Annotated in this window: 56 protein-coding genes and 4 tRNA genes (1 of these 60 only partly in view); 31 read left to right on the forward strand and 29 right to left on the reverse strand. The window is 70.7% G+C overall.

Going from position 1 to position 55,809, the window contains the following annotated elements; genetic code table 11:
• Positions 1-120: 120 nt before the first annotated feature.
• On the reverse strand, positions 121-597 hold the full coding sequence (locus GVL05_RS08465) for a MarR family winged helix-turn-helix transcriptional regulator (RefSeq protein WP_111083786.1): 477 nt from the start codon (positions 595-597) through the stop codon (positions 121-123).
• A 153-nt stretch (positions 598-750) separates the two neighbouring features.
• On the opposite strand from GVL05_RS08465, the gene GVL05_RS08470 reads away from it, so the two are divergent.
• Positions 751-1,011: a DUF4190 domain-containing protein gene (locus GVL05_RS08470; protein WP_159572816.1), complete on the forward strand. Its 261-nt coding sequence runs from the start codon at positions 751-753 to the stop codon at positions 1,009-1,011.
• 79 nt (positions 1,012-1,090) lie between these two features.
• Entirely contained in the window at positions 1,091-4,663 is a 3,573-nt protein-coding gene (locus GVL05_RS08475) for a bifunctional proline dehydrogenase/L-glutamate gamma-semialdehyde dehydrogenase (protein ID WP_159572818.1), read from the forward strand.
• Positions 4,664-4,678: 15 nt separating this feature from the next.
• On the opposite strand, the gene GVL05_RS08480 is transcribed toward GVL05_RS08475, so the two are convergent.
• The 4 genes from GVL05_RS08480 to GVL05_RS08495 all read right to left on the reverse strand — a co-directional run bounded on the left by GVL05_RS08480 (position 4,679) and on the right by GVL05_RS08495 (position 6,819).
• The gene (locus tag GVL05_RS08480; RefSeq protein ID WP_123339214.1) at positions 4,679-4,876 is read right to left on the reverse strand and encodes a hypothetical protein; all 198 of its coding nucleotides are present in this window, start codon (positions 4,874-4,876) and stop codon (positions 4,679-4,681) included.
• A gap of 10 nt (positions 4,877-4,886) precedes the next feature.
• Positions 4,887-5,429 carry a dihydrofolate reductase family protein gene (locus GVL05_RS08485; RefSeq protein ID WP_123294528.1) on the reverse strand — a complete coding sequence of 181 codons (543 nt, stop codon included), beginning with the start codon at positions 5,427-5,429 and terminating at the stop codon, positions 4,887-4,889.
• Between the two features lie 65 nt (positions 5,430-5,494).
• A complete protein-coding gene (locus tag GVL05_RS08490; protein WP_159572820.1) occupies positions 5,495-5,827 on the reverse strand; it encodes a hypothetical protein in 333 nt (110 codons plus the stop codon).
• Positions 5,824-6,819, reverse strand: a complete 996-nt coding sequence (locus GVL05_RS08495; protein WP_159572822.1) for an SDR family oxidoreductase — start codon at positions 6,817-6,819, stop codon at positions 5,824-5,826. Before GVL05_RS08495 ends, GVL05_RS08490 begins: the two co-directional genes overlap by 4 nt.
• Before the next feature lie 91 nt (positions 6,820-6,910).
• Between GVL05_RS08495 and GVL05_RS08500 the strand changes: the two genes are divergently transcribed.
• Positions 6,911-7,648 (forward strand): hypothetical protein, encoded by a 738-nt coding sequence (locus GVL05_RS08500; protein WP_131844958.1) that lies wholly within the window; start codon positions 6,911-6,913, stop codon positions 7,646-7,648.
• On the opposite strand, the gene GVL05_RS08505 is transcribed toward GVL05_RS08500, so the two are convergent.
• Genes GVL05_RS08505 through GVL05_RS08520 form a run of 4 tightly spaced genes read right to left on the reverse strand, consistent with a single transcriptional unit; the run spans position 7,620 to position 10,068 of the window.
• Positions 7,620-8,393: a YqjF family protein gene (locus tag GVL05_RS08505; protein WP_200849183.1), complete on the reverse strand. Its 774-nt coding sequence runs from the start codon at positions 8,391-8,393 to the stop codon at positions 7,620-7,622. The two genes, GVL05_RS08500 and GVL05_RS08505, sit on opposite strands and share 29 nt — an antisense overlap.
• Positions 8,390-9,223, reverse strand: a complete 834-nt coding sequence (locus GVL05_RS08510) for a nitroreductase family protein (RefSeq protein ID WP_159572824.1) — start codon at positions 9,221-9,223, stop codon at positions 8,390-8,392. The genes GVL05_RS08505 and GVL05_RS08510 overlap by 4 nt, the downstream gene beginning before the upstream one ends.
• A gap of 22 nt (positions 9,224-9,245) precedes the next feature.
• A complete protein-coding gene (locus GVL05_RS08515) occupies positions 9,246-9,620 on the reverse strand; it encodes a hypothetical protein (RefSeq protein ID WP_159572826.1) in 375 nt (124 codons plus the stop codon).
• 10 nt (positions 9,621-9,630) lie between these two features.
• Positions 9,631-10,068, reverse strand: coding sequence for an Lrp/AsnC family transcriptional regulator (locus tag GVL05_RS08520; protein ID WP_111083794.1), 438 nt, complete (start codon positions 10,066-10,068; stop codon positions 9,631-9,633).
• 246 nt (positions 10,069-10,314) lie between these two features.
• On the opposite strand from GVL05_RS08520, the gene ddaH reads away from it, so the two are divergent.
• Both ddaH and rocD read left to right on the forward strand, forming a co-directional pair.
• The gene (ddaH, locus tag GVL05_RS08525; protein ID WP_123294534.1) at positions 10,315-11,217 is read left to right on the forward strand and encodes a dimethylargininase; all 903 of its coding nucleotides are present in this window, start codon (positions 10,315-10,317) and stop codon (positions 11,215-11,217) included.
• Positions 11,217-12,446 (forward strand): ornithine--oxo-acid transaminase, encoded by a 1,230-nt coding sequence (gene rocD / locus GVL05_RS08530; RefSeq protein ID WP_159572828.1) that lies wholly within the window; start codon positions 11,217-11,219, stop codon positions 12,444-12,446. The genes ddaH and rocD overlap by 1 nt, the downstream gene beginning before the upstream one ends.
• A 119-nt stretch (positions 12,447-12,565) precedes the next feature.
• Here the strand turns inward: rocD and GVL05_RS08535 are convergent, their stop codons facing one another.
• A complete protein-coding gene (locus tag GVL05_RS08535; RefSeq protein WP_159572830.1) occupies positions 12,566-13,558 on the reverse strand; it encodes an SDR family oxidoreductase in 993 nt (330 codons plus the stop codon).
• A gap of 125 nt (positions 13,559-13,683) precedes the next feature.
• On the opposite strand from GVL05_RS08535, the gene GVL05_RS08540 reads away from it, so the two are divergent.
• On the forward strand, positions 13,684-14,694 hold the full coding sequence (locus tag GVL05_RS08540; RefSeq protein WP_159572832.1) for an aldo/keto reductase family protein: 1,011 nt from the start codon (positions 13,684-13,686) through the stop codon (positions 14,692-14,694).
• A 95-nt stretch (positions 14,695-14,789) separates the two neighbouring features.
• Complete coding sequence (locus tag GVL05_RS08545) at positions 14,790-15,788, forward strand: IS481 family transposase (protein WP_159572834.1); 999 nt, start codon at positions 14,790-14,792, stop codon at positions 15,786-15,788.
• Positions 15,789-15,856: 68 nt separating this feature from the next.
• Here the strand turns inward: GVL05_RS08545 and GVL05_RS08550 are convergent.
• The 3 genes from GVL05_RS08550 to GVL05_RS08560 form a co-directional block, all read right to left on the reverse strand.
• A tRNA-Phe gene (locus tag GVL05_RS08550) sits at positions 15,857-15,929 on the reverse strand.
• A 1-nt stretch (position 15,930) separates the two neighbouring features.
• Positions 15,931-16,007: transfer RNA gene (locus tag GVL05_RS08555), tRNA-Asp, on the reverse strand.
• A gap of 53 nt (positions 16,008-16,060) precedes the next feature.
• Positions 16,061-16,133: transfer RNA gene (locus tag GVL05_RS08560), tRNA-Glu, on the reverse strand.
• 258 nt (positions 16,134-16,391) lie between these two features.
• On the opposite strand from GVL05_RS08560, the gene GVL05_RS08565 reads away from it, so the two are divergent.
• The gene (locus tag GVL05_RS08565; RefSeq protein ID WP_159572836.1) at positions 16,392-17,669 is read left to right on the forward strand and encodes a M23 family metallopeptidase; all 1,278 of its coding nucleotides are present in this window, start codon (positions 16,392-16,394) and stop codon (positions 17,667-17,669) included.
• Between the two features lie 33 nt (positions 17,670-17,702).
• A complete protein-coding gene (locus tag GVL05_RS08570) occupies positions 17,703-19,163 on the forward strand; it encodes an NlpC/P60 family protein (RefSeq protein ID WP_159572838.1) in 1,461 nt (486 codons plus the stop codon).
• A 200-nt stretch (positions 19,164-19,363) separates the two neighbouring features.
• Here the strand turns inward: GVL05_RS08570 and GVL05_RS08575 are convergent, their stop codons facing one another.
• Entirely contained in the window at positions 19,364-19,855 is a 492-nt protein-coding gene (locus tag GVL05_RS08575; protein WP_123294540.1) for an inorganic diphosphatase, read from the reverse strand.
• A gap of 64 nt (positions 19,856-19,919) precedes the next feature.
• On the opposite strand from GVL05_RS08575, the gene tilS reads away from it, so the two are divergent.
• The 14 genes from tilS to GVL05_RS08640 all read left to right on the forward strand — a co-directional run bounded on the left by tilS (position 19,920) and on the right by GVL05_RS08640 (position 32,652).
• On the forward strand, positions 19,920-20,939 hold the full coding sequence (gene tilS / locus GVL05_RS08580; protein ID WP_159572840.1) for a tRNA lysidine(34) synthetase TilS: 1,020 nt from the start codon (positions 19,920-19,922) through the stop codon (positions 20,937-20,939).
• A gap of 9 nt (positions 20,940-20,948) precedes the next feature.
• Positions 20,949-21,500 carry a hypoxanthine phosphoribosyltransferase gene (gene hpt / locus GVL05_RS08585; protein WP_111086933.1) on the forward strand — a complete coding sequence of 184 codons (552 nt, stop codon included), beginning with the start codon at positions 20,949-20,951 and terminating at the stop codon, positions 21,498-21,500.
• A 135-nt stretch (positions 21,501-21,635) separates the two neighbouring features.
• Entirely contained in the window at positions 21,636-23,624 is a 1,989-nt protein-coding gene (gene ftsH / locus GVL05_RS08590; RefSeq protein ID WP_123294542.1) for an ATP-dependent zinc metalloprotease FtsH, read from the forward strand.
• Positions 23,625-23,633: 9 nt separating this feature from the next.
• Positions 23,634-24,500, forward strand: a complete 867-nt coding sequence (gene folP, locus GVL05_RS08595; RefSeq protein ID WP_200849184.1) for a dihydropteroate synthase — start codon at positions 23,634-23,636, stop codon at positions 24,498-24,500.
• Positions 24,497-24,886, forward strand: a complete 390-nt coding sequence (folB, locus tag GVL05_RS08600) for a dihydroneopterin aldolase (protein WP_131844947.1) — start codon at positions 24,497-24,499, stop codon at positions 24,884-24,886. The genes folP and folB overlap by 4 nt, the downstream gene beginning before the upstream one ends.
• Complete coding sequence (gene folK, locus GVL05_RS08605; protein WP_159572842.1) at positions 24,883-25,440, forward strand: 2-amino-4-hydroxy-6-hydroxymethyldihydropteridine diphosphokinase; 558 nt, start codon at positions 24,883-24,885, stop codon at positions 25,438-25,440. Before folB ends, folK begins: the two co-directional genes overlap by 4 nt.
• Entirely contained in the window at positions 25,437-25,925 is a 489-nt protein-coding gene (locus GVL05_RS08610; RefSeq protein ID WP_159572844.1) for a DUF3180 domain-containing protein, read from the forward strand. The genes folK and GVL05_RS08610 overlap by 4 nt, the downstream gene beginning before the upstream one ends.
• Before the next feature lie 58 nt (positions 25,926-25,983).
• Entirely contained in the window at positions 25,984-26,505 is a 522-nt protein-coding gene (locus GVL05_RS08615; RefSeq protein ID WP_159572848.1) for a PH domain-containing protein, read from the forward strand.
• Between the two features lie 9 nt (positions 26,506-26,514).
• Positions 26,515-28,272, forward strand: coding sequence for a PH domain-containing protein (locus GVL05_RS08620; RefSeq protein WP_159572850.1), 1,758 nt, complete (start codon positions 26,515-26,517; stop codon positions 28,270-28,272).
• Entirely contained in the window at positions 28,269-28,961 is a 693-nt protein-coding gene (locus GVL05_RS08625) for a Rossmann-like and DUF2520 domain-containing protein (protein WP_165901135.1), read from the forward strand. The genes GVL05_RS08620 and GVL05_RS08625 overlap by 4 nt, the downstream gene beginning before the upstream one ends.
• Positions 28,962-29,178: 217 nt before the next feature.
• The gene (lysS, locus tag GVL05_RS08630) at positions 29,179-30,705 is read left to right on the forward strand and encodes a lysine--tRNA ligase (RefSeq protein ID WP_131922009.1); all 1,527 of its coding nucleotides are present in this window, start codon (positions 29,179-29,181) and stop codon (positions 30,703-30,705) included.
• Between the two features lie 29 nt (positions 30,706-30,734).
• On the forward strand, positions 30,735-30,938 hold the full coding sequence (locus GVL05_RS08635; RefSeq protein ID WP_131880928.1) for a hypothetical protein: 204 nt from the start codon (positions 30,735-30,737) through the stop codon (positions 30,936-30,938).
• Between the two features lie 145 nt (positions 30,939-31,083).
• Positions 31,084-31,215 (forward strand): hypothetical protein, encoded by a 132-nt coding sequence (locus tag GVL05_RS20265; protein ID WP_258373406.1) that lies wholly within the window; start codon positions 31,084-31,086, stop codon positions 31,213-31,215.
• A 378-nt stretch (positions 31,216-31,593) separates the two neighbouring features.
• The gene (locus GVL05_RS08640) at positions 31,594-32,652 is read left to right on the forward strand and encodes a sigma-70 family RNA polymerase sigma factor (RefSeq protein ID WP_123671230.1); all 1,059 of its coding nucleotides are present in this window, start codon (positions 31,594-31,596) and stop codon (positions 32,650-32,652) included.
• Between the two features lie 149 nt (positions 32,653-32,801).
• Here GVL05_RS08640 and GVL05_RS08645 read toward each other — a convergent pair whose 3' ends face one another.
• Positions 32,802-33,734, reverse strand: a complete 933-nt coding sequence (locus GVL05_RS08645) for an NAD(+)/NADH kinase (RefSeq protein ID WP_111086944.1) — start codon at positions 33,732-33,734, stop codon at positions 32,802-32,804.
• 70 nt (positions 33,735-33,804) lie between these two features.
• On the opposite strand from GVL05_RS08645, the gene GVL05_RS08650 reads away from it, so the two are divergent.
• Both GVL05_RS08650 and GVL05_RS08655 read left to right on the forward strand, forming a co-directional pair.
• Positions 33,805-34,281, forward strand: a complete 477-nt coding sequence (locus tag GVL05_RS08650) for a Clp protease N-terminal domain-containing protein (RefSeq protein ID WP_159572852.1) — start codon at positions 33,805-33,807, stop codon at positions 34,279-34,281.
• A 222-nt stretch (positions 34,282-34,503) separates the two neighbouring features.
• Complete coding sequence (locus GVL05_RS08655; protein WP_123294552.1) at positions 34,504-37,023, forward strand: ATP-dependent Clp protease ATP-binding subunit; 2,520 nt, start codon at positions 34,504-34,506, stop codon at positions 37,021-37,023.
• 84 nt (positions 37,024-37,107) lie between these two features.
• Here the strand turns inward: GVL05_RS08655 and GVL05_RS08660 are convergent, their stop codons facing one another.
• Entirely contained in the window at positions 37,108-37,560 is a 453-nt protein-coding gene (locus GVL05_RS08660; protein WP_159572854.1) for an SRPBCC family protein, read from the reverse strand.
• Between the two features lie 98 nt (positions 37,561-37,658).
• On the opposite strand from GVL05_RS08660, the gene GVL05_RS08665 reads away from it, so the two are divergent.
• Together GVL05_RS08665 and GVL05_RS08670 are read left to right on the forward strand one after the other, a co-directional pair.
• Complete coding sequence (locus GVL05_RS08665; RefSeq protein ID WP_173170102.1) at positions 37,659-38,201, forward strand: amino-acid N-acetyltransferase; 543 nt, start codon at positions 37,659-37,661, stop codon at positions 38,199-38,201.
• Positions 38,202-38,265: 64 nt separating this feature from the next.
• Positions 38,266-38,934 carry a hypothetical protein gene (locus tag GVL05_RS08670; protein ID WP_123937228.1) on the forward strand — a complete coding sequence of 223 codons (669 nt, stop codon included), beginning with the start codon at positions 38,266-38,268 and terminating at the stop codon, positions 38,932-38,934.
• A gap of 93 nt (positions 38,935-39,027) precedes the next feature.
• On the opposite strand, the gene GVL05_RS08675 is transcribed toward GVL05_RS08670, so the two are convergent.
• Together GVL05_RS08675 and GVL05_RS08680 are read right to left on the reverse strand one after the other, a co-directional pair.
• The gene (locus tag GVL05_RS08675) at positions 39,028-39,759 is read right to left on the reverse strand and encodes a DUF3800 domain-containing protein (RefSeq protein WP_123339190.1); all 732 of its coding nucleotides are present in this window, start codon (positions 39,757-39,759) and stop codon (positions 39,028-39,030) included.
• A gap of 74 nt (positions 39,760-39,833) precedes the next feature.
• Positions 39,834-40,043 carry a cold-shock protein gene (locus GVL05_RS08680; protein WP_017887662.1) on the reverse strand — a complete coding sequence of 70 codons (210 nt, stop codon included), beginning with the start codon at positions 40,041-40,043 and terminating at the stop codon, positions 39,834-39,836.
• Between the two features lie 281 nt (positions 40,044-40,324).
• Here GVL05_RS08680 and GVL05_RS08685 point away from each other — a divergent pair, with 281 nt between their 5' ends.
• Positions 40,325-40,708, forward strand: coding sequence for an SseB family protein (locus tag GVL05_RS08685; RefSeq protein ID WP_131844936.1), 384 nt, complete (start codon positions 40,325-40,327; stop codon positions 40,706-40,708).
• Between the two features lie 58 nt (positions 40,709-40,766).
• On the opposite strand, the gene radA is transcribed toward GVL05_RS08685, so the two are convergent.
• Entirely contained in the window at positions 40,767-42,128 is a 1,362-nt protein-coding gene (radA, locus tag GVL05_RS08690; RefSeq protein ID WP_185021261.1) for a DNA repair protein RadA, read from the reverse strand.
• Between the two features lie 10 nt (positions 42,129-42,138).
• Complete coding sequence (locus tag GVL05_RS08695) at positions 42,139-43,104, reverse strand: SGNH/GDSL hydrolase family protein (protein WP_133938706.1); 966 nt, start codon at positions 43,102-43,104, stop codon at positions 42,139-42,141.
• A 143-nt stretch (positions 43,105-43,247) separates the two neighbouring features.
• Here GVL05_RS08695 and GVL05_RS08700 point away from each other — a divergent pair.
• A tRNA-Ser gene (locus GVL05_RS08700) sits at positions 43,248-43,337 on the forward strand.
• Positions 43,338-43,439: 102 nt separating this feature from the next.
• Here the strand turns inward: GVL05_RS08700 and GVL05_RS08705 are convergent.
• From GVL05_RS08705 to GVL05_RS08745, 9 genes are read right to left on the reverse strand one after another with little or no spacing between them, the layout of a single operon-like run.
• The gene (locus GVL05_RS08705; protein WP_131844908.1) at positions 43,440-43,859 is read right to left on the reverse strand and encodes a hypothetical protein; all 420 of its coding nucleotides are present in this window, start codon (positions 43,857-43,859) and stop codon (positions 43,440-43,442) included.
• A gap of 41 nt (positions 43,860-43,900) precedes the next feature.
• Positions 43,901-44,308: a hypothetical protein gene (locus tag GVL05_RS08710; protein ID WP_159572856.1), complete on the reverse strand. Its 408-nt coding sequence runs from the start codon at positions 44,306-44,308 to the stop codon at positions 43,901-43,903.
• Between the two features lie 56 nt (positions 44,309-44,364).
• Positions 44,365-44,973, reverse strand: coding sequence for a biotin transporter BioY (locus GVL05_RS08715; protein ID WP_159572858.1), 609 nt, complete (start codon positions 44,971-44,973; stop codon positions 44,365-44,367).
• 45 nt (positions 44,974-45,018) lie between these two features.
• Positions 45,019-45,711: a TetR/AcrR family transcriptional regulator gene (locus GVL05_RS08720; protein ID WP_131844905.1), complete on the reverse strand. Its 693-nt coding sequence runs from the start codon at positions 45,709-45,711 to the stop codon at positions 45,019-45,021.
• A gap of 23 nt (positions 45,712-45,734) precedes the next feature.
• Positions 45,735-47,501: an allophanate hydrolase gene (gene atzF / locus GVL05_RS08725; protein ID WP_159572860.1), complete on the reverse strand. Its 1,767-nt coding sequence runs from the start codon at positions 47,499-47,501 to the stop codon at positions 45,735-45,737.
• A complete protein-coding gene (uca, locus tag GVL05_RS08730) occupies positions 47,498-51,187 on the reverse strand; it encodes an urea carboxylase (protein ID WP_200849185.1) in 3,690 nt (1,229 codons plus the stop codon). The genes atzF and uca overlap by 4 nt, the downstream gene beginning before the upstream one ends.
• Positions 51,184-51,888, reverse strand: coding sequence for an urea amidolyase associated protein UAAP2 (locus tag GVL05_RS08735; RefSeq protein WP_134195549.1), 705 nt, complete (start codon positions 51,886-51,888; stop codon positions 51,184-51,186). The genes uca and GVL05_RS08735 overlap by 4 nt, the downstream gene beginning before the upstream one ends.
• Positions 51,888-52,727 (reverse strand): urea amidolyase associated protein UAAP1, encoded by an 840-nt coding sequence (locus GVL05_RS08740; protein ID WP_134195551.1) that lies wholly within the window; start codon positions 52,725-52,727, stop codon positions 51,888-51,890. The genes GVL05_RS08735 and GVL05_RS08740 overlap by 1 nt, the downstream gene beginning before the upstream one ends.
• Before the next feature lie 13 nt (positions 52,728-52,740).
• A complete protein-coding gene (locus tag GVL05_RS08745; RefSeq protein ID WP_131844901.1) occupies positions 52,741-54,369 on the reverse strand; it encodes an APC family permease in 1,629 nt (542 codons plus the stop codon).
• Positions 54,370-54,593: 224 nt separating this feature from the next.
• On the opposite strand from GVL05_RS08745, the gene GVL05_RS08750 reads away from it, so the two are divergent.
• Both GVL05_RS08750 and GVL05_RS08755 read left to right on the forward strand, forming a co-directional pair.
• Complete coding sequence (locus tag GVL05_RS08750) at positions 54,594-55,613, forward strand: phosphotriesterase (protein WP_132099326.1); 1,020 nt, start codon at positions 54,594-54,596, stop codon at positions 55,611-55,613.
• Between the two features lie 46 nt (positions 55,614-55,659).
• Positions 55,660-55,809, forward strand: partial view of an aldehyde dehydrogenase gene (locus GVL05_RS08755; protein WP_159572862.1) — the 5' end (the start) only. Its footprint extends 1,305 nt past the window's final position; only the first 150 of its 1,455 coding nucleotides appear in the window; its start codon is at positions 55,660-55,662; the stop codon falls past the right edge of the window.

The following is a 55,809-nucleotide window of genomic DNA, read 5'->3' on the forward strand; positions in this document are numbered from 1 at the left end:
GCCCTGAGCTGCGCCGAGGTTCCGAGATTTCGGAACCTCGGCGCAGCTCAGGGCCGTTCATGGAACCTCGGCGCTCCCCGTGCGGCGAGTCGTGGAACCTCGGCGGACGTGCGGGGGCAGCTAGCCCGAGACGGCCTCGTCCGACACGTCGGGGCCGATCGCGTCCTGGACGCGCGCGCTGACGGACCGGAGGGTGTCCGCGTCGGTCCCCACGGGCCTCCAGAACAGGTCTTCCAGCGCACCGGTGTGCGCGCGGATGCCGGCGAGCACCGCGCGGCGGCCGTCGGGGGTCATCTCCACCCAGCTGCCGCGGCCGTCGGTCGGGCAGTCGGCGCGTCCGACCAAGCCGCGGGAGACCATCCGTGTGACCTGGTGGCTGACGCGCGACTTCTCCCAACCGATGCCGGCGGCGATGTCGCGGACGCGCAGCCGGTGGTCCGGCTCGCGCTGCAGCCCGATCAGGATCTCGAACTCGGGGATGGAGATGCCGGCGCCAGCCTGGACGGCCTGGTCGAGCGCTCGGTCGAGGCGTCGCCAGACGTCGTGGTAGGCGTCCCACGTCGCCCAGTCGTGGCCATCGTTGCCCTGCGTCGACATGCCGACCAGCGTATCCACCGTGGGGACCGACCGACCCCGCCGCCGCGTCTTTCATCCGTCCGGATGACCCGAACGGGGCGCTGCGGAGCGATCCGCACGGCCCGTACGATGACCGGGCCGTGCAGCGCTCGGCGCGACGAGACAGGAACCCGCATGACGAACCCGTACGCACAGCCGCCGATCACACCGGTCCGCCCGACGAACACCCTGGCGATCATCGCGCTCGTGCTGGGGTTCGTGGTGCCCATCGGCGGGGTCGTCGTGGGGCTCATCGCGCTGCCGCAGCTGCGGCGGACGGGCGAGGCCGGACGCGGTCTCGCGATCACGGGCATCGTCGTCGGCGCGGTCATCTCCGTCGTCACGGTGCTGCCGCTGCTGCTCATGCTGCCGGAACTGATCCGGGTCTTCGGCTGACGTCATCCCCCAGGACGGTTCCGAGCCGACGTGCGGCGCGCTCCAAGGTGAGGTCGGAGGTGCGGCATACGATCGGAGCATGCCGAGCGCCCGCCTCCAGGACTGCACCGACGACGCCGTTGCGCTGGTCCGCAAGTGGCTGGCGGCGTCCGCCGGGGCGAAGCCGGACGCCGGTGCCGCCCGTCTCGCCGAGGCCCTGCGCGACGAGCGTGGCCTCGACTTCACGCGCAGCTTCGTCGACAAGGTCATCCGCCCCGAAGACCCCCGGGTCGCGGCCCGCAACCTCGAGCAGGTCAGCCGCGACGTCCCCGACTTCCTCGCCTGGTACCTGCGCGGTGCGGTGACCCTCGGCGGCGGGTTCGCGACGATGGCGCCGTGGGCGGTCATCCCCACCGCACGGCGGATCCTGCGCCGGATGACCGGCCACCTGGTGATCGACGCGAGCACGGCGAAGCTCGGTCCGGCGCTCGCCAAGGTCGGTGGGCCGGGCACCCGGCTCAACGTGAACCTGCTCGGCGAAGCCGTGCTCGGCAGCGCTGAGAGCGACCGTCGGCTGCAGGGGACGATGGACCTGCTCGCCCGCGACGACGTCGACTACGTGTCGATCAAGGTCAGTTCGGTCGTGCCGCAGATGTCGATGTGGGCGTTCGACCAGACGGTCGAGCGGGTCGTCGACCGGCTCGTGCCGTTGTACCGGCTGGCGGCGGCTCCGCTGGCCTCCGGCGGTCAGGCGAAGTTCATCAACCTGGACATGGAGGAGTACCGCGACCTCGACGTCACCCTCGCGGTGTTCCGGACCCTGCTCGACCGTGACGAGTTCGCGGGGCTGCAGGCCGGCATCGTGCTGCAGGCCTACCTGCCCGATGCCGCCGGGGCGCTCGAGTCCCTGACGACCTGGGCGCAGGAACGCCGGGCCCGGGGTGGCGCTCCGATCAAGGTGCGGCTCGTCAAGGGCGCGAACCTGGCGATGGAGCACGTCGACGCGATCGTGCACGACTGGCCGCTCGCGACCTGGGGCAGCAAGCGCGAGACCGACTCCGCCTACCTGCGGCTGCTCGACGCCGCGCTGACCCCGGAGCGCACCGACGCCGTGCGCATCGGGGTCGCCGGCCACAACCTGTTCGACCTGGCGACCGCGTGGGTGCTCGCCCAGCGCCGCGGGGTGACCGACGCGGTCGACGTCGAGATGCTGCTCGGCATGGCGTCCACGCACGCCGACGCCGTCCGCGCCGACGTCGGCCAGATCCTGCTCTACACGCCCGTCGTCCAGCCGGACGAGTTCGACTCCGCGATCGCGTACCTCGCCCGCCGCCTGCAGGAGAGCTCGAGCCCCGAGAACTTCATCGCCGCGGCGTCCGACATCGACCACGACGCCAGTGTGTTCGACCGCGAACACGGCCGGTACCTGGCGTCGGTCGCGGCCCTCGACGAGCCGGTGCACGCGACACACCGCACCCAGGACCGCCACCGGGCGCTCGGCGAGCCGGTCCTGCGCGACGCCTTCCGGAACGCCCCGGACACCGACCCCGCCGTCCCCGCCAACCGTTCGTGGGCGCTCGACGTCCTGCGCCGGGTACCGCGCTCGCAGCTCGGCGCGCAGACGATCCGCGGGGCCAAGGTGGCCGACCGCTCCAAGCTCGAACGGATCATGGCGCGCACCGCGCAGGCCGGCGTCAACTGGGGGCGGCAGGACCCCTCCGACCGTGCTGAGCTCCTCGACCTGATCGGGCACGAGCTCGAGACCCGCCGCGCCGACCTGATCGAGGTGATGGCGGCGGAGACCGGGAAGACGTTCTCCGAGGCCGACACCGAGGTCACCGAAGCCGTCGACGCCGCCCACTACTACGCCGAGCGCGCCCGCCGCCTCGGCGACGTCGAGGGTGCCCGCTACGTCCCGCCACGCCTGACCGTCGTCGTGCCGCCGTGGAACTTCCCCGTCGCGATCCCCGCCGGCGGTGTCCTGGCGGCGCTCGCCGCGGGCAGCGGAGTCGTGCTCAAGCCCGCGCCCGAGGCGAAGCGCAGTGGTGCGCTGCTGGCCGACGTGCTCTGGGACGCCGGTGTGCCGCACTCGTTGCTGCAGCTCGTCGACCTGGCCGAGGACGAACTCGGCCGCGACCTGGTCGGGCACCCCGCCGTCGACCGCATCATCCTGACCGGCTCGGCCGACACCGCGCGATCCTTCCGCTGGTGGCGCGCGGGTCTGCCACTGAGCGCCGAGACGAGCGGCAAGAACGCGATCGTCGTCACGCCGAGTGCCGACATCGACCTCGCGGTGCAGGACATCGTGCAGTCCGCCTTCGGCCACGCCGGCCAGAAGTGCTCGGCGGCGTCCCTGGTCGTCCTGGTCGGCACGGTCGGCGAGAGCGAACGCTTCCGTCGGCAGCTCGTCGACGCCACGCGCACGCTCCGGGTCGCCTGGCCCGACGACCCCACCGCCCAGGTCGGCCCGGTCATCACCGAGCCCGAGGGCAAGCTGCGGCAAGGGCTCACCGAGCTCGGGCCGGGGGAGTCCTGGCTCGTGCAGCCGACGGCCCTCGACGACTCCGGGCGGCTCTGGTCACCCGGCATCCGTGACGGCGTCCGCCCGGGCAGCGACTTCCACCAGACCGAGTACTTCGGCCCGGTGCTCGGGATCATGCGCGCCGAGACGCTCGAGCAGGCGATCGCGATCCAGAACGGCACGGACTACGGCCTGACGGCGGGGATCCACTCGCTCGACGCCGACGAGGTGGCGGACTGGCTGGCGAGCGTGCGCGCCGGCAACCTGTACGTGAACCGCGGCATCACCGGTGCGGTCGTCGGTCGGCAGCCGTTCGGCGGCTGGAAGCGGTCGTCCGTGGGCACCGGCACGAAGGCGGGCGGACCGATGTACGTCGCGACGCTCGGCCGGTGGGAGCCGGTCCCGCGCACGGTGCACAAGAGCATCCAGCTGCACGGTCTCCCGCCGCGCGTGACCTCGGTGATCGAGGCCGCACGCAGCGGCCTGTCGTTCGAGGAGTTCGACCAGGTGCGGGCCGGTGCGCTCAGCGACGTCCGTGCGCGTGAGGAGCTGTACGGCGGGTCGCACGACCTGTCGGGGCTCGTGGTGCAGCGGAACGTGCTGCGCCACCGACCGCAGTCCGTCATCGTGCGGCAGGCCGAGGACGCCTCTGCGGGTGACCTGGTCCGGGCGCTCGTCGCCGCCACGGCTGCCCGCGCCCACGTCCTGCTCAGCACCGCCCGCCCGCTGCCCGGTCCGCTCAGTCAGCTGCTGGCCTCGAGTCGGTCGCCGCTGGACGTCGTCGACCACCTGGTCGAGTCCGACCAGGACTTCCACGCCCGTGCGTCGTCCGGCGCCGTGTTCCAGGCGAACTGGACGAGCGATGAGGACGCCGAGCCCGCCGACGCCCTCGGGGACATGCTCGCGCAGGGACAGGACCGACCCGTGCACACGGCGTTCGGCGGCCCCGGCGCACGGATCCGGCTCATCGGTGGCGACGCCCTGGCGCTCGAGGAAGCCCTCGGAGCGAGCATCGACGTCGCGATCCACGACGCGCCGGTGGTCGAGGCCGGGTTGATCGAGATGCTCCCGTTCATCCGTGAACAGTCGGTCTCGATCACCGCGCACCGGTTCGGGGACGTCGACGCGGACTTCGCTGACCTGCGCGTCTGACGTCCCCGGCTCGGGTCAGTCCTCGGTGTCGCCCGCTTCTTCGTCCTCGACGCCGGTCTCGTCCATCCGGTCACGCAGGTGGTCGGCCATCGCTCCGGCGCCCTCGCCGTGGTGGTCGTGGTCGACCTGTTCGATCAGGCCGTGCAGCTTCTCGTGGTTCGTGGCCTCGTTGGCGCCGTCCATGACGGGCTCGGTCTGCTCGTTGTCGCTCATGGCTCGGACGCTACGCCGGGGTGGCTGCGGACCGGTAGTGCAGCTCGACGGCACCGCCGGTGAACGGCGTCGTCCCGACCAGCTCGAACACCGGGGTCGGCGCCGCGACCGGCAGCAGCGGCGCACCGGCACCGAGCGCCACCGGCATCACGGTGACGCGGAGCTCGTCGAGCAGCCCTGCCTGCTGGTACTGCGCCGCGAGCAGTCCGCCGCCGACGACCCAGACGTCGCGCTCGCCGGCGGCCCGTTCGAGGTCGGCCTGGTGGTCCGCGACCTCGCCCGACACGAAGTGCACGTCGGCGCCGTCCGGCACCGGCAGGTCACGCGTGGTGAACACCCACGTCGCCAGGTCCGGGTACGCCCACGTGTCGTCGTGCTCGAGCAGCCACTCGTACGTGGTCGAGCCCATGACGATCGCGCCGATGCCCGCGAAGAACCGGTCGTGGTGCTCCTGGAACGGCTCGAAGCCGAACTGCAGCAGCCAGTCGAGGTCGTCGTCCGGTGCAGCGACGAAGCCGTCCAGCGAGGACGCGACGGAGTAGGTGGTACCCATGCCCCGGACGCTACCGAGCACCCCCGACAGGCGTCAGCGCCGACGGACGTCAGCGCCGCCAGCCGTCAGTGCCGGCCGACGACGGCGACCTCGGCGACGGTGAGCACCGTGGCGATCCACACCTGCTGCAGGGCGAACCGGCGGCGTCGTGGGTCGAGGGCGAGCGGCACCATCGTCACGCCGTGCACCGCGTCGACGGCGGCGCTCAGCGTGTGTGCGTTCCCGGTGCCCGTGCGTGCGACGAGGGCGGCCTGCACGAGCTGCCGGACGCCGAGCACGCCGTGCAGCACGGCCTGGTCGCGACCACGAGCCGCTCGGCCCAAGTGCCAGAGGCCGAGTCCGGCCCGGCACAGCTCGACGACGGCTGCACCCCGCACCGACGATCCGCGGCGGCTCATCGTCGTCGTCCGGCAACGAGTGCGACCGCCCCGGCCGCGCCGAGTGCCGCCCCGATGATGCCGTTGCCGATCCGTCGGTGTTCCACCCACCAGGTCTGCGGCGACCAGGCGTGCGCGGACTCGTCGAACACACCGTGCGCGCCGTGGTCGCCCGGCACCGGCTCGTACAGGTTGTCCTGCAGCTCCTGCCCGTCCTTGTCCGGCGCCTGCTGCCCGGAGACGAGCGTCTTGGCGGCGTACCAGTCGGCGAAACGCCCGCTGATCCGGTTGCCGAGGATCGTGTAGACGGTCGACTCGCCGACCCAGGTGCGACGGCGCGGCCGCTCGGCCACGGCAGCGATCGCGCGGGCACCGACCTCGGGCTGGAAGATCGGGGCGACCGGCTGCGGGTGGTGCGGCAGCTTCGACTTCACCCACCCGAACTGGATCGTGTTGAGGGCGGGCATGTCGACCCGCGACACCTTCACCTTGCTGCCCTGTTCGAGCAGCTCGGAGACGACGGACTCGGTGAACCCGACGATCGCGTGCTTCGCGCCGCAGTACGCGGCCTGCAGCGGGATGCCCCGGAAGCCGAGTGCTGAGCCGACCTGGACGACGTGTCCCTGGCCGCGGGGCACCATCCGGGAGAGCGCTGCTCGGGTCCCGTTGACGAAGCCGAGGTAGGTCACGCGCAGCGCCCGCTCGAAGTCCTCGGGCGCGGTGTCCAGGAACTTGCCGAACACCCCGACCATCACGCCGTTCACCCACAGGTCGATCGGCCCGAGTTCCTGCTCGACGCGGTCGGCCGCGGCCTCGACGGCCTCGCGGTCGGACACGTCGGCGACCAGGGCCAGCCCGCGACGCCCCGCGGCCTCGACCTCGGCGACCGCGGCGTCGACGCCGTCCCGTCCGCGGGCGAGGACGGCGACGTCCCACCCCCGCGCGGCGAGCTCCCGGACGGTCGCACGCCCCAGTCCTGCGGATCCACCGGTCACCACTGCCACTCGAGTCATGGCTCCCTTGTACCTGCGGCCGACCATGCACCACTCAGCCGGTGTCCCCCGACGGCCCGTGCCTGCGGACGGTGGCGAGCATGATGGTCGCGTGGACACGCGAGACGACCCGGTGGAACCCGAGCCGGACGCGGAGCCGCAGCCGCGCTGGATCCGCCGGGCGCCGATCCTCCCCGAGCAGTGGTGGGGTCCTCCGATGGCCCAGGCAGTCGGGGCGCTGGCGGTCGTGGCGATCGGCATCTGGCTGCAGCGTCCCGCCCTGCCCGTCGCGGTCCTCGTCGGTGTCGTCGGGCTGGTCGGCGCGGTCGTGCTCGCGTTCGCCGGACGACGGGCGTACTGGTACCCGAGTTGCACGACGGCTTGGCGCTTGCACCGCACGCGTGTCGTCGTCTGGAGCGCCGCCGGAGTCGCGTTGGCGGTGTTCGCCCTCGCGGTGGGCGCGCAGACGCTCCTGATCGGCTACCTGGCTGCCGCGACGGGCCTGTACACGGTGCGGCGGGACGAGCCGACGCGGTTCGAGCTGTGGGGGCGTTCGGCGGCGTCGGCTGCCGTCGCGGTCGTGTCGGCTGTGTACGCGGTCGTGGCGTTGACGGTCCCGAGCGTCGACGAAGCACACTCATCGCGGTGGATCGGGTGGAGCATCGTCATCGTCCCGGTCGCTGTCGTCACTGCGGTCCTGCAGTGGCGAGCCGCCTCGGGGACGGCCGACCCCGACCAGAACGGAGCGGCGGCGGACGCCGGCGAACCGGAACCGGGACCAGAACAGCGACCGGGACCGGAGCCGCCGGCCGACGACCCGCTCAGCGCCCCCGACCGAACCGCGTCGTGACCCCCGCCGAGTAGAGCACCGCGTCCGGCTCGAGCTCCGTCAACCCGAACGGCAGCCCCGCAGCGCCGACCAGGTCGTCCCGCAACGACACCACCGAGGCCCGGTGCAACGGCCACGCGTCGTGCTCGTTCGGCCAGAACCGGGTCCGCCCGGCCCGGTGCACGTGCATGCCCCACCGCGCGGTCAGGAACGTCTCGAGCGGCCCTGGCTCGTCCAGTACCTCGCCCACGCGGACGTCGAGCCTCGACCGCAGGTGCGTCCCGTGCCGCCGCATCGCGTACCCGACGCGGCCGTCGCCGCTCCGCGACTCGGCGTCCGCCCACCAGTAGGGCAGCCCGGTGGCCACGCGTGCGCCGACGGTCGGCAGCAGCTTGCCGGCGTCGAGCGACAGGAACACGACACCGTGCTGGCCCTGCTCATCGACCGTGTAGACGCGGACGTTCACCTCGACGAAGTCGCCGATCGAGCCGGTCCGCCCCAGCGCCCCGAGGGGCGGGAACCGAGTGTCCTCGAACCGGAACCCGATGAGGCCCACCCACGTGGTCACCCCGTCGTCCGTCCCGTCGAGCGCCATCGTGTCGGGTCGCGTGCCGGCCGGCAGCAGCGGGGCCACCGCCGACACGTCGACGCGCCAGTGCACGAAGACGACGTCGAGCCAGTCCTGCGAGATCCAGGGACGGCCCGGCAGGCCGGGGGCGGCTGACTGGAGGCCCGGGGTGCCGTGGGTGGGTCGGGTGTCGGTCACGATGTGGTCGCCTCCGGTTCGATGTGGCCCGCGACGGGCGCGTCGTCCCACCCCTGCTGCGGGGTGTCGCAGGTGCCGCGGAACACGTACTGCGATGGCCGCTTCCGCTCGCTCGACGTCCAGTCGATCGCGGGGCGGCGTCGTTCGGGCGGCAGGTACCCGATCCGGTAGACGGCCATGAGCTCGAGCGACTCGGGCACCCGGAGCAACCCCTCGATCTCCGCCCAGGCACCCGGGGTCTCCATCGGGAAGGACACGAACTGGATCCCCAGCCCGAGCTCGGTCGTCGCGAGCCAGATGTTCTCCATCGCCGCGCCCATGCTGAACACCGAGTAGAAGCCGGACAGCTCCTGCTCCCGGTACTCGTGGCGGTCGAGCATCACGCCGAGCAGCAGCGGCGACCCGGCGACGAGCTTCCGGTTCTCCTCGCCCAGGCTCTGCGGCACACGGAGGGTGTTCATGAGCAGCTGCCCGCGCTTCGTGAACACCTGCTTCGTGAACGGCCGGAGCGGTCCGGGCAGCTTGTCGAACAGCATGCCGTCGCGCCGCTCGTCCATCTCGGCCTTCGAGAACCGGAAGTACGGCTTGTACCGCTCGAAGAACGTCCCCTCGGCCATGGTGCGGGTCATCGAGCTGCCGCTGATCGCGGCGACCCGGTCGATCGTGTCGCGCTCCTCGACCAGCACGAACCGCCACGGTTGGCTGTTCAGCTGGGACGGGGCCCGGCCGGCGAGTTCCATGAGCAGCCGTTGGTGCTCCTCGGACACCGGGTCGGGCAGGAACGCCCCGTTCGTGGTCCGTCGGCGTCGGATGGCCTCGAAGAGCTCCACTGCTTCCCCTCGTGTCTCGTCGTCACGGTCGACGCCGCACCAGCAGCGCCCCCAGGTAGGACGGCGCGGCGGCCACCGCGATCTTCCAGTGTGCTCCGGAGCGCGGGTTCGTGCGGGGCGTGAGCGCGAGCGGGACGACTGCGGGCAGCAGGAACAGCGCCGAACGGTCCCGGGTCCACAAGGGCGTCGTCGCGGCGGCCCCGGTGAGCGTCGCCGTCACGACGAACAGGCCGTGGTGCACGACGCGGAGCTTCTTCGTCCGGATCAACCGGACGGCGACGGCCGTGCCCCAGAGGCAGTTCGCAACGTAGGCGACGCTCGCAGCGGTGACCAGCTGCAGGGCCGGGCGCGATCCCGTGGGTGCCGAGCCGCGCCTCCAGACCGCCTTCCGTCCCATGCGTGGGACGTTACGCGGTGTCGCGACTGACCAGCTTGGAGAGCACGATCGCGGAGCGCGTGTGGTCCACCTGCGGTGCGAGGCGGACCTTGTCGAGCGCCTCCTCCAGCGCAGACAGGTCCTTCGAGCGCATGTGCACGACGGCGTCGGCGCTCCCCGTGACCGTGCCGGCGTCGATGACCTCGGGCACGGTGTCGAGCAGCGCACGGAGCTCGTCGGGGGAGACCGTGCCGCGGCAGTACAGCTCGACCCAGGCCTCGGTGCCGCGGTCCTCGACGGCGGGGTCGACCTTGATCGTGAAGCCCTGGATGACACCATCGCCGACGAGTCGGTCGACGCGGCGCTTGACGGCCGATGCCGAGAGTCCGACCACCGACCCGATGTCGCCGTAGCCGGCGCGGGCGTTGTCCCGGAGTTGATCCAGGATGCGGTGGTCGAGCGAATCCATTGCACCCATCGTACGCGGACTTCTTGCGAGGTCGGCGGGTCGGACGCACGAAACGTGCGTCACCCGAACGGGTGCCACGGCGCTTCGCTCCCGGTACTGCACTTGCCGGACGGTCTGTGTCAGGATCGACGTGGCGTCGACCTGGTCCGCTACGGCGAGTGAGCCTGCATCTCGCCGGAGCACCTCTCCTTCGTTCCGTTTCGGTTCCTGGCAGGCTCGGGCCCCGGTCCCTTCTCAGGAGGACTGATGTCGAACACCGCACCCTCGACCACCGATGCACCGGCCCGTACCGCCACCAAGCGGACGATCCTGATGTGCAAGCCGGACTTCTACACGGTGAGCTACCGGATCAACCCGTGGATGCACCCGGAGGAGCCGACCGACACGTCGAAGGCCGTCGCCCAGTGGCAGACGCTCGTCGACGTGTACGAGCAGCTCGGCTTCGACATCTCGTACATCGACCCCATCGACGGCCTGCCGGACATGGTCTACGCGGCCAACGGCGGGTTCGTGCTCGACGGCATCGCCTACGGCGCGAAGTTCCAGTACCCCGAGCGCCAGCCCGAGGGCCCCGCGTACATGGACTGGTTCCGTCAGGCCGGACTGACCGTCGCCGAGCCCGAGCAGACCAACGAGGGCGAGGGTGACTTCCTGCTCATCGGAAACACCATCTTCGCCGGCACCGGCTTCCGGTCGGACAGCACCTCCCACGACGAGCTCGCGACGATCTACGGCCGTGAGGTCGTCACCCTGAAGCTCATCAACCCGAGCTTCTACCACCTCGACACCGCCATCGCCGTGCTCGACCCGGAGCCCGACGCTTCCGGCCGGTCGAACATCGCGTACCTGGAGAGCGCCTTCGACGAGCCGTCGCTGGCGATCCTGCGCGAGCGCTTCCCCGACGCGATCATCGCGACGGAGGAGGACGCCGCGATCCTCGGCCTGAACTCCTACTCCGACGGGTACAACGTCGTGATCGCCGCGCGGGCTGTGCGGTTCGCCGAACAGCTCAGGGAGAAGGGGTACAACCCGATCGGCGTCGACCTGTCCGAGCTGTTGCTCGGCGGTGGCGGCGTGAAGTGCTGCACGCTCGACCTGCACCCGGTCGGCACCGGCAACTCGGTCGCCCGCTCGCTCGGGGTCAGCTGATGTCGGCGGCAGCGTCGCTCGGGGTCAACACCGCGGCGGCGCTCGCCGTCGAGGACCGCGCCCTCGCGCACAACTACAGCCCGCTGCCCGTCGTCATCGCGTCGGGGGCCGGAGCGACCGTCACGGACGTCGACGGCAAGCAGTACCTGGACGGCCTCGCCGCGTACTCCGCGGTGAACTTCGGCCACGGCAACCCGCGGCTGCTCGACGCCGCCCGGGCGCAGCTCGACCGGGTGACGCTGACCAGCCGTGCGTTCGTGAACGACCAGCTCGGGCCGTTCGCCACGGCACTGGCGGCGTTGACGGAGACCGAGATGGTCCTGCCGATGAACACCGGTGCCGAGGCCGTCGAGTCCGCGATCAAGGTGTCCCGCGCCTGGGGCTACCGCGTCAAGGGGGTCCCCGCGGACCGCGCGACGATCATCGTGGCGTCCGGGAACTTCCACGGCCGCACCACCACGATCATCTCGTTCTCGGACGACCCCTCGGCCCGCGATGACTTCGGTCCGTACACCCCGGGGTTCCGCACGGTGCCGTACGGCGACGCCGCTGCCCTGCGCGCAGCGATGGACGAGACCGTCGTCGCCGTGCTGCTCGAACCCATCCAAGGCGAGGGCGGCGTGGTCATCCCGCCCGCTTCGTACCTGCCTGCTGTCCGGGAGCTCTGCGACGAGTTCGGCGCGCTGTTCATCGCCGACGAGATCCAGTCCGGACTCGGACGCACGGGCCACACGCTCGCCGTGCAGCGCGTCGGGGTCCGCCCCGACCTCATCACGCTCGGCAAGGCACTCGGCGGCGGCATCGTGCCGGTGTCCGCGGTCGTCGGCTCGCGCGCTGTCCTGGGGGTGCTGCGTCCCGGTGAGCACGGTTCGACCTTCGGTGGCAACCCGCTCGCCGCTGCCGTCGGCGCCGAGGTCGTGGCGATGCTCGGTGAGGGCACGTTCCAGCAGCGCGCACTCGACGGCGAACCGTTGCTGCGCGGGCTGCTCGACGACCTGCTCGGCAAGGGGGTCGTGTCGCACCGCGTCGCCGGACTCTGGGCAGGGATCGACATCGACCCCGCGCTCGGCACCGGCAAGGAGATCTCGAAGGACCTCGCCGACCGCGGGCTGCTCGTGAAGGACACCCACGGTTCGACGATCCGCTTCGCCCCGCCGCTCGTGGTCACCGACGACGAGCTGCGCACGGCGATCGGCACGCTCGCGTCGGTCCTGTCCGCGCGCGCCTGAGCCGCGCGCTCGGCGCCGCGCGCTCGGCGCCGCGCGCTCGGCGCCACGCGCTCGCTTCGTGAGCAGAAATGGTCGGGTCGCCACACGGCACCCGACCATTTCTGCTCACCAAGCGCGGCTCACACCGCCCAGCGCGCCGCCAACTCGTCCATCAGCGCATCGAGGCGCTCGTCGACGACCTGCGCGTCGGGGTTGGCCTCGAACCAGGCGATGACCTCACGCACACCCTGCCGGTAGGGCGTCCGCGGCCGGTACCACGGCACGAGCGACCGGACCTTGCTGTTGTCGAACACTGAGCTGTTGGCCTTGTCGCCGAGCAGCGCCGCACCCCACTCCGGGTCCACGGCGTTGATGGCGTCCGCCGGCACGTGCACGATCTGCAGGTCGGACACCCCCGCCGCCGCCGCGATCTCGTGTGCGATGGCGTTCCACGTCGGCGCCTCGTCGCTCGTGATCGTGAAGGCCTCACCGATCGCCGACGCGTTGTCGAGCAGCCCGGTGAACCCGACCGCGAAGTCACGGCTGTGCGTCAGCGTCCACAGCGACGTGCCGTCACCGGTGATGATGATCGGCTTGCCGGCGCGCATCCGCGCCACCGCAGTCCAGCCACCGGTGAGCGGCAGCTTCGTCTCGTCGTAGGTGTGCGACGGCCGCACGATCGTCACCGGGAAGTCCTGCTCCCGGTACGCCTCCATCAGCAGTTCCTCGCACGCGATCTTGTCGCGCGAGTACTGCCAGTAGGGGTTCTTCAGCGGCGTCGACTCCGTGATCGGCAGGTGCGTCGCCGGCGTCTGGTACGCCGAGGCCGAGCTGATGAAGACGTACTGCCGCGTCCGTCCGGCGAAGAAGTCGATGTCGGCCTGCACCTGGTCCGGCGTGAAGGCCACCCAGTTCACCACCACGTCGAAGTGGCGGTCGCCGAGTGCGTCCGCCAGGGCGCTGCGGTCCGACACATCGGCCTGGAGGCGCGTCACACCCTCCGGGATCGGCCTGCCCCCGGTGGTGCCCCGGTTCAGGACCGTGACGTCGTGGCCCTGTTCGGTTGCCTCCCGCACACAGGAGGCGCTGATCACGCCGCTCCCGCCGATGAACAACACGCTCGCTCCGGTCATGGATGCTCCCTCGCTCTCGACGGCGCAGCCCTGCGCCGTCGTCCCATGTGATCCTGCACCCTCCCGGCCGACTACCGTCACGGGTCGAGCCGCACCGACGCGGCCACGACAGGAGTGACACGCACATGGAGTACCGCTACCTCGGCAACTCGGGCCTCAAGGTCTCCGAGATCACCTACGGCAACTGGCTCACCCACGCATCCCAGGTCGAGAACGATGCGGCCATCGCCTGCGTCAGGGCCGCCCTCGACGTGGGCATCTCGACGTTCGACACCGCCGACGTCTACGCCAACACCGGCGCGGAGACCGTCCTCGGCGAAGCCCTCAAGGGGGAGCGTCGCCAGTCGCTCGAGATCGCCACGAAGGTGTTCGGGCCGACCGGACCGAAGGGGCACAACGACACCGGGCTGTCCCGCAAGCACATCCTCGAGTCGATCGACGGTTCGCTCGGCCGCCTGCAGACCGACTACGTCGACCTGTACCAGGCGCACCGCTTCGACCACGAGACGCCGCTCGAGGAGACGATGCAGGCCTTCGCCGACATCGTGCGCCAGGGCAAGGTCCTGTACGTCGGCGTGAGCGAGTGGACCGCGGAGCAGCTCCGTGCCGGCGCCGCGCTGGCCAAGGACCTCGGGTTCCAGCTCATCTCGAACCAGCCGCAGTACTCGGCGCTGTGGCGGGTCATCGAAGAAGAGGTCGTGCCGACCTCGAAGGAGCTCGGGATCTCGCAGATCGTCTGGTCCCCGATCGCCCAGGGCGTCCTGACCGGCAAGTACAAGCCCGGTCAGCCACTGCCCGAGGGCTCACGCGCCACCGACGACAAGGGCGGCGCGGACATGATCAAGCGGTTCATGCGCGACGAGGTGCTGTCCTCGGTGCAGGAGCTCGAGCCGATCGCGCAGGAGCTCGACCTGTCGATGGCACAGCTCGCCGTCGCCTGGGTACTGCAGAACGAGAACGTCGCGAGCGCCATCATCGGGGCGTCGCGTCCGGAGCAGGTGCACGACAACGCCGGCGCTGCCGGTGTCACGATCCCGGCGGAGCTGCTCAGCCGGATCGACGACGCCCTCGGTGCCGTGGTCGAGCGTGACCCGGCGAAGACGAACGACAGCAGCCCGAAGACCCGCGAGGCCTAGCTGTAGTTCCCCGGGACGTTGTGAACGGGTGACGTAAGTGAAGACCTCCGGGACGATGTGAGTTACCACACACCACGTCGTCACCGGAGGTCTTCGTGACTCACGCTAATGCCCCGTTCACTCCAACGGGCAGAGAACGCCTTGCTCGGCTGATCGTCGTCGATGGTTGGCCGGTCCGTCGGGCCGCGGAACGGTTCCAGTGCTCGCCAGCGACGGCAGCGAAGTGGGCTGCACGATACCGAGCGGGCCTGTCGATGGTCGACCGGTCGTCGAGGCCGTTGTCGAGTCCGACCAGGGTCCCGTCCCGGCTGGAACGCCGCATCCTCGCGTTGCGGGTCACCCGGCGGTGGGGACCGCACCGGATTGCGTTCCACCTGGGCCTGGCCCGCTCGACAGTCGGACGTGTCCTGGCCCGGTTCCGGATGCCGCTGCTGCGCAACATTGACCAAGCAACCGGGCTCCCGGTTCGCCGGCCGACTCCGGTGCGATACGAGAAGTCCCGGCCGGGTGAGCTCGTCCACGTCGACATCAAGAAGCAAGGCCGCATCCCAGATGGTGGCGGCTGGCGCGCTCACGGACGCGGGTCAGCCCAGGACCGCGCCGCCGGCTCGAATCGTGATCGTGCTGCTCGTCGGGGCGGTCGCGCCTCTCGCGGATACCGGTTCCTGCACCACGCGGTCGATGATCACTCCCGGCTGGCGTATTCAGAGATCCACGACAACGAACTCGGCGCCACCGCTGCCGGGTTCTGGGCCCGCGCAAACACGTTCTTCGCCGCCGCGGGGATCCATGTCGAGGCCGTGATGACCGACAACGGTGCGTGTTACCGATCCCGCGACTTCGCGACCGCCCTCGGCGACGCGAAGCACCGCTTCACCAGGCCCTACCGGCCGCAGACCAACGGGAAGGTCGAGCGGTTCAATCGGACCCTCGCCGCGGAATGGGCCTACGCCCGTCACTACGACAGTGATGCAGCCAGAACCGCGACCTACGCGGACTGGCTGCATCACTACAATCACCACCGACCACACACCGGCCTCGGCGGCCAAACCCCATCAGATCGCGTTCACAACCTCACGGGGAACTACACCTAGCGCCGACCCGGGCCAGACGGCTCAGACAACGGAAAAGGCCCCCTGCCGAAGCAGGGGGCCTTCACCGGTGGCTGGACACGGCATCGATCCGTGGACCTTTCGATTTTCAGTCGAACGCTCTACCAACTGAGCTATCCAGCCGTGGCGACCCTGACGGGACTTGAACCCGCGACCTCCGCCGTGACAGGGCGGCACGCTAACCAGCTGCGCTACAGGGCCATGTTGAATTGCTGTGGTGTTGCTCAGTACTACTTGCTCGCTCACTCGGAGAGTGACCCCAACGGGATTCGAACCCGTGCTGCCGCCGTGAAAGGGCGGTGTCCTAGGCCACTAAACGATAGGGCCGCAAGTGGTGCTTCGCGCTACCGATGGACAAGCATACGGATGCCCCCGGGGGTTCGCAAATCGGGCCGCGTTCCCGCGGAATCCCCGGCGTGTCGCGCCCGCCCGGCACCGGGTGTCGAGGTTGCGGTGCGAGCATCGTCACCGGCTCCACGCCCCTCGTCCGAGGGGCTGTGGGGCTGCGACACCTGTTGTTACTGTTGCGTCTGTTAACAGTGTTACGTGCGTGAGCCTTGCCGCGCTGTTACGAAATCGAGATACATGTCGACCTCACCTTCGCTCTCCCTCCGCAACCGCAGCCGCCTCGTCGCCGCCGCGGTCGCCGTCGCGGTCGCCGGAAGCACCCTCGCGGTCCTCGCCCCGGCGACGTCGGCCAGTGCCGCGAGCTACCCGAGCTGGTCCGAGGTGCAGAAGGCCAAGTCCTCGACGAGTGCCCAGCAGGCGAAGGTCACCGAGATCAAGTCGCTCATCTCGACCCTGAAGTCCGAGGCCGCTGCGAAGCAGAAGGCCGCACAGGCCGCCGGCGAGGCTTACCAGGCTGCACAGAACAAGTACGACGAGGCGACCCTCGAGCAGAAGACGCTCCAGTCCCAGGCGGACGACGCCGAGCAGACCGCCGCACAGTCCGAGGAGCAGGCCGGTCAGCTCGCCGCGCAGCTCGGTCGGGCCAGCGCCAACGACGTGACGACCGACATCCTCACGCACCCCTCGGACTCCGGTGACCTGCTCTACGAGCTCGGCGCCATGTCGAAGCTCAGCGAGCAGGCCGACGGGATCTACTCGCAGGCCTCGCAGGACCGGGGCACCGCGCAGGCGCAGGCCGACAAGGCGGACAAGGCCAAGGCTGCGCTGGGTGACCTCGCCGACGCGGCTCAGTCCAAGATGCAGCAGGCGCAGGGTGCTGCCGACGCGGCGCAGACCGCCGTCGACGCCCAGAACGACAACGAGTCGCGGCTCGAGGCCCAGCTGACCGCTCTCACCACGAAGCAGCGCGGTGTCGAGGCCGACTACCGCAAGGGCGTCGCCGCCGAGAAGGCCCGACAGGCCCGCATCGCCGCTGCTGCCGCCAAGGCAGCCGCGAAGGCCGCGGCGACGAGCCAGGGCGGTACCGGCGGCGGGACGGCCAACTCTGCCGGGTGGGTCCGTCCGGCCGGCGGCTTCCAGACCAGCGGCTACGGCATCCGCGTCGACCCGTACACGCACTACACGGCACTGCACGCCGGGGTCGACCTCGCTCCCGCCTGCTACGCACCGATCTACGCGGCCCACGACGGCACCGTGACCTTCGCGGGCAACGGCGGCGGCTACGGCAACGAGGTCATCCTCGACAACGGCGGCGGCATCTCGACGGCCTACGGCCACATCGTCGACGGCGGGATCATGGTCGCCAGCGGCCAGCACGTCACCGCCGGGCAGCAGATCGCCAAGATCGGTTCGACCGGCTGGTCGACCGGGTGCCACCTCCACTTCGAGACCCGGATCAACGGTGCTGCCGTCGACCCGGTCCCCTTCATGGCAGCGCGGGGGATCTCGGTATGAGCATCAGCGCAGCCGGGATGCGTTGACCCCGCCATGACCCTGTCCGCTCGCTCGTTCTCCTGCGGGATCGCCACCGTCGCCGTGCTCGGCATCGGACTGTCGGTCGTCATCGCCGGACCCGCCCAGGCCGCGCCGTCGGCACCGTCCTGGGACGACGTCAAGGCCGCGAAGTCGGATGCCGCCGACGCGCAGCAGACGGTGGACGAGCTGAGCGACCGGCTGACCTCGCTGCAGGCCGCCGCGGACCGCGCCGGCATCGTCGAGCAGCAGGCCGGGCAGGCGTACGCCCTCGCCGCCTCGCAGCAGCAGGAGGCGAAGGACACCCTCGCCGACCTGTCCGCGCAGTCGAAGCGGGCCAAGGGCAAGGCGGACGACTCCGCGGGCCAGGTGGCCGCGCTCGTCGTCGAGCTGTCCCGCACGGGCGGCGGCGACCTGTCGACGACGATGCTCACGGACGCCTCCGACTCCGGCGACCTGCTCTACCGCGTCGGCACGATGTCGCACCTGTCCGAGCGGTCGGCGACGATCCTGGCCCAGGCCCGCTCCGACCAGAAGACCGTGGACTCGCTCGCCGACCAGCAGTCCGTGGCCACGACGGCACTGAGCAAGGCGACCGAGGCGACGAAGACCGCCTTCGCCACTGCCAACGACGTCTCCGCCGACGCCCAGGCCCGGGTGCAGAAGCAGCAGGACCAGCAGGACGAGGTCCTCCGTCAGCTCGCGTACCTCAAGGGCACGAGCGTCGCGACGGAGAGTGCGTACTGGAGTGCGCAGCAGGCCAAGGCGGCCGAGACCGCCCTGGCGGCCCAGACGAGCACCGGCACCGGCACGGCCAGCGGCAGCGGCAGCGGCACCAGCACCGACAACGGCACCAGCGGCGGCACCAGCAACGGCAACACCTCGACCACCAACCCGAGCACCGGCGGCGGTAGCGGCAGCGGCACGACCACCCCGTCGCGCCCGAGCACCCCGTCGAAGCCGAGCACGCCGGCGGCGCCCGCTCCCGCGCCCGCCCCGGCTCCCGCCAAGCCGAGCACGCCGACGCCGTCGAAGCCGAGCACCCCGGCGCCCAGCACTCCGGCACCCGCCCCGAGCAGCCCCTCGAAGGCCGCCGGTGCGATCTCGTACGCCCGCGGGCAGCTCGGCAAGCCCTACGTCCTCGGTGGTGCCGGCCCGAGCACCTGGGACTGCTCCGGCCTCGTGATGATGGCGTACAGCTCGCAGGGCATCGCGACCGGCGGACACAACGTCGTCTGGCAGTACAACTACTTCGGCTCGATCGGTCGCCTCGTGCCGCTCTCGCAGCGCCAGCCCGGCGACATCCTCTTCTACTCGTCGAACGGAACCGCTTCCGGCGGTTACCACGACTCGATCTACACCGGCAACGGGATGATGGTCGAAGCGGCTCGACCGGGCGTCGGCGTGGTCGAGCGGGCGGTCTGGACGCCGAGTCAGCTCCTGCCGTACGTCGCCCGCCCGAGCGGTTCCCTGTAGCCCGCAGCCCGGTCTTTCCCAGAACGGCTGCGGTAGCAAGCGGGATCGGGCGTACCTGCCCGGATCAGAGCATCAGGTACGCCCGTTCCCACCAGGTACGCCCCCGCACCGCCCGTCCCCCGCCCGGCAAAGCAACCCCGGACACAGAACGGCGCCCGCCCTCCGGATGGAGAGCGGGCGCCGTTCGGCGTCAAGAAGCGTCAGTGACCAGCGGGCACGTAGGCCTTCTGGCCGGCCTGCACGATCGCCTCGGCCTCGGCGGCGTCGCCCCAGCCCTCGGCCTTGACCCACTTGTTCGGCTCGAGGTCCTTGTAGCGCTCGAAGAAGTGCGCGATCTCGGCCTTCGTCTGTTCGTCGACGTCCGAGATGTCCTGGATGTGCGTCCAGCGCGGGTCCTTCGCGGGGACCACGAGGACCTTCTCGTCCTTGCCGGCCTCGTCGCTCATCTTGAAGACGCCGACCGGACGGACCTTGACGCCCACGCCGGGGAACGTCGGGAACTCGAGGAGCAGCAGCGCGTCCACGGGGTCGCCGTCGTCAGCCAGGGTCTTCTCGAAGAAGCCGTAGTCGGTCGGGTAGACGAACGACGTGAACAGCACGCGGTCGAGGTAGACACGACCGGTCTCGTGGTCCACCTCGTACTTGTTGCGGCTGCCCTTGGGGATCTCGACGACGACGTCGTACGCGGCCATGTCTGTACTCCTGGTGTGTCGGTGGGGCTGTCGGTGGTCCCGAGAGCGCGGCTAACGTTACCGGGTGAACTCTCCGCGTCCCCGGCTGGACCCTGCCGTCGCCGAGACCCGCCTGGCGGTCCGCGACCTGCTCGCCACCGCGCTCGACGACGGCGTCGTCACCGCGGGTGACCTCGTGCTGGTCGCGCTGAGCGGCGGACCGGACTCGCTCGCGCTCGCCGCGGCCACCGCGTTCGAGGCGGGCAAGCAGGGGCTCCGAGCCGGGGCAGTGGTCGTCGACCACGCGCTCCAGGCGGGCTCCGAGGCGGTCGCGAGCCGCGCCTCCCGGCAAGCATCCGAGCTGGGTCTGGACCCGGTCGAGGTCCGCAGGGTCGCGGTCGGCTCCGACGGCGGTCCGGAGGGCGCCGCCCGGGAGGCCCGCCACGCGTCGATCGCCGAGGTCGCGTCCGCCACCGGGTCGCCTCTCGTGCTGTTGGGACACACCCTGGACGACCAGGCCGAGACGGTGCTGCTGGGCCTGCTGCGCGGCAGCGGGCCGGACAGCCTGTCCGGCATGCTGCCGCTCGCACGGCGCGACCAGGGGCCGGCCTACGGCCGCCCGCTGCTCACCGTGCGGCGGCACGCGACGCGGCAGGCGTGCGCCGCCGCCGGGCTGGCGCCGTGGCACGACCCGCAGAACGAGGACGCGGCGTACGCCCGTGTCCGCGTGCGGAACACCCTCATGCCGGTGCTCGAGCGCGAGCTCGGTGAGGGGGTGCCCGAGGCGCTGGCGCGGACGGCCGACCAGCTGCGCGAGGACTCGGCGGCACTCGACCACTTCGCCGAGGAACTGGCGGAGGACATCGCCGAACACTCCGAGGCCGGCATCTCCCTGTCCGTCCGGGCGCTCGGGGCGAACCCGCCGGCGCTCCGGCAGCGACTCGTGCGCCTGGCGGTGGAGAGCGAGTTCGGCGTGACGCTGTCGCGCGTGCAGACGCTGGAGGTCTGCCGGCTCGTCACGGACTGGAGCGGACAGGGGCCGATCGACCTGCCGGGCGTCCGGGCGTCGCGATCCGGTGACCGCCTGTCGTTCAGCGCCGGTTAGGCTGGACCGGTGGAACTCTCCGACGTCCAGGCAGACCTGTCCGAAGTCCTCTTCACCCCCGAGCAGATCGACGACAAGCTCGCCGAACTCGCGGCGGTCGTCGACGCCGACTACGCGGGCCGCGACCCCTTGCTCGTCGGTGTCCTGAAGGGTGCCGTCATGGTGATGGCGGACTTCTCGCGACACCTCAAGATGCAGGCGCGGATGGACTGGATGGCGGTGTCGTCGTACGGCTCCGGCACGAAGTCGTCCGGTGTGGTGCGGATCCTCAAGGACCTCGACACCGACCTGCACGGACGCGACGTCCTCATCGTCGAGGACATCATCGACTCCGGTCTGACGCTGTCCTGGCTCAAGCAGAACCTGCAGTCCCGCGGTGCCGCGAGCGTCGAGATCGTCGCCCTGCTGCGCAAGCCCGAGGCCGCCAAGGTCGAGGTCGACGTCAAGTACGTGGGCTTCGACATCCCCGACGAGTTCGTGGTCGGCTACGGCCTCGACTACGACGAGCGCTACCGGAACCTGCGCGGTGTCGGCGTCCTGGCGCCGCACGTGTACTCGTAACCCGTCCAGGGGGTACTTGCCTCGGGTTGAGTTCGCCCGCAGAGGACACCCATTCTCGCCACAGAATCGCGGCCGTATGCTGACCTGCACGCAACTTCGGCAGAGAAAGGTGTCGGGCACTCGCGCCCGGATCACATGAACTTCAAGCGCATCTTCCGCGGCCCGTACCTCTACGTGCTGATCGCGCTGGCGGGCATCTTCATCGGCTGGAGCGTCATCAGCCAGGGCAGCACGACCGAGGTCAGCACCCAGAAGGGCCTCGAGCAGCTCGCCGACGGCAAGATCTCGTCCGTCATCGTCAACTCCACCGAGCAGCGGGTCGACATGATCACCCGCGACGGCGACAAGCAGGAGCAGTTCTACTACTCCACGCCCCGTGGCGAAGAGGTCATCCAGGCCGTCAACGACGCCAACCTGCCCAAGGGCTACGACGACCACGTGAACACGGGCAACTGGTTCCTGTCGCTCCTCGGCGTCCTGCTCCCCTTCCTGATCATCGGTGCCCTGTTCTGGTTCCTGCTCTCGAGCGCCCAGGGCGGCGGCTCGAAGGTCATGCAGTTCGGCAAGTCGAAGGCCAAGATCAACAACAAGGAGAACCCGCAGGTGTCGTTCGCCGACGTCGCGGGCTCCGACGAGGCGATCGAGGAACTCCACGAGATCAAGGAGTTCCTGAAGGAGCCGGCGAAGTTCCAGGCCGTCGGCGCCAAGATCCCGAAGGGCGTGCTGCTGTACGGCCCTCCCGGAACCGGCAAGACCCTGCTCGCCCGCGCCGTCGCCGGCGAAGCGGGTGTGCCCTTCTACTCGATCTCCGGTTCGGACTTCGTCGAGATGTTCGTCGGTGTCGGTGCGAGCCGTGTCCGTGACCTCTTCGAGCAGGCCAAGGCGAACTCGCCGGCCATCGTCTTCATCGACGAGATCGACGCCGTCGGTCGTCACCGCGGTGCCGGCATCGGCGGCGGCAACGACGAGCGCGAGCAGACGCTCAACCAGCTGCTCGTCGAGATGGACGGCTTCGACGGCAAGACGAACGTCATCCTCATCGCCGCGACGAACCGTCCCGACGTGCTCGACCCCGCGCTCCTGCGTCCGGGCCGCTTCGACCGTCAGATCGGTGTCGACGCCCCGGGCATGGCCGGCCGCAAGCAGATCCTCGAGGTGCACGCGAAGGGCAAGCCGCTCGCCGCGAGCGTCGACCTGGAGCTGCTCGCCCGCAAGACGCCGGGCTTCACCGGCGCCGACCTGGCGAACGTCCTGAACGAGGCCGCGCTGCTCACCGCCCGGTCGAACGCGCAGCTCATCGACAACCGTGCGCTGGACGAGGCCGTCGACCGCGTCATGGCGGGCCCGCAGCGTCGGACCCGGATCATGTCCGACCAGGAACGCCTGATCACCGCGTACCACGAGGGCGGCCACGCCCTGGCGGCAGCGGCGATGCGGCACACCGACCCGGTCACCAAGATCACGATCTTGCCGCGCGGCCGTGCCCTCGGGTACACGATGGTGCTCCCGCTCGAGGACAAGTACTCGGTCACCCGCAACGAGCTGCTCGACCAGCTCACCTACGCCATGGGTGGACGCGTCGCCGAGGAGATCGTGTTCCACGACCCCACCACCGGCGCCTCGAACGACATCGAGAAGGCCACCGGCACCGCCCGCAAGATGGTCACCGAGTACGGCATGAGCCAGGCCGTCGGGTCCGTCAAGCTCGGTTCCGGGTCCAGCGAGCCGTTCGTCGGCCGTGACATGAGCGGCGGGACCGGGCGCGACTACTCGGAGAACATCGCCCAGACCGTCGACGCCGAGACCCGTGCGCTGCTCGAGGCCGCGCACAACGAGGCCTACCAGGTGCTCAACGACAACCGCGACATCCTCGACCGCCTGGCCGGTGAGCTCCTCGAGAAGGAGACGCTCGACGCCCCGGAGCTCGTGGAGATCTTCAAGGACGTCCGCAAGCTGCCGGAGCGCCCGCAGTGGCTCTCCAGCGACAAGCGTCCGGTGAGCAACCTGCCCGCGATCGACGTGCCCGGGCAGGCCGCCGCCACCGCAGCGGACCAGTCGGACAGCGAGTCGACCTCGAAGCCCCGTCGTCGCCCCTTCGGCAACCCGGGTATCGCCCCGGCGTAGGGGGCCGGCATGACCGACCTGCCGACGAGACGTGCTCGTCGGCTCGACACCCGCGGCGGTCCGACACCGGACCGCACGCGGGTGTTGGGCATCCTCAACGTGACGCCCGACTCGTTCAGCGACGGCGGGCTGCACCAGGCCTACGACGCCGCCGTGCAGCACGCGCGTGACCTCGTCGCCGCGGGCGCCGACATCATCGACGTCGGTGGGGAGTCGACCCGCCCGGGCTCGGAGCGCGTGCCGATGCCGGTCGAGCAGGAGCGCGTCCTGCCGGTCGTCCGGCAGCTCGTCGCCGAGGGCATCCCGGTGAGCGTCGACACGATGAACGCCTCGACCGCCGAACGGGCCGTCGAGCTCGGCGCCGCGATCGTCAACGACGTGTCCGGCGGCCTGGCCGATCCGGACATGGCCCGCGTGGTCGCGTCGACCGGGGTCGGGTTCGTGGTCATGCACTGGCGTGGCCACAGCGACCGGATGTACCGCAACGCCGAGTACGTGCACGCCGTCGACGAGGTCCGTCGCGAGGTCGAGATGCGGGTCGCCGAGCTCATCGTCCTCGGGGTGCGACAGGAACAGGTCGTGATCGACCCGGGCCTCGGCTTCGCCAAGCAGGGCGTGCAGAACTGGGAGATCCTGGCCGGGTACGAGCGGTTCGCCTCGATCGGTCTGCCGGTGCTCGTCGCCGCATCACGCAAGCGGTTCCTGGACGGAGTGGGCAGCCCCGAGGGGGCCCCGCCGAAGGACCGCGACCTCGCCACCGCCGCCATCAGCCTGCTCGCCGCCGAACGCGGCGCGTGGGGGGTGCGCGTGCACGACCCGGCACCGACCCGTGCCGTGCTCGACGTCTGGGACGCCTGGAGGGCAGCTCGCTCGTGAACGACACCATCCGCCTCGTCGGGGTCCGCGCCCGCGGCCACCACGGGGTCTTCGACCACGAACGTGCTGACGGCCAGGACTTCGTCGTCGACGTCGTCGTGGAGCTCGACGCCCGTGCGGCCTCGGGCAGCGACGACCTCGACGCCACCGTGCACTACGGCGTGCTCGCCGAGCAGGTCGTCGCCGAGATCGAACGCGACCCGGTGGACCTGATCGAGACCCTCGCGGAGCGCATCGCGGCCGCGGTTCTCACCCACCGTGCGGCCCTGGCGACCGAGGTCACCGTGCACAAGCCGCAGGCACCCATCACCGTGCCGTTCACGGACGTCTCGATCACCATCCGCCGTGCCCGCGGGGCGACCGTGCCGGACGAGGAAGAAGAGTGAGCCGCGTCGTCGTCGCGCTCGGCGCCAACCTCGGCGACCGGGGGAGCACCCTCCGCGCCGCCGCCCGAGCGGTCGCCGCGCTGCCCGGGGTCCACCCGGTGGCGTCGAGCCACGAGGTCGAGTCGGTCGCCGTCACCCTGGACGGCCGCGACGACACCAAGCCGCGGTACCGCAACGCCGTCGTGGTCGTCGACACCGACCTCGAGCCGCAGGCGTTCCTCGACGCACTGCACGGCATCGAGGACGAGCACGGCCGCACCCGCGACGTCCGTTGGGGCGACCGGACCCTCGACCTCGACGTCATCGCCGTCGACGACCTGCACATCGACACCGCCACGCTCACCGTCCCGCACCCCCGTGCCGCCGAGCGCGCGTTCGTGCTCGCACCGTGGCTCGACGCCGACCCCGCGGCCGCCCTGCCCGGCGCCGGGCCGGTGGCCGACCTGCTCGCCGCCGTGGGGGACGACACCGAGCGCGTCGACGAGCCGCGCCTGTTCGCGGACGTGCCCCGCGCCTCCCGGGCCACCACCGAAGGGAACGTGACCCAGCCGTGAAGCCGACCCGTCCCTCCACCCTGTTCAGCATCGCCGTCGTGACCGCGGTGGCGGGCTTCGCGTTCGACGCGGTGCTCGCGTCGCGACAGTCGCCGACGCTGCTGCTCGCCGTGCCGCTCGGCATCACGCTCGCGTTCATCGGCGTCGCCGTCGTGCTCATGGCGCGTCCCGTCCGCCGGCACGCCCGCGAGGGCGCCGGCCGGCAGCGCCCGGTCGACCCGCTCTACGCCACGCGCGTGGTGGTGCTGGCGAAGGCCTCGAGCATCTGCGGCGTCCTGTTCGGCGGCTTCGCGATCGGCCTGGTCGTGTACCTCCTGACCCGCTCGGTGACGCCTTCGCTAGGCTCGACCCTGCCGAACGTGGTCGCCGTCGGGGGCGGGATCGTGCTGACGGTCTGCGCACTCGTGGCAGAGCGCATGTGCATCGCTCCTCCGGGTGACGACGACGAGCCGGGCGACCCCCGGAACGGCACGACGGCGAACTGACCCGAGCGCACCCCGCACGACGGCGAACTGACCCGAGCACACCCACTGGAGGCCCGCGATGGCGCGTGAACGACTCGACGAGCCGGGCCTCGGCCTGACCGGCATCGACTGGACCAGGGTGTCCGCGAAGCTCGTGTGGACCGAACTCATCACGACCCTGGTGATCGGCCTCGTGGTGACCGCCGGCCTGGTCCTGATCGGGATCGTCAACGACGGCTTCGGCTCGGGCGCCGGCACGGTCTGGCTGCTCATCGGCATCGTGGTGCTCGTCATCACGCTCGTCACCGCGGCGCTGACGCCCCGCCGGGTCCGTGCGATCGGCTACGCCCTGCGCGACGACGACCTGGTGGTCCGCCGCGGCCTGATGTGGCAGCGCTTCACGGCGGTGCCGTACGGGCGCATGCAGCTCGTCGACGTGGCGCGCGGTCCGCTCGACCGGGCGCTCGGCACGAGCGAGCTGAAGTTCGTGACCGCCGCGGCCGCCACGAACGTCCGCATCCCCGGCATCCCCGCGACCGACGCCGACGAACTGCGCGACCGGCTCGTCGAGCTCGCCGAGTCCCGCCGCGCCGGGCTGTAGGGGGTCGCGGTGACCTTCCGACCCGGCCCGCCGCCGCCCGCCCCGCCCACGCGCGGGAACGCCGCTGCCGCAGCGCCCCTGACCGACGGCGAGTGGCACCGTCTGCACCCGCTGACCCCGCTGCTCAAGGGCGGGATCTTCCTGATCGTCATCCTCGGCTACGTGCTGAACAGCCTGCGCGACCAGCTCGTCGAGTTCTTCATCCCCGGCGGCGAGCAGCAGGACGGCGACCCCGTCCGCTACGTCTACGAGCACGGCGTCGTCGGCTGGGTGCTGCTCGGCGTCGCGGTGTTCCTGCTCGTGCTGATCGGGCTCTTCTACCTGTCCTGGCGGATGCACGAGTTCCGGGTCACCGGCGAGATCGTCGAGGTCCGCTCGGGCGTGCTGTTCCGGAACCACCGCAAGGCCCGGCTCGACCGGATCCAGGGCATCAACATCTCGCGTCCGCTCATCCCGCGGGTGTTCGGCACGGCGAAGCTCGAGATCGCCCAGGCCGGCAACGACGCCAACGTGCAGCTCGCCTACCTCGGGGTGAAGGCCGCCGACGACCTGCGGCTGCGCATCCTCGTGCTCGCCTCTGGTGCGAAGGACGACGACCGTGGCAGTGGTCCGGCGCGTGCGTCGAACGGTGTGCTGCAGGACCGCGTCGACGAGATGTTCTCGCCCGAGCTCGACCCCGCCGCGGTGCAGGCCACCCGGATCGTCAAGGTGAAGCCCGGTCGGCTGCTCGCGTCGATGCTGCTCTCCGGCACCACCGTCTTCATCCTGCTGGCCGTGGCGGCGATGATCGTCAGCGTCGCGCTCACCGGCGAGTACGGGATCCTGTTCGGCCTGTTCCCCGCCGTGATCGGTGCGGGCAGCTACTACGTCCGCAAGTTCTCGCGGTCGCTGCAGTACACGATCGCCGAGACCCGCGACGGCATCCGGATCGGGTTCGGCCTCGTGTCGACCTCGAACGAGACGCTGCCCCCGGGCCGCATCCACGCCGTGAGCGTCGCGCAGCCGCTGCTCTGGCGCCCGTTCGGTTGGTGGGACGTCCGGATCAACCGGGCGACGAACGCGGGCAACGGGGCGTCGAGCAACCAGCAGGCCTCCGCCATCGTGCTGCCCGTCGGCACCGCGGCCGACGTCCGCGAGGTCCTCGACATCATCCTGCCCGGCCTGGTCGGCACTGCCGTCGCCGGCCCCGAGGCGTCGCAGGAGGCCCTGCGGGAAGGCTCCGCCGAGGCCGTCAGCGTCGTCGACGACAGCCTCACCACGAGCGGCGACGAAGGTGGTTTCGTGCACTCCCCGCGCCGCGGCGCCTGGCTCCGGCCGTTCGCGTTCCGACGCAACGGGTACCGGTTCGTGCAGGGCGCGGTGCTGCTCCGGCTCGGCGCCGTCTGGCGGTCGCTCGTCATCGTGCCGCTGCCCCGGGTGCAGAGCGTCAAGGTCGAACAGGGTCCGCTCGAGCGTGCCCTGCGGCTCGCCGCCGTCCACGTGCACACCGTCGCCGGGCCGGTCTCGGCCCGCGTCGGTGCGCTCGACGCGCGGGACGCGCAGCGTCTGTGGTCCGAGACCACCCAGCGCGCCGTCGAGGCCGCTGCGGTCGACACGTCCCACCGGTGGCGCGAACGGGAGGCCCGTCCAGCGTCCGCCAGGCACGCTGCGGACGTGCCGTGGCCCGGGACCGGAGCCCCTGCCGGACCCGACGGCGACCACCGGCCCGGCACCGTGCCTCCCGGCCCGGGGTGGAGCGACGTCCCGCCCACCGGGGCCGTCCGATGAGGGCCGGGCGCCTCGGCGTCGGCGTCGTTGGGGCCGGACGGGTCGGACCCGTGCTCGGCGCCGCACTCGCGAACGCGGAGCACGCGGTCGTCGGCGTGACCGCCGTGTCCGCCGAGAGCCGTGACCGCGCCGAGGCGATGCTGCCCGGCGCTCCCGTGCTCGCAACGCCGGACCTGGTGGAGCGGAGCGAACTCGTCCTGCTCGCGGTGCCGGACGACCAGCTGGCCTCACTCGTGCAGGGCCTGGCGGACGCCGGCATCTGGCAGCCCGGGCAGCTCGTCGTGCACACCAGCCCGGACCACGGCGTCGGCATCCTCGCCCCCGCGATGGCGGCCGGTGCGATCCCGCTCGCCATCCACCCCGCGATGGCGTTCACCGGCACCAGCGTCGACCTGTCGCGGCTCCGTGACGCCTACTGCGCGGTCACCGCCCCGTCACCCGTGCTGCCCATCGCGCAGGCCCTGGTGGTCGAGATGGGCGCCGAGCCGTTCGTCATCGCCGAGGGGGACCGGCCCGCCTACGCCGACGCCGTCCGCGCCGCCGTGAGCTTCTCGACGGCGATCGTGGACCAGTCGGCGGGCACGCTCTCCGGCATCGGCGTCGACCACCCCGGCCGGGTGCTCGGTGCGCTCGTCCGCTCCGCGGTCGACAACGCCCTGACGGCCGCCGACGGGCAGTCCACGCTGTAGGGGCATGGCGCTCGGTCACGACGCCCCGCTCAGTTCCGCCGAGCGGTCACGAACCGTCGGCCCGCGGCGCTCCGGCCGACGGAACGTGACCGGTCGGCGCCGCGCCGGCGGGGAGTCGCGACCAGTCGAGGGGACCCGTCCGGGCACGGTTCGGGGGCGGGCTCGCGGCGCGGGTAGCATTTCCCCCGACCCCCACGACCATCGGAGCCGCACCCGCATGACCGACGAGACCGCCACCACCGACACCGCGATCGCCGACGCCGCCGCACTGGCCGAGCAGGAGACCAGCGAGCAGCGACAGGTCCGGCTCGACAAGCGGGCGAAGCTCCTCGAATCGGGCATCGAGGCGTACCCCGCCGAGCTCCCGATCACGACGACGATCCCGGCGGTCCGCGACCAGTACGCGCACCTCGAGACCGGCGAGGAGACGCAGGACGTCGTCGGTGTCGCCGGCCGCATCGTGTTCTCGCGCAACACCGGCAAGCTCTGCTTCGCGTCGCTGCAGTCCGGCGACGGCTCCCGCATCCAGGCGATGGTGTCCCTGGCCGAGGTCGGAGACGAGTCCCTCGCGCGCTGGAAGGAGTTCGTCGACCTCGGCGACCACGTGTTCGTACACGGACGTGTGATCTCCTCGCGCCGCGGTGAGCTGTCGATCATGGTCGACGAGTGGGCGATCGCGGCGAAGGCGATCCTGCCGCTGCCGAACCTGCACAACGAACTGAACGAGGAGACGCGGGTCCGCCAGCGCTACCTCGACCTCATCGTCCGCGACGAAGCACGCGCCACCGTCCGCGCGCGTGCCGCCGTGATGTCCTCGCTCCGCCAGACCTTCACCGAGCACGAGTACCTCGAGGTCGAGACGCCGATGCTGCAGACCCAGCACGGTGGCGCCTCGGCTCGTCCGTTCGTGACCCACTCGAACGCCTTCGACACCGAGCTCTTCCTGCGCATCGCACCCGAGCTCTTCCTGAAGCGCGCGGTCGTCGGCGGCATCGACCGGGTGTTCGAGATCAACCGGAACTTCCGCAACGAGGGTGCCGACTCGTCGCACTCGCCCGAGTTCGCGATGGTCGAGGCCTACCAGGCGTACGGCAACTACGAGCAGATGGCCGACCTGACGCAGGAGCTCGTGCAGCGCGCTGCGCGGGCCGTGACCGGCGGCTCGCTCGAGGTCACCCTGCCCGACGGCAGCACGTACGACCTCGGCGGCGAGTGGCCGCGCATCGACATGTACGGCTCACTGTCCGAGGCAGCCGGTCGCGAGATCACCCCGGAGACCCCGCTGTCCGAGCTGCAGGAGCTCGCCGCTGCCGAGGGCGTCGAGGTCGCGCACGCCACGCACGGCAAGTACGTCGAAGAGCTCTGGGAGCACTTCGTGATCGACTCGCTCGACCGCCCGACGTTCGTGATGAACTTCCCGGTCGACACCTCGCCGCTCACCCGCGAGCACCGCACCCGACCGGGCATCGTCGAGAAGTGGGACCTGTACGTCCGCGGCTTCGAGCTCGCGACGGCGTACTCCGAGCTCGTCGACCCGGTCGTGCAGCGGGAGCGCTTCGTCGAGCAGGCGAAGCTCGCAGCCGGCGGTGACCCCGAGGCGATGCGCGTCGACGAGGAGTTCCTGCGAGCCCTCGAGCACGCGATGCCCCCGTCGGGTGGCATGGGCATGGGCGTCGACCGCCTGCTCATGGCGATCACCGGCCTCGGCATCCGCGAGACGATCCTGTTCCCGTTGGTGAAGTAAGACCCGGTTCCCCGGGGTACGATGCTCCGGTGCCGCATGGAGTCGTGACCGGGATCATCTTCGCCCTGACGCCGACCATCGTCGTCGGCCTCATCTTCTGGTTCGTGATGCGCGCCATCATGCGGGCCGACCGCACCGAGCGTGCCGCGTACGCCAAGGTCGAGGCCGAGGAGCGTGTCCGGTTCGAGCGGGAGCACGGCGTCCCCGCGCCGGCACCGGCCTCGGCCGAGTAGCGCCGCCCGACCCAGTCCTGTCCGAAGGCCGTCGCCCATCGTGGTCGGCGGCCTTCGACGTCGGTGCCCCCTGGACGGCTGTGCGCCCTCGACCGGTCACGCACCGTTCACCTCGCCGTCGCGCGCCGGGGTGAGCATCGTCCGCATGGCAACCACACACCCCTTCACGGGTCGCAGCCTCGTCGGTGACATCGAGAGCGAGTACGACGAGTTCGACCGAGACGCCGACCTCGAGGCGTCCAAGCGCCGGGACGGGTGGCTCGAACCCTCCTGGTGACCCCCACCCACTCGGTTTTCGGGGTACGACCACCGGATCGCATCGATCCGGCCGGACGTACCCCTTTTGCATGTCCGGAAGGCGCGGCACCATGGGGTACAGGTTCGGAAACGCGTGAGAGACACGCCTGCAACGCCGGAAACATCACGTCATACCCTTGATCCGCGGCGGTTCGGGGGACCACACTGGCAGCATCGCTGTACCCCACGGGGGACGGTTTCGATGACGAAGCACGGAGATGCCTGAGAATCATTCCGATCGGTTTGTGGGGTACACCTCCGGACCGCTTTACTCGTGAACACCCCAAGCAGCACCCAGAAGCACCACCCCCAGCACCACCGCACGAAGCCATCACCGCCGAACGCAGGGAGCAACACCATGACGATCGCACCGGCTGCACCGAGCACCACCCGCCGCGCCACCACGAAGAAGGCAGCGGCATCGAAGACCCAGGCCGCCGAGTCCACGACGACCTCCCTCGACACCGAGGTCGAGGCCGACGAGCAGCTCGCCGGTGTCCGCGGCGCCTCCGTCGACCAGGTCGGCGACTACCTGCGCCACATCGGTCGCCTCTCGCTCCTCACCGCCGAGGAAGAAGCGCAGATCGCCCGTCGCATCGAGGTCGGCCTGTTCGCGGAGGAGAAGCTCGCGACCGAGAAGGGCCTCGCGAAGACCCTGCAGCGCGAACTCCGCTGGCTCGTCCGCGACGGTGAGCGCGCCAAGGAGCGCATGATCACCTCGAACCTCCGTCTGGTCGTCAGCATCGCGAAGCGCTACTCGCAGCGGGGCCTGCCGTTCATGGACGTCATCCAGGAGGGCAACCTCGGCCTGGTCCGTGCGGTCGAGAAGTTCGACTTCACGCAGGGCTACAAGTTCTCGACCTACGCCACCTGGTGGATCCGCCAGGCGATCTCGCGTGGTCTCGCCGACAAGGCCCGCACGATCCGCATCCCGGTCCACACCGTCGAGCTGATCAACAAGATCTCCCGCACCGAGCGCGATCTGACCGTCGACCTCGGCCGTGCGCCGATGCCCGACGAGGTCGCCGCCGAGCTGAGCATGACGGTCGAAGAGCTCGTCGACCTCAAGGGTCGCTCGCACGAGCCGGTCTCGATCCACACCGTGGTCGGCGACTCGGACGACAGCGAGCTCGGTGACTTCATCGAGGACGAGGACGCTGCGTCCCCGAACGAGCTCACCGAGACCACGCTCCTGCACCGCGACATCCGTTCGATCGTCGCCGAGCTGCCGAGCGAGGAAGCCAACGTGATCCGCATGCGCTACGGCCTCGACGACGACAAGCCGATGACGCTCGACGAGATCTCGAAGATCGTGCACACGACCCGCCAGGCCGTCAGCCGGGTGGAGTCGCGCGCCAAGCTGCGTCTGTTCGCCAAGGCGGTCTCGCAGGACATGCAGCTGTACCTGACCGACTGAGGTCAGCAGGCTTCGGCCGGCGCTTGCGTCGGCAGGGGAACCCGGGTCGGTCTGTGGGAAGACGATCCGGTGGGGTGATGGGAAGGCCCGCTCGAGCACCGCTCGAGCGGGCCATTCACGTTCGTGGGCGTAGGCACCTGCCCGGACCGCTACTGGTCGAGTTCGCGTCCGAGCTTCTGCCGCAGGTCGCTCGGGATCAGCTCGATGAGCTGGTCGGGTCGTACCGGCAGGTCGAGCAGGCTCAGCTTCACCCGACCGGTGCGTCCGTGCCGCTCGGCGTCGAGTCGCACGACGCTGCCGGCGTCCTTGCGGAGGCGGACGTCGATCTGCGCTCCGGTGGCGACCTCGCCGACGACGAGTCCGTCGACCTCGAGTGCGGCGCTCCTGGTGCCCTCCGCGATGTCGAACCGGTAGCGCTCGCGGGCGGCGAGCACCACGGCGCGGTCGATGCCCGCCATCGGGGCGACCGGGGTGACGACGGACCCGGAGAGTGCGGGGGAGAGCACCGGGCCACCCGCGGCGTAGTTGTACGCGGTGGAGCCGGCCGGGGTCGCGGCGACGATGGCGTCGGCGCGGTAGTAGCCGTAGCCGAGCCCGCCGACACTGAGGTCCGCCGACACCTGACCGGAACCGGGGCGCCGCACGATCGTCAGGTCGTTGAACGCCAGGTAGTCGGTGCGTGCGCCGCTCCAGGACAGCCGGGCCTCGAGCGCGTGGTGCGGCTCGAGCTGGTACTCGCCGGCCGACAGCCGGTCGAGCGCTGCCTCGAGTTCGGGCGGTTCGATCTCCACCAGGAACCCGACGTTGCCGTAGTTCACGCCGAGCACCGGGACCGGGCGCTTCGCCACGAGTCGCATCGCGCCGAGCATGGTGCCGTCGCCGCCGAGGGCCACGACGAGGTCGACGCGTGCGGTGAAGTCGTCGTCCTCCACGGCGGTGATGCCCCCGCCGATCCGCTGTGCGTCGGCTCGGCGGGCGACGAGCTCGCCCCGGCCGGACGCGTTCCATCGCTGCAGGGTCGTGACGGACTCCTGCACGTTCTTGGTCGGGTGGACGACGAGGCCGACGACGGGCTGATCCATGACCGGATGGTACCGAGCCGCGCTGAACCGAGGGCTGTTCAATTGCCATCGCATGCGATATTCTGAATACATGCAGATCGCTCAGCTGTCCGTCGCCCTCCCCACCGTCCGGCAGGGTCGCGAGATCGTGCTGCTCGCCGACCTCGAGTCCCACGAGACGGGCTTCGGCTTCGTCGACGCGGAGCACCTCCTGCTCGCCGCCGTCACGCTCTGCGACGGGATGCCCCGGTTCCGCCCGGTCCTCGAGGCGCACGGGGTCAGCCCCGAAGCCGTCCGCTCCGAGATCAGCGTCTTCGTCGGTGCGCGGGCGGCGTGCCCCGACGAGCACGATCGGGTCGCCTGCACACCGGCGGCCGCCCGGGTCCTCGCACGAGCAGCCGTCCTCGCTGGTCCGGCCGAACGTGTCCGCCCGGTCCACGTCGTGCTGGCCGTCCTCGACGGCGTCGACGACCCCTTCATGGGGTCGGCGCACGACGTCCTCGACGCCCTGGGCGTCGAGCCGCGCCGCTTCCGGCGTGCCCTGCGCCGGGCAGCGCGCCGCGCCTGACACGCGACCCAGGAGCGATCGGGAGGCCCGTGGCGGACGCCGCCACGGGCCTCCCGTCGTCTGTTCCGTTCGCTCACTGCGCACATCGCGCAGTGAGGTCACGCCCACGGCGAACAGGGGCAGCCCGCACGGGGAGCGCTGGTTACTCTCGGAGTACGTGACCGGACTCAGACGAGACCGGACCAGCTGTCGGCTCCGTCAGAAAGGGCCAAGGGAGAGCACATGTTCGAGAGATTCACCGACCGAGCCCGTCGTGTTGTCGTCCTCGCTCAAGAAGAAGCGAAGATGCTCAACCACAACTACATCGGCACCGAGCACATCCTCCTCGGCCTGATCCACGAGGGCGAGGGCGTTGCTGCCAAGGCGCTGGAGTCGCTCGGCATCTCGCTCGACGCCGTCCGCGAGCAGGTCCAGGACATCATCGGCCAGGGTCAGCAGCAGCCGACCGGGCACATCCCGTTCACGCCGCGTGCCAAGAAGGTGCTCGAGCTGTCCCTGCGCGAAGCGCTGCAGCTCGGCCACAACTACATCGGTACCGAGCACATCCTGCTCGGCCTGATCCGCGAGGGCGAGGGCGTCGCAGCCCAGGTGCTCGTGAAGCTCGGCGCCGACCTCAACCGGGTCCGCCAGCAGGTCATCCAGCTCCTGTCCGGCTACCAGGGCAAGGAAGCGGTCGCCGTCGGCGGCGAGCAGCAGCAGAACGCGCAGCAGGGTTCGCAGGTCCTCGACCAGTTCGGTCGCAACCTCACCCAGGCCGCGCGCGACGGCAAGCTCGACCCCGTCATCGGGCGCGAGAAGGAGATGGAGCGGGTCATGCAGATCCTCTCCCGCCGCTCCAAGAACAACCCCGTCCTGATCGGTGAGCCCGGCGTCGGCAAGACCGCCGTCGTCGAGGGCCTCGCCCAGGCGATCGTCAAGGGCGACGTGCCCGAGACGCTGAAGGACAAGCAGCTCTACTCGCTCGACCTCGGGTCGCTCATCGCCGGGTCCCGCTACCGCGGTGACTTCGAGGAGCGCCTGAAGAAGGTCACGAAGGAGATCCGCACCCGCGGCGACATCATCGTCTTCATCGACGAGATCCATACGCTCGTCGGTGCCGGTGCTGCCGAAGGTGCGATCGACGCCGCCTCGATCCTCAAGCCCCTCCTCGCCCGCGGTGAGCTCCAGACCATCGGTGCCACCACGCTCGACGAGTACCGCAAGCACTTCGAGAAGGACGCCGCACTCGAGCGTCGCTTCCAGTCGGTGCAGGTCAACGAGCCGTCGCTGCCGCACACGATCAACATCCTCAAGGGCCTGCGCGACAAGTACGAGGCGTTCCACAAGGTGTCCATCACCGACGGTGCGATCGTCTCGGCCGCCAACCTGGCGGACCGCTACGTGCAGGACCGCTTCCTGCCGGACAAGGCCATCGACCTGATCGACGAGGCCGGCGCACGCCTGCGCCTCTCGATCCTGTCGGCGCCCCCGGAGCTCCGCGAGTTCGACGAGAAGATCTCGACGGTCCGTGGGTCGAAGGAAGCCGCCATCGAGGAGCAGGACTTCGAGAAGGCAGCCTCGCTGCGCGACGAGGAGAAGAAGCTCCTGGGTGAGCGTCTCCGCCTCGAGAAGCAGTGGCGTGCCGGTGACGTCGCCGCGTCCGGCACCGTCGACGAGGGCATCATCGCCGAGGTCCTGGCGCAGGCCACGGGCATCCCGGTCTTCAAGCTCACCGAAGAGGAGACCTCGCGTCTCGTCTTCATGGAGAAGGCACTGCACCAGCGGGTCATCGGTCAGGAAGAAGCCATCTCGGCCCTGTCCAAGACCATCCGCCGGACCCGTGCCGGTCTGAAGGACCCGAACCGCCCCTCGGGCTCGTTCATCTTCGCCGGGCCCACGGGCGTCGGCAAGACCGAGCTCGCCAAGGCACTCGCCGAGTTCCTGTTCGACGACGAGGGCGCACTGATCTCCCTCGACATGTCGGAGTTCGGTGAGAAGCACACCGTCTCGCGTCTGTTCGGTGCCCCTCCCGGGTTCGTCGGGTTCGAAGAGGGCGGCCAGCTCACCGAGAAGGTGCGCCGCAAGCCGTTCTCCGTGGTCCTGTTCGACGAGATCGAGAAGGCCCACCCGGACATCTTCAACTCGCTGCTGCAGGTGCTCGAGGAAGGCCGTCTCACCGACGGTCAGGGCCGCGTGGTCGACTTCAAGAACACCGTCATCATCATGACCACGAACCTCGGTTCGCAGGGCATCGCCGGTGGCCCGGTGGGCTTCCAGGTCGAGGGTGACTCGGCCGTCGGCTACGACCGCATGCGCGGCAAGGTCAACGAAGAGCTCAAGAAGCACTTCAAGCCGGAGTTCCTGAACCGCGTCGACGACACGATCGTGTTCCCGCAGCTGTCGCAGCCCGAGCTGCTGCAGATCGTGGACCTGTTCGTGAAGCGTCTGGCGGACCGTCTGCTCGACCGCGACATGACGGTGGAGCTCACCCTCCCCGCCAAGGAGCAGCTCATCAAGGTCGGGTTCGACCCGTCCCTCGGTGCACGCCCGCTGCGTCGCGCGATGCAGCACGAGGTCGAGGACCAGCTGTCCGAGCACATCCTGCAGGGTGAGCTCACCGCCGGTGACCACGTGAAGGTCGACTTCGTTGACGGTGCGTTCCACTTCGAGACCGGGCGTCAGCCGGGCCGCGAAGAGGTCCTCGCCGGCGCAGCCGCGGTCGAGACCGCGACCGACGCGCCCCAGGGTGAGATCGAGTCCTAGACCCGACACCAGACAGACGGGAGGCCCGGTGCCAGCTGGCACCGGGCCTCCCGTCTGTCCGTGTGCGGACGTGTCAGGCCGTGATCACGCCTGCACGTCGCCGCGCCAGCCCGTGTCGGTCGGAGCCGACTCGACGCGCTCCTTGTAGTTCTGCAGGTCCTTCTTGATGGCGTGGCCACCGACGCCGACCGCAGCGCCGAGCTTCTCGAGGAAGCCGGACGGCTCCCAGTCGATCTGCGCGGTCACACGCGTCTCGTCGTCGGAGAGCTTGTGGAAGGTGACGACGCCGGCGTGGTCGGTCTCGCCGTCCTTCACGGCCCAGGCGACCCGCTCGTCGGAGTGCTGCTCGGTGATGACGGCGCGGAACTCGCGCTCCTGGCCGGCGACCTTGACGGTCCAGTCGGTGGTCTTGTCGTCGACCTGGACGATCTTCTCGACCTCGTCGAGGAAGTGCGGGAACTCCTCGAAGCGGGTCCACTGACCGTACGCTGCGGAGACGGGGACGTTGACGTCGACGGTTTCGATGATCTGAGGCATGGTGTCGACGGTAGGCGGCCGCGCCTGGGCGCAGTACAGCGGGATGTCCCCCGGAGCGGTCGGCTGCCGCTCGTCCACGCGCGGCTATGGTTGTCGGGATGACAGAGCACGGGAAGCACGCGTTCCACGAACGTGACGAGCACGGGATCCTGGTGCGTCCGGCACTCGCCTCGGACGTCCCGCACATCCAGCGGCTCATCGCCCCCTACGTCGATCGGCGCATCCTGCTCGGCAAGGAGAACGTCGCGCTGTACGGCTCGATCCAGCAGTTCCGGATCGCCGAGGGCCCAGACGGCGTCCCGATCGGCTGTGGTGCCCTCGCCGTCTTCTGGGACGACATCGCCGAGGTGCGCACGCTCGCCCTCGACGCCGACTGGATCCACAAGCGCGTCGGACACCGGATGCTCGAGGCGCTCGAACACGACGGCCGTGAACTCGGCGTCGCGCGGATCTTCTGCCTGACGTTCGAGGTCGACTTCTTCGCGAAGCACGGCTACCTGGAGATCGGCGAGCAGGTCGTCGAACCGGCGGTCTACGCCGAGCTGGTGCGGTCGTCGGACGAAGGGGTCGCGGAGTTCCTCGACCTCGCCCGGGTCAAGCCGAACACCCTCGGCAACACCCGCATGCTGAAGATCCTCTGACGCTTTCGCGCGGCACCCGGCGGGGGTCCCGCACCGGGCATCCGCGGTTGTCTACCCTGTGCGCATGTCGTCGTTGCGTCACCCCGTCGGGCCCGAGAAGCCGGTCGTGTACTGGCGCCGTCGTGCAGCTGTGCTCGGCGCGCTCGTGATCATCATCGTGGTGGTCGTGCTCATCGTCGTCGGACGAGGGAGCGCGTCGACCCCGACGGCAGCGCCCACGTCCTCGCCGTCCGCTTCGGCCCCGGCTTCGGCCGGTGGTGCTTCGTCCGCTGCCCCGTCCCGTTCGGCGTCGGCATCTGCGTCGGCGTCTGGGTCGGGCGCTGCCGACGGGTCGACGTGCAGCAAGGACCAGGTCGTCCTCACGCCCGTGCTCGACAAGGAGGCGTACGGCCCCACCGAGGACCCGAAGATCGCCATGTCGATCAAGAACACCGGCACGAACTCGTGCCACCTCGACCTCGGGTCAGCGCAGCAGGTGCTGACGATCAGCTCGGGCGAGGAGCAGTACTGGTCGTCGAAGGACTGCCAGACCGGCGGCACGAACCAGGACGTCACGATCAAGTCCGGGCAGACCCTGACCACGCCCGCGATCGCCTGGGACCGCACCCGGTCGTCCACCACGACGTGCGATGCGTCCCGCCCGGCGGTCTCGGCCGACGGGGCGAGCTACCACCTACAGGTCGCGGTGGGGAACCTCGAGTCGAAGGCCTCGGTGCAGTTCATCCTGCAGTAGCCCGGGCGTCGCGCGGGCTGGTAGCCTCGATGCAAGTGGATTGGGAATGCCCGATCGGCGTCGAACCCCCGGAGCCCCCGGGGGTTCTCGCTTTCACGGGTACACCTTCAGGCCCCAGCCCTTCACCGAACCAGACGGCGACTTCGGCATGCGCTCGAGGATCCGGTCCCACGCGCGGTTGGGCTGCTCGGGCTTGAGGAGATGTGTGCCGATCGGACGAGCGACGAGATCGGCGATCTGGAGCCCGGCACTGTTCGTCTGCTTGCTCGCGATCTTGAAACGGAAGGTCTCGGCCATCCCACGCATCTTCGTGGTGCTCATGATTCGGTCGAACTCGGCCTCCAGCTCCCTGTCCTCGGAGCGGCCCCGGCTCTCGAAGACCACGAACGTCTCGCAACGGGACGCTCCTCGATCCTGGAGCTGCAAGAAGACCCGTTCGAGCCCGAACTCGAGCGCGACGTGGTACGGACTCGTGTCCTCCCCGACCCGGCGGACGAACTCGTGCTTCCGGATGGCGGATGCAACCACCCCGAAGCGCTCATCGAACACGGCGTCGACTCTTGCCATGAAATCGCTGCGGACGGAGGCGTTCAGGAGGATGTCGAACGGCGGAGCTGACTGACGCATCTCCCGCTCGTGGAGGACGACCATGTCGTGGTTGAAGAAGTCGAACTTGAGGCGTTGGACGAGCGGAACGATCCGGTCGACGTAGACGTCGACGGGGAAGATGCAGAACGCGAGCACGAACATCGGGTAGTCCGGATTGATGCGCGTGAGACTGTGATCTCCGCTTTCGTCGACGTAGACGATGTATCCACTGCGCACCGGTCCAACATATCAGTGGACAGCAAACGGCCCCGCCGTCCAGAGGACGACGGGGCCGTTCGAAGCTGATGTGATCAGCCGAGGACGGTGATGTTCTCCGCCTGCGGGCCCTTGCGGCCCTCGGTGATGTCGAACTCCACCTTCTGGTTCTCCTCCAGCGACTTGTAGCCGTTGCCGGCGATCGCGGAGAAGTGCGCGAAGACGTCAGCGCTTCCGTCGTCCGGGGCGATGAAGCCGAAGCCCTTTTCGTTGTTGAACCACTTGACGGTACCGGTAGATGCCATGATGGCGTTTCCTTAGCTTTCTTGCGTTCCGCCATGGTGCGATCGCACCTGCGGAGCCCCGACGTACGTCGACGGGGGTGATGCGCCACGCGGGCAGGTGCCGGCGGGACGGGTTCGGGGTCAGGCCTGATGGCCAGTGACCCTGGTAGTCCGAGTTGAGGGGCAAACCACCTCGCTCGAACGTTGAGCGCCGCCGAAGCGGTTCCATCAGGCTAGCGTGCTCAGAGCCGACTGGCTACCCGTGCGTCACTGAACGACGAAAATCTGGTGGAATTGCTCAGATGGCAGACAAGGAACAGCGCTTCCGGAGTGAACAACTCGAGGAAGCCCTCGCGAAGCAGGACGTCGCTGCGGTGGCGTTCGCGCTGCGCAACGACATCGTGATCGTCCCCCGGCTCGTGACCGGCAAGAAGGACATGCAGGTGCGGGTGTTCGGGCGCGAAGGCTCCGAGAAGCGCATCCTGCTGCTGTTCTCGTCGGCTGACGCCTACACGGCGATGGTGCCGGACGAGAAGATCCGGCAGGTCATGGTCTACGACGGGCCTCGGCTCGAGGAGTTCCTGGCCGCCCACCTCGACATGCTCGAGGGCGTGTTCTTCGACATCGCCGGGCCGAACACCATGCAGGCGAGTCCGGAGGACCTGCTGGCCGCATTGCGCGCTTAGCACTGGCCGTCGGGCTGTCCGCGGTGGGCCGTCGGGCTGTCCGCGGTGGGCCGTCGGCTCAGAACGCGCGGTCGAGCTCGCGCTCGCGAGCTGACTGCGTCATCGAGAACGCCACACGCAGTGCTTCGCGCAGATGCCCGGAGTCGGCACCGAGGACTGTCGTGAAGCCGAGTCGGCTCGCCTCGTTCACCCGTTGCTTGGTCCCCGTGGCCGGACGGATCTCGCCCGCCAGGCTGATCTCGCCCACGGCCGCGAGCGTGTGCGGGTACGGACGGTCCCGTGCTGCACTCGCCAGGGCCAGTGCGATCGCCAGGTCGGCGCCGGGTTCGGTGAGCTTCATGCCGCCCACCGTCGAGACGTAGACGTCGGCATCGGAGAGCTTGAGGCCGGCTCGGCGTTCGAGCACCGCGAGCAGCATCGCCACGCGTGAGGCATCGACACCGTTCACGACCCGACGGGGCTGCGGCGCGGAGCTCGGCACGATGAGCGCCTGGACCTCCACCGGGAGCGCCCGACGCCCCTCGAGCGCCACGGTCACGCACGTGCCGGAGACCGGGGTCGCGTTCTTGGACATGAACAGGCCGCTGGGGTCCGGGACTTCGTGGATGCCGTCGCCGCCCATGTCGAAGCACCCGACCTCGTCTGTGGGGCCGAAGCGGTTCTTCAGTGCCCGGACGAAGCGGAGCGCGGTCTGCCGGTCGCCCTCGAAGTGGCAGACGACGTCGACCAGGTGCTCGAGCAGGCGCGGCCCGGCGATCGTGCCGTCCTTCGTGACGTGGCCGACGATCAGGACGGGGAGGGCGCGGTCCTTCGCGATGCGGATCAGGGTCGAGGCGACTTCGCGCACCTGGGAGGTGCCGCCCGCGATGCCGTCGATCGAGCTGGACGAGATGGTCTGGACGGAGTCGGCGATGAGCAGGTCCGGCTTGACCTGGTCGATCTGGCCGATGATGACGCCGAGGTCGACCTCGCTCGCCAGGTAGAGGTCGTCGTGCATCGCCCCGGTGCGCTCGGCCCGGAGCCGGACCTGGTCGACGGACTCTTCCGCACTGACGTAGAGGACGCGCTTGCCGGAAGCGGCCGCCCGTGAAGCGACCTCGAGCAGGAGCGTGGACTTGCCGACGCCGGGTTCGCCGGACAGCAGGACCGCGGCACCGGGGACGACCCCGCCGCCGAGCACGCGGTCGAACTCGCCGATGCCGGTCTGCCAGCGCTGCACCGTCGTGCCGCGGGCCTCGGTGATGGGGCGGGCCGCGCGGGCCCCGGTGACGGCGACGGCCGCCGTGCCCCGGGTGCTCGCCGAGACCGCCGAGGAGTCCTCGACCGTGCCCCAGGTCTGGCACTCGCCGCACCGGCCGACCCACTTGACACTGGTCCAGCCGCACTCGGTGCATCGGTAGAGGGACTGCGGGCGCGCCATGTCGTCGAGGCTAGGCCGTGCCGCCGACATCGCCGGAGCGGTGCACCGGCTCGTCGGGCAGGGCGATCGACCCCGTCATCCGGTTGCGGATCCGTTCGACGGGATTCGGTCGGTTGGCGTGGTCGAGTGCCTCGGCACCGTCGGTGTCCTGCTCGGCACGAGCGTTCGCGACCGCCCCGGCCTCACGCCCGAGGTTCTCGGCCTCACGCGCCGAGAGGTAGTGCCGGATCGCCGCGACCGTGTCGACCCGGGCGTCGACCGCCGGCTCGAACGCGCTCGCCCAGACCTCGTACCCCCGGTCGTTCGGGTGGAACAGGTCGCCGTAGCTGTTGAAGAACGTGCGACGGACCCCGACCCGCTTCGTGATCGTGTGCAGCGGCGCCACGGTCAGCCCGAACTCGGCGGCCACACGGTGCACGATCTCGTTCGCCACCGCCACCTTGCGCTCACGGTCCGGCACGAACATGCACGGCAGCTCGGCCACCACGGCGTGCGACGGCACCGCGCCGTAGATCGCCCGGATGTTCCGCTCGAACTTGTCCGGGTCGAAGTCCGCGATGTCGTTCGCCCCGATCGACACCGTGCAGATGTCGGGTGTGTACTGCCGGAGCTTCGGCAACTGGTCGCGCTTGGCGCCCCAGGTCGTCGAGCCCGAGACGCTCAGGTTCACGACCCGCACCGACTCGTGGGAACGGTGCCGGATCCGTCGCGCCAACAGGCCCACGTACCCGCGGGACGGCACCGTCGCGCCCACGCCCTGCGCCGCCGAGTCGCCGATCGCCACGTACAGGAGCTGCCCCTCGTGCTGCTGTCGCTCGTGCCACCAGTCGGCGTGGATCGGCAGCATGTCGACCACCCGTTGCGCAGCCGCCCGTTGGCCCTTGACGCCGGCCCGGGCCCCGACGGCGGCTGCCCCGAGGACACCGGCCCCACCGAGGACGGACGTCAGGAGTGCGATGAGCGTGCGGGTCTTCATGCCGTGGACGGTACGCCCGCAGGCCGAGTCGACGACGTGGGCGGCCTGTGGGTGTGGGAAGAGCCCTGGGGGTGACCGCCTGTGGAGGGCGAGCCGACGTCGGGTGGCGTGACGGGCCTCCCGGATCGTGTAAACTCTTTCCCGGTACCGTGTCCGAGCGGCCGAAGGATCATGTCTCGAAAACATGTGTGGGGGCAACTCCACCGTGGGTTCAAATCCCACCGGTACCGCCACTTCTCAGAAGACCCCCGTTCACGCGGGGGTTTTCTGCATTTCCAAGTGCAGCACCGATCGCCCTCGAGGGCGTGAGCGACCGGGGCGCTCTGCAGCCGGGTTCAGCGCCGCTTGCGGAGTGCGTTCGTCGCCCACAACGCGACGGCGATCAGCACGGGCTGGAACAGGAGCCGGACGAACCGCTTGGTGTCCGTGTCCAGGCCGAAGCCGTCCCGGTGGTGCATCCACTGGGCGATGTTGCCCGGGAAGATCGCGGTGAAGAACACCGCTGCGACCCACCCGACGGTGGCCTGCCGACGGACCAGCAGCACGAGGGCGGCGCCGAGGGAGATCTCGGCGATGCCCGACGCCAGGACCGTGACGTCCGGGTCCAGGGGGACGAACTCCGGCACCTGGGCCCGGAACTCCTGGCGTGCGACGGTGAGGTGGCTGATGCCGGCCCAGGTCATGGCGGCGCCCAGCAGGATGCGGACGACGGTGCGGGGCTTGGTCGAGCGGGAAGTGCGGCGGCGGGAGGTCATCAGGGGCACGTGCCTTTCACAGGGGAGGGTGGAGCGGTGCGTCAACCGACGCTGCGGATGCGACGCCGGCGGGTGAGTTCGAACACGATCACTGCACCGGTCGCCGCGAGCAGGCCGACGCGATGCGCGCGGGCCACCGCCGTCGCGCCGGAGACGGCCAGCGCTGCGGCGGCGACGGTTCCTACGGTGACGGTGCGGTCCTCGAGGTCGAGGCCGGTGCGCACCGCTCCGAGTGCCGTCGCTGCGGCAGCGGCAGCCGTGGTCCACGGACGTGCGCCCTGCGCGAGGGTTGCGCCGGCTGCGATCTCGAGCAGCGGCACCAGGAGTGCGTGCGGGAGGCCGGGCACGAAACCGCGTTCCTGCATCCGGTGCGCCCGGACCGGCAGGGGACGCGTCATCGACGTGCCTGCTCCGTGCAGGGCGAGGAGCATGCCGGCGGACCGGATCATCGGCTGTGCGCAATCATGTTGTGCACAACCTAACACGGTGGCCCGCCGAATGCGCCTCAGCGGCCTGCGTCCCGCGCAGCCACGCGTCGCCGAACCGCCGCCGTCCACCCGAGCGAGATGGCACCGGCACCGAGCAGCGCCTTCACCGCACCGCCGAGGACGAACGGGTACAGCCCGAACTCGAGCGTCTGCTGCAGGTCGAGCCCGAGCGACACCGCGAGCCAGACCATGCCGACCGCGAAGGTCACGACGGTGCCGAGCGCGAAGGACAGCGCCGAGTTCCGCAGGGGGCGGTCGCCGAAGCGTTCGGCGATCCACCCGACGAGGGCAGCGGCGGCGACGAAGCCGACGATGTACCCGCCGGAGGGACTGACGAGCACGCCGACCCCGGCCGAGCCACCCGCGAAGACCGGCAGCCCGATGACTCCGAGCAGCGCGTAGACGACCATCGACAGGGCACCGCGGCGCGCACCGAGGGCGCTGCCGACCAGGAGGACGGCGAGCGTCTGCCCGGTGATCGGGACGGGCCAGAGCGGGACGGACACCTGTGCGGCGCCGGCAGTGAGCAGTGCGCCGCCGAGGACGAGTGCCGTGCTCACGACCGCGGTGCGGGGGAGCAGGGCGTCGGCGAGCGGACGGTGTGCGGTGGGGGAGAGCGCGGTCATGGCAGAACCTCCAGATGGGGCGACGGAGACGAACGGAAGAGCTAGTCAGACGGTGACGGCGGCGAGCAACGACTCGGCCTCGCGCCGGGCATCGGCGACTGCAGCGGTGTCGAGTCCGCACGCCCGCAGGCAGGTCGCGACGATGGCGTCGCGGTCGGCCTCCTCGACGCCGCCGACGCGGCGGAGCTGGATGACGGTCTCGGCGAGCTGGATGAGGATCCCGCCGAGCCGGGCGGGATCAATCGAGGCATCGACGTCGGCGGCGGCGGCGAGCGACCCGAGGCGCCCGTAGGCGTCTCGCAGCTCGATCCGCTCGGCCCGGAACCCGTCGTAGCGCTCGCCCTGCACCTCGGGCAGCAGGTAGAGCGTGCCGATGTTGTGGGGGGTGCGGGCGAGGGTCTCGACGTCGATCAGGACGAGCGCGGCCAGGGCACCGGCGGCCGATGCCGACGACGGCACCCGGGCTTCGAGGCCGCGGACCACCTCGAGACTCGGCCGGACCGAGGTCGTCAGGAGTTCGACGAGCATGTCGTCCTTGCCGGCGAAGTGGTAGTACAGCGACGCCTGGCGGATGCCGACCCGCTCCGCGATGGCTCGGGTCGAGGTCGCGCTGATGCCGTTCTCGACGAACAGGGCGGCGGCGGCGTCGAGGATCTGGTCGCGGGGACTGAGCGCCGAGTCGGCGTTCGGGACGGCCCTCGGGCGACCGGGCCTGGCCGGTCGGTCGTCGGAGGACATGGAGTCATCCTCCCAGCGCGGCGTCATGCTTGCTCGCGGTAGGCCCGCCAGCCGCCGAACGCCGTGATGTCGGCGGCGCCCTCGACGGCGAACGGCTCGACCAGGAAACCGGTGACGTCGGTTCCGTCCTCGAGTGCCACGGTGCCGATGGCCATCGGCGTGGGCAGGGACGCCACGAAGGTGCCGAACCCAGCGGCGGGCAGCCGCCAGACCTCACCGGCGATGCTCGAGCCCGACCCCGAAGCCGAGCCGGAGCCCGAGCCCGACCCCGAGCCGGAGCCCGAGCCCGAGCCCGACCCCGAAGCCGACCCCGACTCGGGCGCGTCAGCGCCGGACGCGACCGGCCCCACCCGGACCAGCCCGGGCTTTGGCGGCACCGTGTCGAGGGCGTACAGCCGGTAGTCGGACGCGGTGCGGGCCTCCCGGACGAACGATCCGCCGGACGCGACCAGCTGGCCGTTCAGCGGCTGGTCGCGGAGGTGCGCTCCGACGACCAGCAGGTCGACGGTGGGCGCGAGGAACGCGGCGCCGAGCGCCGCGAGCCGTCGGTCGGTGAACGCCGGACCGGTCAGCATGATCCCGAACGGCAGGCCGTCGACGAACCCGGCAGGGACGGCGAGCGAGGCCATGTCGAGCAGGTTGGCGAAGTTCGTGTACCGGCCCATCCGGCTGTTCGCGCCGATCGGATCGGCCGCGACCTCGTCGAGGGTGGGGTGCCACGTCGTGGTGGGCGTGAGGAGCGCTGTGGTGCCGGCGAGGGCGGCGCGTCCCGCGGCGCCGAGCACGTCGAGGCGTTCCTGGTCCGCGAAGAGGTCCGCTGCCGTGGGTCGGGCGCCACCCAGGACGATCGTGGCGACCGACGGGTCCAGGTCGTCGCCGATCAGGTCGCGGTGCGCCTCGACGTGCGCGCCGACGGCGGCGTACCGCTCGGCGACGAACGCGCCGTCGTAGAGCAGCGACGCTGCGTCGAGCAGGGGTGCGATGTCGACCTCGACCACCTGGTGGCCGAGTGCGCGGAAGCGCTCGACGGCGGCGGCGAAGGCCTCGGCCCAGCCCGGCGCGAGGCCCTCGAGCTGCGACGGCAGCGGGATCGCGATCCGCGGGACGGCGGGCACGTCGGCGAGGGCGACGTCGATGCGGGCGAGCGGGTCGGTGTCGTCCGGCCCGGCCATCAGCTCCGCCGCCGTGCGGGCGAGGTCGAGCGACCGGGCGAAGACCGTGACGCAGTCCTGCGAGCGGCAGGCCGGCACGACACCGGTGTTCGGCACCAGGCCCTTGGTCGGCTTCACACCGACCAGGTTGCCGAGCGCCGCCGGCACGCGGCCGGAGCCCGCGGTGTCCGTGCCGAGTGCGAAGTCGACGATGCCGAGCGCGACGGCTGTGGCGGAACCGCTCGACGACCCACCGGAGATACGGGTCGGGTCCCACGCGTTCCGGACCGCGCCGAAGGGTGACCGGGTGCCGACCAGGCCGGTGGCGAACTGGTCGAGGTTCGTCTTGCCGACGACGACCGCGCCGGCGGCGCGCAGGCGGGCGACGCCGGTCGCGTCGGCGGCGGGCTCGTACGCGTAGGAGCGGGCGGCTGCCGTCGTGGGCAGGCCGGCGACGTCGATGTTGTCCTTGACGGCGAACAGGAGGCCGGCGAGGGGGAGCGTCGGGTCGACGGCCTCGGCCTCCTGCAGGACCGCGGCGCGGTCGCGCAGGGTGATCCAGACCTCGGGCCGGTCGACGGCGTCGATGCGGTCGAAGGCGTCGCGGACGCGGTCCGCAGCGGCGCTCGCCGCGCTCACGCTCCCGCTCCGATCGCGGCCAGGACCTGCCCCGGTGCGACCTGGTCGCCCGGCTTGATGTAGACCTCCAACACGTGGCCTTCCACCGGTGCGTGCACCATCGACTCCATCTTCATCGCCTCCACTGCCAACAACTTCTGTCCCTCGTCCACCCGGTCGCCCGGTCGCACGTCCACCTGCCACACCGTCGAGGTGAAGGGTGCGGTCACGGCCGTCGCCCCGGCGGGAAGGACGACCTCGTCCGCCACGACGGCGGCCGGTTCGTCGCGCACGTCGAACTCGCCGGAGGCTCGCCACCGCTCCTTCTCCTCGCCGAACGCTCGCGCTTGCTGCGCCCGGAAGTCCGCGATCGAGCCCGCGTTCGCCTCGAGGAAGCGGTTGTACGAGGCGATCGAGAACTCGCCGTCGACGGTCTCGAACGAGCCCCGTCCGGCGTCGGTCTCGGCCCGCAGCTCGAGCAGCTCGTCGGCACCGACCGGGTACCACTCGATGCGATCGAAGAAGCGCAGCGCCCACGGGTCCTCCTGGAACAGCCCGCCGCGGCGGAACCGGTTCCAGATCTGCACGGTGCGCCCGACGAACTGGTAGCCGCCCGGCCCCTCCATGCCGTAGATGCAGAGGTACGCACCGCCGATCCCGACGGAGTTCTCGGCGGTCCAGGTGCGGGCCGGGTTGTACTTCGTCGTCACGAGACGGTGCCGGGGGTCGAGCGGTGTGGCGACCGGGGCGCCGAGGTAGACGTCGCCCAGGCCGAGCACGAGGTAGCTCGCGTCGAAGACGGTGCGGAAGACGTCGTCGACGCTCTCCAGACCGTTGATGCGCCGGATGAACTCGATGTTCCAGGGGGTCCACGGAGCGTCGTTCCGCACGCCGTTCATGTAGCGCTCGATGGCGAGGCGTGTGGCGGGGTCGTCCCACGACAACGGGAGCTTGACGGTGCGCGACGGCACGACGAGCTGGTCGGTGGGCGGGATCTCGTCCTCGAGTTCGCGGAGGAGCCCGGCCACGTCACGGGCCTTCAGGACCGACGCGTCGGTGTGCACCTGCAGCGAGCGGATGCCCGGGGTGATGTCGAGGACGCCCTTCGGCGCCTCCTGCTGCAGCTTCGTCATGAGCGCGTGCACGCGCATGCGAAGCGCGATGTCGAGCGTCATGTCGCCGTACTCGACGAGCACGTTGTCGTCGCCGTCGCGTCGGTAGGCGACGCTCGGACGGACGTCGGTCGCCTCCAGGCGGGTGATCACGCCGTCGTCGCCGTCGCCCCCGGTGCGGGGGACGGTCCGGGAGGCCCGGTTCGCCTCGAGCGCGGCGGCGTCGGCTTCGCGGACGGGGACGAACCGGACCGTGTCACCTGGTCGGAGCTGGCCCAGCTTCCACAGGTCGCCGCTGGCGACCACGGCGGGGCAGACGAAGCCGCCGAGCGAGGGCCCGTCCGGACCCAGGATGATCGGGGTGTCGCCGGTGAAGTCGATCGCACCGACCGCGTACGGGGTGTCGTGGATGTTCGAGGGGTGCAGACCGGCCTCGCCTCCGTCCGTCCGCGCCCACTCGGGTCGGGGCCCGATGAGCCGGATGCCGGTGCGCGCCGAGTTGTGGTGCACGCCGTAGTCGGTGGCGTAGAAGACGTCCAGGTCGGCGCGGGTGAAGAAGTCCGGGGCCGCGTGCGGGCCCTCGGTGACGCCGATCTCCCACGTGTCGGTCAGCGCGGTGCGCCGATCGGCCGGGGTCGGGCCGCCGACCAGGCCCAGTCGGGCGTCCCCGGGGAAGGCGGGGTGCGCCGCGTCGGAGTCCGGGGAGCCCGGCCGCAGGACGTCGCCGGCGAGCAGCGCGCGACCGGCGTGGCCGCCGAAGCCTCCGAGCGTGAACGTGGCGGTGGAGCCGAGGTACGTGGGGACGTCGAAGCCGCCGCGGACGGCCAGGTAGGTGCGCAGGCCGGGCCCGGGCGCCGTCCCGACGGCCAGGGTCTGTCCGGCGCCGACGTCGATCGGCTCCCAGAGCGGGACGGGGTCGCCGTCGAGGGTCGCGGGCGCCGGTGCGCCGGTGAGCGCGACGACGGCGGCGGTCGAGAAGCGCAGCGTCGGACCCGTCGCCGTGATCTCGAGCGCGGGGGCGCCGTCGGGGTTGCCCACGGCGCGGTTCGCCTCGGCGAACGACGCGGCGTCGAACGGTCCGCTCGGCGGGACACCGACCTGCCAGTACCCGACCCGGCCGGGCAGGTCCTGGATCATCGTCATGGTGCCCGGTGCGATGACGTCGATGCGCGGGTCCGGGTCGTCGGTCTCGTCGAGCGTCGAGGTGGAGTGCGTGGCGGCGCGGAGCTCGAGGTCGTCGGTCAGGGCACGGAGCAGCCCGGTGTTCGTCACGATGCCGTCGATCCGCGTGGCGGCGAGGCCGTCGCGCAGCCGGTCGAGGGCGTCGTCGCGGGTCTCGCCGGTGGCGATGACCTTCGCGAGCATCGGATCGTAGAACGCCGAGACCTCGGAGCCGGTCTCGACCCAGCCGTCGACGCGGAGTCCGCTCGGGTCGCCGGACTCGGTGGTCGCGCTCGGGAACACGGCCTGGGTGACGAGGCCGCTCGAGGGCAGCGAGCCCTTCGCCGGGTCCTCGGCGTAGACGCGTGCCTCGACGGCGTGGCCGTTCGGGGTCCAGGTGCGGTCGAAGACGTCGTCGTCGATGCCGTCGGCGCCGTCACGAGCCAGGCGGAGCATGAGGTCGACGAGGTCGACTCCGAAGACCTCTTCGGTCACCGGGTGCTCGACCTGCAGGCGGGTGTTCACCTCGAGGAACGACGCCTCTTCGCGGACCGGGTCGTAGACGAACTCGACGGTGCCGGCGCTGCGGTACCCGACGCTCGCGGCCAGGCGACGGGCGGACTCGTGCAGCTCGCTGCGGACGTGCTCGGGCAGCGCGGGCGCCGGGGCCTCCTCGATGACCTTCTGGTTCCGACGCTGCAACGAGCAGTCCCGGTCGCCGATCACCGCGACGCGCCCGTGGCCGTCGCCGAAGAGCTGGACCTCGACGTGCCGGGCCGGTCGCACCAGGCGCTCCAGGAAGATGCCGGCCGACCCGAAGGCCGCGGTGGCCGTGCGGGTGACGCTCGTGTACGCCGCGCGGACCTCGGCGAGGGTCGCGCACGCCTGCATGCCGATGCCGCCGCCGCCACCGGTGGCCTTGAGCATCACCGGCAAGCCGATGCGCTCGGCCTCGGCCACGGCGTCGTCGACGCTCTCGAGCAGGCCGGTGCCGGCGAGCATCGGGACCCCGGCAGCGGCGGCGAGCTCGCGGGCGGTGTGCTTCGCGCCGAAGCGAACGATCTGGTCGGCGGTCGGCCCGACGAACCGGATGCCCGCGTCCTCGCAGGCGCGGGCGAAGTCCGTGTTCTCCGACAGGAACCCGTAGCCGGGGTGGACCAAGCCGGCGCCGGTGTCCTTCGCTGCCTGCACCACGGCGTCGATGCGGAGGTACGAGTCGCGGGCGGGGGCCGGGCCGAGGCGGACGGCGACGTCGGCCTCGCGGACGTGCGGAGCGGCCCGGTCGGCGTCCGAGTAGACGGCGACGGTCCGCATGCCGAGGGCCTTCGCGGACCGGATCACCCGGCGGGCGATCTCGCCGCGGTTGGCGACGAGGACGGTGTTCTGGTTCAGGGTCACGGTGTCGGTCCCGGTGGGGTCGGGCGCGGCGGTCACGGCTGGACCACGATCATGCGCAGTGGGGTGCAGGAGAAGTCGTTGCACGGGTTGTTCATCTGGGGGCAGTTCGACACGATGACGAGCACGTCGCGTTCTGCCCGGACGGCGACGCGCTTGCCCGGTGCGCTCATGCCGTCGACGATCCCGAGGGCGCCGTCGGCCTCGACCGGGACGTTCATGAACCAGTTGAGGTTCGAAACGATGTCGCGGGCACCGAGGCCGTGCCGGCCGGCCTCCGCCAGGAAGTTCTCGCGGCAGCCGTGCTGGTACTGGGTGTGGTGGCCGTACCGCAGGGTGTTGGACTCCTTCGAGCACGCGCCGCCGATGGTGTCCTGCCGGTCGATCTCGTTCGCGACGACCGTCATGAGCGGGTGCCCCTCGTTCGACATCAGCACGGTGCCGGTGCGGACGTAGGCGTTGCCCTGCGCGGCGAGCGTGTCCGGCACGCTGTAGCGCTCGTCGGGGTCGTGCGCGTCGTAGACCAGGCAGTCGGCGCTCTGGTTGCCGCCGACGTCGACGATGGTGAGCACCTGGCCGGCGCGGACGACGGCGGACCAGGGCGCGAGCGGCTCGACCCGGTCGTCGCGGACGACTTCGCCGGGCACGAGGGACTCGCTCCAGTCGAGGGCGACGTCGGGGGCGTGGACGGCGCCGACCGGGACGGTGGAGGTGCGGGTGTGCGTCGTCGTGTCGGGCATCAGAGGCCTCGTGCTTCCGCGTAGTCGATCGCGTTCAGGTAGGCGCGGGTGAGTTCGGGCGTCGCCGTGAACCGCTCGTCCGCGTCGGTCGTCGGTGCCCCACGCCAGGCGTGCACCCGGAGCGGGCCGACGGCGTACTCCGGCCGGGGGTCGATCGGGTGCGCGACGTTCGCGACGAGCACGAGCAGCGGCAGCTCGACGACGAGGGTGACGTGGTGCCCGGCACCGGCCGAACCGGTGAAGGTCATCGCCCCCTCGTCGTCGATCCGGACGCCCTGGAAGAACGAGACGCTCGGCGGCAGGTCACGCCTCGTCAGCCCGTGCTTGGCGGCGGCCTTCGCGAAGAGCGACCGGCCGCTCGGTGTCGGACCCTCGGGCGCCGCGCCACCGTACTTCGTCTCGTTCCAGGCGTCGGTGGAGGTTCCGCAGAAGGCGTCGTGGTGCCCGGACGTGTCCTCGGCCACCGTCGCCAGGGCCCGGCCGTCGCCGCTGAGCATTGGCGTGCCGGCACCGAGGTAGGCCTGCCACGGGATCTTCTGGGTGTCGGCGACGTTCAACCGCTCCCACGGTTCGAGGGCGTTGAACACCAGCACGTTGGCGCACGCCTCGCCCGTCGGGTCGTCGAACCGCAGCCGCGAGCCCCTGGCCAGGACCTTGTGCGTGTACCCGCCCGGTGCGACGGTCTCGGCCCACACCAGCTGCGCGGGGTCGACGCCCTCGGGGACGAACGGGGACGTCGACGCCGGCAGGTACGGCATGTACTCAGACTGCGTCCCGGCCTGCGCGCGCGCATCGGAACGCGAGGCGAGCACGCTGTCGGTCTGGTGGAGGTCGCGCATGGGGTTCCTTCGGTCAGGCTTCGACGGTCGCGGTCGCGGAGGCGGGTGCCTGGACGGCGGGGACCGAGGCGGTGGACGGGACCTCGGCGAGGGTGATCGGTCCGTGCGCACGGTGCCGCCGGGCCGACCACACCCAACCCACGAGCAGGACGGCGCCGATGAACAGCAGTGCGCTGTACTGCAGCCACCACGAGTTCCCGGTCAGGTCGTAGATCTCCGGGCGCGGCCAGATGAGGTTGACCGCCATGCCGATCTGGAAGGCGACGGCGAGGGCGTTGAGCGGGATGCCCCACCGGCCGAGCGTGAACAGCGGCTTGCCGTCCTCGTCCACGCCGGCGGGGAAGCCGGACCGTCGGAGCCGGATGCGTTGGACCAGCAGGGGGCCGGTGACGCCGAGGTAGGCCAGGTAGAGCATCGCGATGCACAGGCTGGACAGGGCGGTGAAGATCGCGGACTGACCGATGTTCACGGCGAGTGCGAGGCCGGCACCGACACCGACGACGATCGACGCGGCGATCGGTGTCCCGGTCCGGGGTGAGACCCGAGCGAGCGTGCGGTGGAAGGGCAGGGCCTTCTCGCGGGCCATCGAGTAGACCATGCGCGCACCGGCGGTCTGCACGGCGAGGGTGCAGGCGAACACGGCGACCGCGACGGTGCAGAGCAGCAGCCGGCCGAAGACGTCGCCGAGCGTCGAGGTGATCACCCATGCGAGTCCCTGCGTCGCCAGCTTGCCGTCGGTCAGGCTCGGGGCGGCGACCAGGGCACCGATGATGAGCAGCCCACCGCCGAGGCCGGAGACGGTGAGCGCGCGGACGATGGTCTTCGGGGTGGTCCGGCGGGGGTTGTGCGTCTCCTCGGCGAGCTCACCGGCGGAGTCGAAGCCGACCATCACGTAGGCAGCCATCAGGGACGATGCCAGGAACGCCCAGACGTACGGTTCGGTGCTCGTCGAGCCGGCGGTCGTGAACACCACCGCAGGGCTGCGGTGCGGCAGCAGGAAGAGCGCGCCGATGAGCACGACGACGCCGATGATCTCGATCAGCACGCCGAAGCTCGTGACCCGCGCCATCAGCCGGACGCTCGTGATGTTCACCAGGGTCGTCACGACGAGCATCACGATGCCGAGCACCACCGCGTTCGCAGCACCGGTCGACGAGGCGAGGGAGGGGTCGGCTCCGGGGCCGCCGACGACCTGGAACCCGTTCCAGATCGCAGGGAGCACGGCCTGCACCGCGATGGCTGCGACGGCCACGGTGAGGATCTGCCCGATGATCATCGTCCACCCGGTGAACCACCCGAAGCGCGCGCCCGCCAGACGACTGGACCATTGGAAGATCGCGCCCGAGATCGGCCACCGGGCGGCGAGCTGCGCGAAGTTCAGCGCGACGAGCAGCTGGCCGCCGAAGACGAGCGGCCAGGCCCAGAAGAACGCGGCACCGCCGAGTCCGAACCCGAGGCCGAACAGCTGGAAGACGGTGGTCAGGATCGAGACGAACGAGAACCCGGCCGCGAACGACGAGAACGAGCCGACCCCGCGGTGGAGTTCCTGCTCGTAGCCGAGTCGGGCGGAGCCCTGGGTGTCGACGGGGTCGACGCTGGACGTGGCGCGCGGTGCGTGGAGCGGTGACTCTGGAGAGCGCATGGCTGCAGACCTTTCGCGGAGTACCTGTCGGGCGACAGGTAGTGCGACCAGTGTCGTGCGGACCCGTGTCGCCGTCGTTGCCCGGCTGTTTCGGGCACGTGACGGAAGGGGACCGCGTGTAAACGTTCGGAGTCGAGCGAGGAGCTCGGCGACACGTGTGGACAAGAGGGATCCAAACCGATGTAGATTGGATCCGTCAAGTCCGCCACCGCGAAAGGCACGTCGTGATCCAGACCGTCCTCGGCCCCGTCGAGTCGTCCGGGATCGGTGCGGTGTCGATGCACGAGCACCTGCTGACCGACGCGAGCGCCCTGCAGCGGCCCGGTGTCGAAGCGCTGGAACCGAGCCTCGCGGTCACCGCGGACCTGGCTGCCGCCCTGCGGTGGAGCCAGCTCGCACTCGCGGACAACCTGCGCCTCGACGACGTCGACCTGCTCGCCGACGAACTCCGCACCGCGCGGAACAGCGGCCTCGGGCTGGCCGTCGACCTGAGCTCCCTCGGCTTCGGTCCCGACCACGCCCGGCTGCCCGAGCTGTCACGGGCGAGCGGCGTCGGGATCGTCGCCGGATACGGGGCCTACCTGCCACGACTGCTGCCCGAGTGGTACCTCGACCTGGACACCGACGGGCGACAGGGGCTCTTCGAACGGGCACTGACGGACTCGGTACCCGGCACCACGTACCGCGCCGGGCTGCTCGGCCTGATGGGGACGACGACGGCGTTCGCGACCGCCGACGGACTCGAGGAACGCCGCAGTCTCACGGCGGCTGCACGAGCGGCGGCGACCACCGGCGCGGCCGTCGTCGTCCGGCTGGCCGCCGACGCCCGGAACGGCCTCGAGGTGCTCGCGCACGTCGTGGCCGAGGGGGTCGACCCGAGCCGGGTCGTGTTCTCGACCGTCGACGAGTTCCTCGACCTGCCCTACCTGCGCGACCTCGGCCAGGCAGGAGCCGTGCTCGAACTCTGCTTCGGCAACGAGGGCTCGCACGTCGGTCGCATCCGCAACGCCAGCGATCCGCAACGGCTCGACGCCTTCCTGGCCCTGCGCGAGAGCGCCCCCGACACCCGCTGGGTCTTCGGTCACGCCACCTGGACGAAGGGCCAGCTCCGTCGGTACGGCGGACACGGCCTCGACCACCTGACCGCCCGGGTCGTCCCCGGCCTCCGCGCACTCGGCGTACCCGACGAGGTCCTCACCCGGATCACGGTCGATGAGCCCGCTCGACTGCTCGACCGTTCCTGACCGAGCACCCCGACCCACCGCACCCACGTCCCACGGAGGAACCGTCATGAGAGACACGCTCGCACCCCTGGCCCCGCTCGAGCCGTTCCTCGTCGACGGCACCTGGACCGCACCCGACGGCGCCGAACTCCTCGACGTGCTCGACCCCGCCACCGAGGTGCTGCTCACCCGGGTGCCGCAGGCCGGTCCCGCCGAC

The organism is Curtobacterium sp. 18060 (assembly GCF_902706105.1).
Classification (GTDB): domain Bacteria; phylum Actinomycetota; class Actinomycetes; order Actinomycetales; family Microbacteriaceae; genus Curtobacterium.

Coding starts and splice junctions, on each gene's coding strand:
- GVL05_RS08695 (WP_133938706.1), bottom strand. CDS start 43,104: ATGAAGACCCGCACGCTCATCGCACTCCTGACGTCCGTCCTCGGTGGG.
- GVL05_RS08745 (WP_131844901.1), bottom strand. CDS start 54,369: ATGCGCTCTCCAGAGTCACCGCTCCACGCACCGCGCGCCACGTCCAGC.
- GVL05_RS08660 (WP_159572854.1), bottom strand. CDS start 37,560: ATGCCTCAGATCATCGAAACCGTCGACGTCAACGTCCCCGTCTCCGCA.
- GVL05_RS08650 (WP_159572852.1), top strand. CDS start 33,805: ATGCAGATCGCTCAGCTGTCCGTCGCCCTCCCCACCGTCCGGCAGGGT.
- GVL05_RS08625 (WP_165901135.1), top strand. CDS start 28,269: ATGAGGGCCGGGCGCCTCGGCGTCGGCGTCGTTGGGGCCGGACGGGTC.
- GVL05_RS08640 (WP_123671230.1), top strand. CDS start 31,594: ATGACGATCGCACCGGCTGCACCGAGCACCACCCGCCGCGCCACCACG.
- GVL05_RS08665 (WP_173170102.1), top strand. CDS start 37,659: ATGACAGAGCACGGGAAGCACGCGTTCCACGAACGTGACGAGCACGGG.
- GVL05_RS08680 (WP_017887662.1), bottom strand. CDS start 40,043: ATGGCATCTACCGGTACCGTCAAGTGGTTCAACAACGAAAAGGGCTTC.
- GVL05_RS08735 (WP_134195549.1), bottom strand. CDS start 51,888: ATGCCCGACACGACGACGCACACCCGCACCTCCACCGTCCCGGTCGGC.
- GVL05_RS08655 (WP_123294552.1), top strand. CDS start 34,504: ATGTTCGAGAGATTCACCGACCGAGCCCGTCGTGTTGTCGTCCTCGCT.
- GVL05_RS08705 (WP_131844908.1), bottom strand. CDS start 43,859: ATGACCTCCCGCCGCCGCACTTCCCGCTCGACCAAGCCCCGCACCGTC.
- lysS (WP_131922009.1), top strand. CDS start 29,179: ATGACCGACGAGACCGCCACCACCGACACCGCGATCGCCGACGCCGCC.
- GVL05_RS08535 (WP_159572830.1), bottom strand. CDS start 13,558: ATGACCGGAGCGAGCGTGTTGTTCATCGGCGGGAGCGGCGTGATCAGC.
- GVL05_RS08575 (WP_123294540.1), bottom strand. CDS start 19,855: ATGGCCGCGTACGACGTCGTCGTCGAGATCCCCAAGGGCAGCCGCAAC.
- GVL05_RS08720 (WP_131844905.1), bottom strand. CDS start 45,711: ATGTCCTCCGACGACCGACCGGCCAGGCCCGGTCGCCCGAGGGCCGTC.
- GVL05_RS08515 (WP_159572826.1), bottom strand. CDS start 9,620: ATGGGACGGAAGGCGGTCTGGAGGCGCGGCTCGGCACCCACGGGATCG.
- GVL05_RS08490 (WP_159572820.1), bottom strand. CDS start 5,827: ATGAGCCGCCGCGGATCGTCGGTGCGGGGTGCAGCCGTCGTCGAGCTG.
- GVL05_RS08715 (WP_159572858.1), bottom strand. CDS start 44,973: ATGACCGCGCTCTCCCCCACCGCACACCGTCCGCTCGCCGACGCCCTG.
- GVL05_RS08520 (WP_111083794.1), bottom strand. CDS start 10,068: ATGGATTCGCTCGACCACCGCATCCTGGATCAACTCCGGGACAACGCC.
- GVL05_RS08470 (WP_159572816.1), top strand. CDS start 751: ATGACGAACCCGTACGCACAGCCGCCGATCACACCGGTCCGCCCGACG.
- GVL05_RS08480 (WP_123339214.1), bottom strand. CDS start 4,876: ATGAGCGACAACGAGCAGACCGAGCCCGTCATGGACGGCGCCAACGAG.
- GVL05_RS08685 (WP_131844936.1), top strand. CDS start 40,325: ATGGCAGACAAGGAACAGCGCTTCCGGAGTGAACAACTCGAGGAAGCC.
- GVL05_RS08465 (WP_111083786.1), bottom strand. CDS start 597: ATGTCGACGCAGGGCAACGATGGCCACGACTGGGCGACGTGGGACGCC.
- folP (WP_200849184.1), top strand. CDS start 23,634: ATGACCGACCTGCCGACGAGACGTGCTCGTCGGCTCGACACCCGCGGC.
- GVL05_RS08670 (WP_123937228.1), top strand. CDS start 38,266: ATGTCGTCGTTGCGTCACCCCGTCGGGCCCGAGAAGCCGGTCGTGTAC.
- rocD (WP_159572828.1), top strand. CDS start 11,217: ATGTCGGCGGCAGCGTCGCTCGGGGTCAACACCGCGGCGGCGCTCGCC.
- GVL05_RS08570 (WP_159572838.1), top strand. CDS start 17,703: ATGACCCTGTCCGCTCGCTCGTTCTCCTGCGGGATCGCCACCGTCGCC.
- ddaH (WP_123294534.1), top strand. CDS start 10,315: ATGTCGAACACCGCACCCTCGACCACCGATGCACCGGCCCGTACCGCC.
- GVL05_RS08740 (WP_134195551.1), bottom strand. CDS start 52,727: ATGCGCGACCTCCACCAGACCGACAGCGTGCTCGCCTCGCGTTCCGAT.
- ftsH (WP_123294542.1), top strand. CDS start 21,636: ATGAACTTCAAGCGCATCTTCCGCGGCCCGTACCTCTACGTGCTGATC.
- GVL05_RS08565 (WP_159572836.1), top strand. CDS start 16,392: ATGTCGACCTCACCTTCGCTCTCCCTCCGCAACCGCAGCCGCCTCGTC.
- GVL05_RS08485 (WP_123294528.1), bottom strand. CDS start 5,429: ATGGGTACCACCTACTCCGTCGCGTCCTCGCTGGACGGCTTCGTCGCT.
- GVL05_RS08540 (WP_159572832.1), top strand. CDS start 13,684: ATGGAGTACCGCTACCTCGGCAACTCGGGCCTCAAGGTCTCCGAGATC.
- GVL05_RS08710 (WP_159572856.1), bottom strand. CDS start 44,308: ATGATCCGGTCCGCCGGCATGCTCCTCGCCCTGCACGGAGCAGGCACG.
- GVL05_RS20265 (WP_258373406.1), top strand. CDS start 31,084: ATGGCAACCACACACCCCTTCACGGGTCGCAGCCTCGTCGGTGACATC.
- radA (WP_185021261.1), bottom strand. CDS start 42,128: ATGGCGCGCCCGCAGTCCCTCTACCGATGCACCGAGTGCGGCTGGACC.
- GVL05_RS08495 (WP_159572822.1), bottom strand. CDS start 6,819: ATGACTCGAGTGGCAGTGGTGACCGGTGGATCCGCAGGACTGGGGCGT.
- GVL05_RS08615 (WP_159572848.1), top strand. CDS start 25,984: ATGGCGCGTGAACGACTCGACGAGCCGGGCCTCGGCCTGACCGGCATC.
- GVL05_RS08475 (WP_159572818.1), top strand. CDS start 1,091: ATGCCGAGCGCCCGCCTCCAGGACTGCACCGACGACGCCGTTGCGCTG.
- GVL05_RS08645 (WP_111086944.1), bottom strand. CDS start 33,734: ATGGATCAGCCCGTCGTCGGCCTCGTCGTCCACCCGACCAAGAACGTG.